Source organism: Microvirga sp. Mcv34, assembly GCF_024519725.1.
Taxonomy (GTDB): Bacteria; Pseudomonadota; Alphaproteobacteria; order Rhizobiales; family Beijerinckiaceae; genus Microvirga.
Window position 1 is genome coordinate 1 of sequence record NZ_JALJRK010000027.1, and the last position, 55,337, is coordinate 55,337.

Annotated in this window: 54 protein-coding genes; 21 read left to right on the plus strand and 33 right to left on the minus strand. The window is 64.8% G+C overall.

The annotated features are described in order from the left end of the window. Positions 1 to 622: 622 nt before the first annotated feature. Together OC446_RS15370 and OC446_RS15375 are read right to left on the minus strand one after the other, a co-directional pair. Positions 623 to 1,075 carry a DNA polymerase III subunit chi gene (locus OC446_RS15370; RefSeq protein WP_262029908.1) on the minus strand — a complete coding sequence of 151 codons (453 nt, stop codon included), beginning with the start codon at positions 1,073 to 1,075 and terminating at the stop codon, positions 623 to 625. Between the two features lie 67 nt (positions 1,076 to 1,142). Then, complete coding sequence (locus OC446_RS15375) at positions 1,143 to 2,633, minus strand: leucyl aminopeptidase (protein WP_262029909.1); 1,491 nt, start codon at positions 2,631 to 2,633, stop codon at positions 1,143 to 1,145. 204 nt (positions 2,634 to 2,837) lie between these two features. Here OC446_RS15375 and lptF point away from each other — a divergent pair, with 204 nt between their 5' ends. The 6 genes from lptF (at position 2,838) to OC446_RS15405 (ending at position 10,799) form a co-directional block, all read left to right on the plus strand. Further along, the gene (lptF, locus tag OC446_RS15380; RefSeq protein WP_262029910.1) at positions 2,838 to 3,998 is read left to right on the plus strand and encodes an LPS export ABC transporter permease LptF; all 1,161 of its coding nucleotides are present in this window, start codon (positions 2,838 to 2,840) and stop codon (positions 3,996 to 3,998) included. A gap of 2 nt (positions 3,999 to 4,000) precedes the next feature. Beyond that, a complete protein-coding gene (gene lptG / locus OC446_RS15385; protein WP_262029911.1) occupies positions 4,001 to 5,086 on the plus strand; it encodes an LPS export ABC transporter permease LptG in 1,086 nt (361 codons plus the stop codon). Positions 5,087 to 5,151: 65 nt separating this feature from the next. Beyond that, positions 5,152 to 7,668, plus strand: a complete 2,517-nt coding sequence (locus OC446_RS15390; RefSeq protein WP_262029912.1) for an LPS-assembly protein LptD — start codon at positions 5,152 to 5,154, stop codon at positions 7,666 to 7,668. Then, positions 7,668 to 8,678: a 4-hydroxythreonine-4-phosphate dehydrogenase PdxA gene (gene pdxA / locus OC446_RS15395; RefSeq protein ID WP_262029913.1), complete on the plus strand. Its 1,011-nt coding sequence runs from the start codon at positions 7,668 to 7,670 to the stop codon at positions 8,676 to 8,678. The genes OC446_RS15390 and pdxA overlap by 1 nt, the downstream gene beginning before the upstream one ends. 53 nt (positions 8,679 to 8,731) lie before the next feature. Beyond that, a complete protein-coding gene (gene rsmA, locus OC446_RS15400; RefSeq protein WP_262029967.1) occupies positions 8,732 to 9,535 on the plus strand; it encodes a 16S rRNA (adenine(1518)-N(6)/adenine(1519)-N(6))-dimethyltransferase RsmA in 804 nt (267 codons plus the stop codon). Positions 9,536 to 9,686: 151 nt separating this feature from the next. Beyond that, the gene (locus tag OC446_RS15405) at positions 9,687 to 10,799 is read left to right on the plus strand and encodes a D-alanine--D-alanine ligase family protein (protein WP_262029914.1); all 1,113 of its coding nucleotides are present in this window, start codon (positions 9,687 to 9,689) and stop codon (positions 10,797 to 10,799) included. 6 nt (positions 10,800 to 10,805) lie between these two features. On the opposite strand, the gene gmk is transcribed toward OC446_RS15405, so the two are convergent. The 7 genes from gmk to fabD form a co-directional block, all read right to left on the minus strand. Next, complete coding sequence (gene gmk / locus OC446_RS15410) at positions 10,806 to 11,471, minus strand: guanylate kinase (RefSeq protein ID WP_262029915.1); 666 nt, start codon at positions 11,469 to 11,471, stop codon at positions 10,806 to 10,808. Next, positions 11,461 to 12,348 carry a YicC/YloC family endoribonuclease gene (locus OC446_RS15415; RefSeq protein ID WP_262029916.1) on the minus strand — a complete coding sequence of 296 codons (888 nt, stop codon included), beginning with the start codon at positions 12,346 to 12,348 and terminating at the stop codon, positions 11,461 to 11,463. The genes gmk and OC446_RS15415 overlap by 11 nt, the downstream gene beginning before the upstream one ends. 93 nt (positions 12,349 to 12,441) lie before the next feature. Next, positions 12,442 to 13,803: an endolytic transglycosylase MltG gene (gene mltG / locus OC446_RS15420; RefSeq protein ID WP_262029968.1), complete on the minus strand. Its 1,362-nt coding sequence runs from the start codon at positions 13,801 to 13,803 to the stop codon at positions 12,442 to 12,444. Positions 13,804 to 13,985: 182 nt separating this feature from the next. Beyond that, a complete protein-coding gene (gene fabF, locus OC446_RS15425) occupies positions 13,986 to 15,248 on the minus strand; it encodes a beta-ketoacyl-ACP synthase II (RefSeq protein WP_262029917.1) in 1,263 nt (420 codons plus the stop codon). 69 nt (positions 15,249 to 15,317) lie between these two features. Beyond that, complete coding sequence (locus tag OC446_RS15430) at positions 15,318 to 15,554, minus strand: acyl carrier protein (protein WP_009764365.1); 237 nt, start codon at positions 15,552 to 15,554, stop codon at positions 15,318 to 15,320. Between the two features lie 234 nt (positions 15,555 to 15,788). Continuing rightward, on the minus strand, positions 15,789 to 16,526 hold the full coding sequence (fabG, locus tag OC446_RS15435) for a 3-oxoacyl-[acyl-carrier-protein] reductase (protein ID WP_262029918.1): 738 nt from the start codon (positions 16,524 to 16,526) through the stop codon (positions 15,789 to 15,791). A 10-nt stretch (positions 16,527 to 16,536) separates the two neighbouring features. Continuing rightward, a complete protein-coding gene (fabD, locus tag OC446_RS15440) occupies positions 16,537 to 17,484 on the minus strand; it encodes an ACP S-malonyltransferase (RefSeq protein ID WP_262029919.1) in 948 nt (315 codons plus the stop codon). A 405-nt stretch (positions 17,485 to 17,889) separates the two neighbouring features. Between fabD and rpoZ the strand changes: the two genes are divergently transcribed. The 6 genes from rpoZ to OC446_RS15470 all read left to right on the plus strand — a co-directional run bounded on the left by rpoZ (position 17,890) and on the right by OC446_RS15470 (position 23,726). Further along, entirely contained in the window at positions 17,890 to 18,297 is a 408-nt protein-coding gene (rpoZ, locus tag OC446_RS15445; RefSeq protein ID WP_009764362.1) for a DNA-directed RNA polymerase subunit omega, read from the plus strand. Positions 18,298 to 18,479: 182 nt separating this feature from the next. Continuing rightward, entirely contained in the window at positions 18,480 to 20,648 is a 2,169-nt protein-coding gene (locus OC446_RS15450; RefSeq protein ID WP_262029920.1) for a RelA/SpoT family protein, read from the plus strand. Between the two features lie 37 nt (positions 20,649 to 20,685). Continuing rightward, the gene (locus OC446_RS15455; protein ID WP_262029921.1) at positions 20,686 to 21,399 is read left to right on the plus strand and encodes an alanyl-tRNA editing protein; all 714 of its coding nucleotides are present in this window, start codon (positions 20,686 to 20,688) and stop codon (positions 21,397 to 21,399) included. Between the two features lie 43 nt (positions 21,400 to 21,442). Then, positions 21,443 to 22,135 carry a gamma-glutamyl-gamma-aminobutyrate hydrolase family protein gene (locus tag OC446_RS15460; RefSeq protein ID WP_262029922.1) on the plus strand — a complete coding sequence of 231 codons (693 nt, stop codon included), beginning with the start codon at positions 21,443 to 21,445 and terminating at the stop codon, positions 22,133 to 22,135. 117 nt (positions 22,136 to 22,252) lie between these two features. Further along, the gene (gene pyrE, locus OC446_RS15465) at positions 22,253 to 22,837 is read left to right on the plus strand and encodes an orotate phosphoribosyltransferase (protein WP_262029923.1); all 585 of its coding nucleotides are present in this window, start codon (positions 22,253 to 22,255) and stop codon (positions 22,835 to 22,837) included. Positions 22,838 to 23,078: 241 nt separating this feature from the next. Continuing rightward, positions 23,079 to 23,726 carry an NYN domain-containing protein gene (locus OC446_RS15470; protein WP_262029924.1) on the plus strand — a complete coding sequence of 216 codons (648 nt, stop codon included), beginning with the start codon at positions 23,079 to 23,081 and terminating at the stop codon, positions 23,724 to 23,726. A 56-nt stretch (positions 23,727 to 23,782) separates the two neighbouring features. Here the strand turns inward: OC446_RS15470 and OC446_RS15475 are convergent, their stop codons facing one another. Genes OC446_RS15475 through dapA form a run of 3 tightly spaced genes read right to left on the minus strand, consistent with a single transcriptional unit; the run spans position 23,783 to position 25,730 of the window. Next, positions 23,783 to 24,313, minus strand: coding sequence for a glycine cleavage system protein R (locus OC446_RS15475; RefSeq protein ID WP_262029925.1), 531 nt, complete (start codon positions 24,311 to 24,313; stop codon positions 23,783 to 23,785). Between the two features lie 49 nt (positions 24,314 to 24,362). Further along, a complete protein-coding gene (gene smpB / locus OC446_RS15480; RefSeq protein WP_262029926.1) occupies positions 24,363 to 24,836 on the minus strand; it encodes an SsrA-binding protein SmpB in 474 nt (157 codons plus the stop codon). 9 nt (positions 24,837 to 24,845) lie between these two features. Continuing rightward, the gene (dapA, locus tag OC446_RS15485; protein ID WP_262029927.1) at positions 24,846 to 25,730 is read right to left on the minus strand and encodes a 4-hydroxy-tetrahydrodipicolinate synthase; all 885 of its coding nucleotides are present in this window, start codon (positions 25,728 to 25,730) and stop codon (positions 24,846 to 24,848) included. A 191-nt stretch (positions 25,731 to 25,921) separates the two neighbouring features. Here dapA and OC446_RS15490 point away from each other — a divergent pair, with 191 nt between their 5' ends. Together OC446_RS15490 and OC446_RS15495 are read left to right on the plus strand one after the other, a co-directional pair. Then, positions 25,922 to 27,964: a lytic transglycosylase domain-containing protein gene (locus OC446_RS15490; protein ID WP_262029928.1), complete on the plus strand. Its 2,043-nt coding sequence runs from the start codon at positions 25,922 to 25,924 to the stop codon at positions 27,962 to 27,964. Positions 27,965 to 28,008: 44 nt separating this feature from the next. Beyond that, positions 28,009 to 28,890, plus strand: a complete 882-nt coding sequence (locus tag OC446_RS15495; protein ID WP_262029929.1) for an alpha/beta fold hydrolase — start codon at positions 28,009 to 28,011, stop codon at positions 28,888 to 28,890. 275 nt (positions 28,891 to 29,165) lie between these two features. Here the strand turns inward: OC446_RS15495 and OC446_RS15500 are convergent, their stop codons facing one another. From OC446_RS15500 to OC446_RS15520, 5 genes are all read right to left on the minus strand, one after another. Beyond that, positions 29,166 to 30,434, minus strand: a complete 1,269-nt coding sequence (locus tag OC446_RS15500; protein ID WP_262029930.1) for a porin — start codon at positions 30,432 to 30,434, stop codon at positions 29,166 to 29,168. A gap of 498 nt (positions 30,435 to 30,932) precedes the next feature. Further along, positions 30,933 to 32,048 carry a 4-hydroxyphenylpyruvate dioxygenase gene (gene hppD / locus OC446_RS15505; RefSeq protein ID WP_262029931.1) on the minus strand — a complete coding sequence of 372 codons (1,116 nt, stop codon included), beginning with the start codon at positions 32,046 to 32,048 and terminating at the stop codon, positions 30,933 to 30,935. An 86-nt stretch (positions 32,049 to 32,134) separates the two neighbouring features. Continuing rightward, on the minus strand, positions 32,135 to 32,761 hold the full coding sequence (maiA, locus tag OC446_RS15510) for a maleylacetoacetate isomerase (protein ID WP_262029932.1): 627 nt from the start codon (positions 32,759 to 32,761) through the stop codon (positions 32,135 to 32,137). Then, entirely contained in the window at positions 32,758 to 33,261 is a 504-nt protein-coding gene (locus tag OC446_RS15515; RefSeq protein ID WP_262029933.1) for a MarR family winged helix-turn-helix transcriptional regulator, read from the minus strand. Before OC446_RS15515 ends, maiA begins: the two co-directional genes overlap by 4 nt. Positions 33,262 to 33,419: 158 nt before the next feature. Beyond that, positions 33,420 to 34,508, minus strand: coding sequence for a TRAP transporter substrate-binding protein (locus OC446_RS15520; RefSeq protein WP_262029969.1), 1,089 nt, complete (start codon positions 34,506 to 34,508; stop codon positions 33,420 to 33,422). A gap of 73 nt (positions 34,509 to 34,581) precedes the next feature. On the opposite strand from OC446_RS15520, the gene OC446_RS15525 reads away from it, so the two are divergent. Beyond that, positions 34,582 to 35,601 carry a fumarylacetoacetate hydrolase family protein gene (locus tag OC446_RS15525; protein ID WP_262029934.1) on the plus strand — a complete coding sequence of 340 codons (1,020 nt, stop codon included), beginning with the start codon at positions 34,582 to 34,584 and terminating at the stop codon, positions 35,599 to 35,601. Next, complete coding sequence (locus tag OC446_RS15530; RefSeq protein WP_262029935.1) at positions 35,601 to 35,972, plus strand: VOC family protein; 372 nt, start codon at positions 35,601 to 35,603, stop codon at positions 35,970 to 35,972. Before OC446_RS15525 ends, OC446_RS15530 begins: the two co-directional genes overlap by 1 nt. Before the next feature lie 49 nt (positions 35,973 to 36,021). Here the strand turns inward: OC446_RS15530 and OC446_RS15535 are convergent, their stop codons facing one another. Continuing rightward, the gene (locus OC446_RS15535; RefSeq protein WP_262029936.1) at positions 36,022 to 36,558 is read right to left on the minus strand and encodes a DUF4142 domain-containing protein; all 537 of its coding nucleotides are present in this window, start codon (positions 36,556 to 36,558) and stop codon (positions 36,022 to 36,024) included. Between the two features lie 198 nt (positions 36,559 to 36,756). Between OC446_RS15535 and OC446_RS15540 the strand changes: the two genes are divergently transcribed. Beyond that, on the plus strand, positions 36,757 to 36,972 hold the full coding sequence (locus OC446_RS15540; RefSeq protein WP_181052163.1) for a dodecin: 216 nt from the start codon (positions 36,757 to 36,759) through the stop codon (positions 36,970 to 36,972). Positions 36,973 to 37,093: 121 nt separating this feature from the next. Here OC446_RS15540 and OC446_RS15545 read toward each other — a convergent pair whose 3' ends face one another. Then, on the minus strand, positions 37,094 to 37,507 hold the full coding sequence (locus OC446_RS15545; protein WP_262029937.1) for a hypothetical protein: 414 nt from the start codon (positions 37,505 to 37,507) through the stop codon (positions 37,094 to 37,096). 317 nt (positions 37,508 to 37,824) lie between these two features. On the opposite strand from OC446_RS15545, the gene OC446_RS15550 reads away from it, so the two are divergent. Together OC446_RS15550 and OC446_RS15555 are read left to right on the plus strand one after the other, a co-directional pair. After that, positions 37,825 to 38,754 (plus strand): ring-cleaving dioxygenase, encoded by a 930-nt coding sequence (locus OC446_RS15550; protein ID WP_262029938.1) that lies wholly within the window; start codon positions 37,825 to 37,827, stop codon positions 38,752 to 38,754. Between the two features lie 291 nt (positions 38,755 to 39,045). Then, the gene (locus OC446_RS15555) at positions 39,046 to 39,663 is read left to right on the plus strand and encodes an alpha/beta hydrolase (RefSeq protein WP_262029939.1); all 618 of its coding nucleotides are present in this window, start codon (positions 39,046 to 39,048) and stop codon (positions 39,661 to 39,663) included. A gap of 147 nt (positions 39,664 to 39,810) precedes the next feature. Here OC446_RS15555 and OC446_RS15560 read toward each other — a convergent pair whose 3' ends face one another. Beyond that, entirely contained in the window at positions 39,811 to 40,890 is a 1,080-nt protein-coding gene (locus tag OC446_RS15560; RefSeq protein ID WP_315986514.1) for a PLP-dependent cysteine synthase family protein, read from the minus strand. Between the two features lie 2 nt (positions 40,891 to 40,892). After that, the gene (locus tag OC446_RS15565) at positions 40,893 to 42,425 is read right to left on the minus strand and encodes an acyl-CoA carboxylase subunit beta (RefSeq protein ID WP_262029940.1); all 1,533 of its coding nucleotides are present in this window, start codon (positions 42,423 to 42,425) and stop codon (positions 40,893 to 40,895) included. 158 nt (positions 42,426 to 42,583) lie between these two features. On the opposite strand from OC446_RS15565, the gene OC446_RS15570 reads away from it, so the two are divergent. After that, the gene (locus tag OC446_RS15570; RefSeq protein WP_262029941.1) at positions 42,584 to 42,961 is read left to right on the plus strand and encodes a hypothetical protein; all 378 of its coding nucleotides are present in this window, start codon (positions 42,584 to 42,586) and stop codon (positions 42,959 to 42,961) included. 54 nt (positions 42,962 to 43,015) lie between these two features. Here the strand turns inward: OC446_RS15570 and OC446_RS15575 are convergent, their stop codons facing one another. The 3 genes from OC446_RS15575 to OC446_RS15585 are packed head-to-tail and all read right to left on the minus strand — an operon-like array spanning position 43,016 to position 44,652. Continuing rightward, the gene (locus OC446_RS15575; protein ID WP_262029942.1) at positions 43,016 to 43,798 is read right to left on the minus strand and encodes an ATP12 family chaperone protein; all 783 of its coding nucleotides are present in this window, start codon (positions 43,796 to 43,798) and stop codon (positions 43,016 to 43,018) included. A gap of 17 nt (positions 43,799 to 43,815) precedes the next feature. Continuing rightward, positions 43,816 to 44,493 (minus strand): HAD-IA family hydrolase, encoded by a 678-nt coding sequence (locus OC446_RS15580; protein ID WP_262029943.1) that lies wholly within the window; start codon positions 44,491 to 44,493, stop codon positions 43,816 to 43,818. A 33-nt stretch (positions 44,494 to 44,526) separates the two neighbouring features. Continuing rightward, complete coding sequence (locus OC446_RS15585) at positions 44,527 to 44,652, minus strand: hypothetical protein (protein ID WP_262029944.1); 126 nt, start codon at positions 44,650 to 44,652, stop codon at positions 44,527 to 44,529. Positions 44,653 to 44,821: 169 nt separating this feature from the next. Between OC446_RS15585 and OC446_RS15590 the strand changes: the two genes are divergently transcribed. Next, positions 44,822 to 46,357: a sensor histidine kinase gene (locus tag OC446_RS15590; RefSeq protein WP_262029945.1), complete on the plus strand. Its 1,536-nt coding sequence runs from the start codon at positions 44,822 to 44,824 to the stop codon at positions 46,355 to 46,357. An 85-nt stretch (positions 46,358 to 46,442) separates the two neighbouring features. Here the strand turns inward: OC446_RS15590 and ftsH are convergent, their stop codons facing one another. From ftsH to OC446_RS15635, 9 genes are all read right to left on the minus strand, one after another. Continuing rightward, positions 46,443 to 48,242 carry an ATP-dependent zinc metalloprotease FtsH gene (ftsH, locus tag OC446_RS15595; protein WP_262029946.1) on the minus strand — a complete coding sequence of 600 codons (1,800 nt, stop codon included), beginning with the start codon at positions 48,240 to 48,242 and terminating at the stop codon, positions 46,443 to 46,445. 86 nt (positions 48,243 to 48,328) lie between these two features. Further along, complete coding sequence (locus OC446_RS15600; RefSeq protein ID WP_262029947.1) at positions 48,329 to 48,787, minus strand: GNAT family N-acetyltransferase; 459 nt, start codon at positions 48,785 to 48,787, stop codon at positions 48,329 to 48,331. Next, positions 48,768 to 49,352, minus strand: a complete 585-nt coding sequence (locus OC446_RS15605) for a GNAT family N-acetyltransferase (RefSeq protein WP_262029948.1) — start codon at positions 49,350 to 49,352, stop codon at positions 48,768 to 48,770. The genes OC446_RS15600 and OC446_RS15605 overlap by 20 nt, the downstream gene beginning before the upstream one ends. Before the next feature lie 216 nt (positions 49,353 to 49,568). Then, positions 49,569 to 50,030 (minus strand): hypothetical protein, encoded by a 462-nt coding sequence (locus OC446_RS15610; protein ID WP_262029949.1) that lies wholly within the window; start codon positions 50,028 to 50,030, stop codon positions 49,569 to 49,571. 111 nt (positions 50,031 to 50,141) lie between these two features. Continuing rightward, positions 50,142 to 51,452 carry an RluA family pseudouridine synthase gene (locus tag OC446_RS15615; RefSeq protein WP_262029950.1) on the minus strand — a complete coding sequence of 437 codons (1,311 nt, stop codon included), beginning with the start codon at positions 51,450 to 51,452 and terminating at the stop codon, positions 50,142 to 50,144. Between the two features lie 146 nt (positions 51,453 to 51,598). After that, on the minus strand, positions 51,599 to 51,985 hold the full coding sequence (gene crcB / locus OC446_RS15620; RefSeq protein WP_262029951.1) for a fluoride efflux transporter CrcB: 387 nt from the start codon (positions 51,983 to 51,985) through the stop codon (positions 51,599 to 51,601). Positions 51,986 to 51,989: 4 nt separating this feature from the next. Further along, on the minus strand, positions 51,990 to 53,312 hold the full coding sequence (locus OC446_RS15625) for a replication-associated recombination protein A (protein ID WP_262029952.1): 1,323 nt from the start codon (positions 53,310 to 53,312) through the stop codon (positions 51,990 to 51,992). Positions 53,313 to 53,332: 20 nt separating this feature from the next. Continuing rightward, positions 53,333 to 53,779, minus strand: coding sequence for a hypothetical protein (locus OC446_RS15630; protein ID WP_262029953.1), 447 nt, complete (start codon positions 53,777 to 53,779; stop codon positions 53,333 to 53,335). A gap of 87 nt (positions 53,780 to 53,866) precedes the next feature. Beyond that, positions 53,867 to 55,288, minus strand: a complete 1,422-nt coding sequence (locus tag OC446_RS15635; protein WP_262029954.1) for a Do family serine endopeptidase — start codon at positions 55,286 to 55,288, stop codon at positions 53,867 to 53,869. Positions 55,289 to 55,337 lie beyond the last annotated feature (49 nt).

The following is a 55,337-nucleotide window of genomic DNA, read 5'->3' on the forward strand; positions in this document are numbered from 1 at the left end:
AGGGCCTCCTGGCGCCGGCTGCGTGACCGGCGGACAGGACCGTGCCTGCTCCCACAACTTGCGACGCCTCGCGAAGCGCGCCCCTCGTCGGATCAGGTGAGTAACGATATAGCCAAGGTTACACCCGCTGTCAAGAACAAAGTAAGAACATAACGCTGACCCGAGCACCATCCACCACCCTCATCCTGAGAGTCTGGCTCATATAGCGGTGCGGGAACTCTCCTCCCACAGGCTTGCATGAGACCTGTCTTCCTTGGGCGCAAGACGGGAACATCCGACTTGCGATGAGGAGGTGGAGGTGGGGGTGTCGGCGCCACACCTGGAGAGGCTTGCGCTCACACCCTTGCCCTTAATCCCTCCCCACGAGGGGGAGGGAGATACGCGCGAGCCCTTTGTGAGCCACACACTGAGGAGCGGCGAATCTGCATCTCGAAGGATCTACGAGCGCTCTCTGGATCCTCCTTCGAGACGGCGCTGCGCGCCTCCTCAGGATGAGGACAGAAGGAGACAGGAGGAGAGGCGCGGATGGCCGGAACAGGCCAGGTCATGACGTGAGGAGTTCCTTCCATGAAGGAAATATTTGCGGTCATCCCGAGACCGTCCCGGAGATTCGCCTGTTGCCTCACGCCTTCCGCTGCCAGCGTCCGTTCTCGTCCTGCTGCCAGTACGTGGCCGCATGGCCGCCCTCCTTTACCGTGCGCCATTGATCGCGGGCGACGGCGAGGGCTTGGACGTCGTTGCCATCGAACAGGATCGCCAGCCGCTCGTAGGCGGTGATGTCGCTCGGCAGGTCCGCGCCTTCCACGAGGAAGCGAATCGAGGCGCCGTTGGGGTTGTCGCCCGACAGGGTGATGAGGATCGGCTGGTCCGCCGCATGGGCCTCGCGGTCGGTGCCGTGCGGCAGGAAGCTCTCGTCGGTGAAGGTCCAGAGGTGATCGTCGAGCGCGGACAGGCGCTCTTCGGTCACCGCCTGCACGATCGCGCGCCAGCCCCGCTCCAGGGTCTTCTGCAGGAGCGTGGGCAGCACGGCCTCCAGCGGCTGATGCTGGAGGTGATAGAAAAGGACCTCGGTCATCGCTGCTCACAAGTCCTTGCGGCCGCAACGGCAGCGGCGCGCCGAAGGTCCCTTCCCGCCATTGTCCTCAGGCCTCGTAGTGATCGCGGACGAGACGGTCGAGGAGACGCACGCCCCAGCCGGAGCTCCAGCCCTTGTTGATCTCGGTCGCCGGCGACCCCATGGCCGTGCCGGCGATGTCGAGATGGGCCCAGGGCACGTCGTTGACGAAGCGCTGAAGCAGGGCCGCAGCCGTGCTCGACCCGCCGAAACGGCCGGCGGAGTTCTTCATGTCGGCGAACTTGGATTCGATCATCTTGTCGAATTCCGGCCCCAGGGGCATGCGCCAGACCCGCTCACCCGTCGCCTTGCCGGCCACCGTCAGGCGCTCGGACAATTCGTCGTTGTTCGAGAAGAGGCCGGCATATTCCTGCGCGAGGGCCACGAGAATCGCCCCGGTCAGAGTCGCGAGATCGATCATGAACTTCGGCTTGAAGCGGTCCTGCACGTACCAGAGCACGTCCGCGAGCACGAGCCGGCCCTCGGCGTCCGTGTTGATGATCTCGATGGTCTGGCCCGACATGGTGGTGACGATGTCGCCCGGGCGCTGAGCGTTGCCGTCGGGCATGTTCTCGACGAGGCCGATGGCGCCGACCACGTTGGCCTTCGCCTTGCGGCTCGCGAGCGCATGTATCAGGCCGACCACGCAGGCCGCGCCCGCCATGTCGCCCTTCATGTCCTCCATGCCGGCGCCCGGCTTGATCGAAATACCGCCCGAGTCGAACACCACGCCCTTGCCGATGAAGGCGATGGGGCTCTCGTCGGCCTTGCCGCCGTTCCAGCGCATGATGGCGACCCGGCCGCCGCGCACGGAACCCTGCGCGACGCCGAGAAGCGCATTCATGCCGAGCTTCTTCATGGCCTCGTCGTCGAGGATCTCGACCTCGACACCGAGTTTGCTCAGCTCCTGGGCACGGGCGGCGAATTCCTGGGGGCCGAGCACGTTCGGCGGCTCGTTGACGAGGTCACGGGCGATGGCGACGCCCTGCTCGATGCCCTCGCGTGACTGATAGGCCTTCCTGGCCGCGGCGGGATCGGCCACGCTGAAGACGAGGCTGCCGCCTTTCTTGGCTTCGTCACCGTCCTTCTTGGTCTTGTAGCGGTCGAAGCTGTAGCGGCGCAGCTGGGCGCCGAGCGCGATGTCGGCGACCGCCTCCGGGGTGACCTCCACCCCGGGCAGGTCCAGCACCACCGTGGCGAGTTTCCCGTTCGCCTTTCCGGCGATCAGGCCGCCCATCTGGACGAAATCGATGCCAGACCGGTCCTTCTCGCCGCCGAGACCGATCACGATCAGCCGGTCGACCGGCAGGTCGGCGGGCACGACGATGGACATGGCGGATTTCGCCTTGCCCTTGAACGTCTCTGCGGCCGCGGCCTTGGCGATGAGGTCGACGGCCTTCGGGCCCAGCTGCGCGGCGACGGCGCCGGAGGGCTTGAGGTCATCCCCGACGAAGACAATGAGATCGCCGGTCTCGACCTTGCCGGGAGCCTGGAAGTCGATCTTGAAGCTGTCGGCCATGAAATCCTCGTTGTTCTGATGCACATCACCGGTCTTGAAAGCCGGCTGCGACGCTGACGATGGGGACATATATCATATGGCGGGCCATGGCACGGGGAAGCTGCCGTGAAATCGGCGCAATCCCGGGTTGTTGAAAACCGCCATCTTGCCTGAGATGATGCGACACGATACCCAGGGGTCCGCTGCCCGGGGGCGAAGGGCCTTATGACACTCCTCGAACGCTATATTCTGAAGAACACCTTCAACGCCTTCCTCGCGTGCCTCGTCGCCCTCACAGGCGTGATCTGGATCACGCAGGCGCTGCGCGAGCTCGACCTGCTGACCGGCAAGGGCCAGACCATCGTGATCTTCCTGACGGTGACGGGCCTCTCCCTTCCCGCCCTGATCAACGTCATCGCTCCCGTGGCCCTGTTCCTGGCGACGATCTACACCCTGAACAAGCTGAACGGCGATTCCGAGCTGATCGTCATGAGCGCCGGCGGCATGCCGCCGCAGCGCCTCCTGCGACCGTTCCTGGCCCTGGCCACCTTCGTCTGCGCCGTGGTGGCCATCATCTCGGTCTACCTCATGCCCGCGAGCTTCCAGGAGCTGCGCCAGCTGTTCACGAAGATCAGAGCCGATTTCGTGGGCACCATGGCCAAGGAAGGGCAGTTCATCACCTTGGAGAGCGGCTTCACGTTCCATTACCGGGAGCGTTCGGGGGACGCCCTGCTGGGGATCTTCATGGAAGACCTCCGGGACAAGGATAAAGCCGTCGTTTACCTCGCCGAACGTGGACAGACGGTCGAACAGAACGGCAATGCCTATCTCGTGCTCCAGAAGGGCAGCGTCCAGCGCAAGGAGCCCAACAGCCGCGATTCGTCGATCGTCGCCTTCGAGCGCTATGCGGTCGACCTGTCCGCCTTCAGCAAGGAGGGCGGAGAGGTCGTCTACAAGCCGCGCGAGCGAAGCACGACCCAGCTCCTCTTCCCCGACAAGGGCGAGTTCATCTACCAGGAGCAGCGCGGACGCTTCCGGGCCGAACTGCACGACCGCCTGTCGTCCTGGCTCTACCCGCTCGCCATGATGGTCATCGCCTTCGCGGCCTTGGGCGAGGCGAGAACGACCCGCCAGGGACGCGGCCTCGCCATCGCGGGCGCGGTGGTCGCCATCGTGCTGCTGAGAATTCTCGGCTTTGCCGCGTCGAGCGCCGTCGCGCGAACGGCAACGGCAGTGTTCGCCGTCTACGGCGTCCCGCTGGCGGGAATCCTCTTCAGCCTGCTGTTCATCTTCAAGGGACCGGCCATGCGATCCGCACAGGCGAAGCTCTATATGGCCTTCCGCAACCTGCTGCCATCGCGCTCTCCCGCGCCTCAGAAGGCCTGACCATGCTGATCGGCCGCACCCTCGGATCCTATTTCTCGCGACAGTTTCTTAAGACGATTTTCCTTGTTTTCGCGACTGTCTTCACCCTCGTCTACACGCTGGACTTCGTGGAGCTCATGCGCCGGGCAGGCGATGCGCCGGCGGCGACGCCTGCGGTGATCGCGCAGCTCGCTCTGTTCCGTACGCCGGCCATCGCGGAGCAGGTCATGCCGTTCGCGGTGCTGTTCGGCAGCATGGCCGCCCTCCTCCAGCTCAGCCGCAAGCTCGAGCTGGTCGTGGCCCGGGCGGCGGGCATTTCCGCATGGCAGTTCCTGCAGCCGGGGTTTCTGATCGCTCTCCTGATCGGCGTCCTGTCCGTGACCGTCTACAATCCGGTTTCGGCCATCCTCAAGCAGCGAGCTTCCATCCTGGAGACGCAGACCTTCTCCCGGCCGACCCAGAATCGAGAGAAGCCGATCTGGATCCGCCAGAGGAGCCAGGACGGGCAGGCTATCCTTCGGGGCGACGGTTCGGCGACCGACAGCCCGACCCTTTACGGGGTGACGGTTTATGCCTTCGACCCGACGGGCGTCTTCACCCATCGGGTCGAAGCCAAGGAAGCGACCCTGCACGAGGGGTTCTGGGAGCTGAAGGATGCCCGCATCCTTTCGGCCACCGAAGAGCCCCAGTCCCATGAACGTTACCTGATCGCGTCGAACCTACAGCCCTCGCAGGTTCGACAGAGCTTCATCGAGCCCGATGCTGTGCCGTTCTGGTCCCTCAGAGAGACGATCAACCGCATGGCACAGGCGGACATCAACGTCACCGCCTATCAGCTCCATTACGACCTGCTTTTGGCCCGCCCCCTGCTGTTCATCGCGATGGTCTTCGTGGCCGCATCCGTATCGTTAAGATTCTTTCGATTTGGTGGTGTAGCGATGATGGTTCTGGGTGGCGTCGCCGCCGGCTTCATGCTTTATGTCGCCACGGAGCTTATGGCGGAGCTTGGCGCCGCCGGAATCATCAGTTCCCTTGTTGCAGCTTGGTTCCCAGCTGTAGTAGGCAGTCTGTTAGGGACCTTGGCGTTATTGCATCAAGAGGACGGCTGACCGGCCTCTATAAGAAGGTTAGTTGAGGAGTGGGGATGCGGCAGCGGCTTAAGACAACGATCGCAATGTCTGCGATCGCAGCGGCTCTGTTAGCTGCTGGGTCTGTGCCTGCGCTCGCCCAGGCCACCCTGAACGACGCCCTCGCCGGGCGCGCACAGTCCGGATCGGGCCAGGACCGCCTTCTCGTTGACGCCAAGGAAATCGTCTACGACAACGACAAGAACACGATCGCCGCCTCCGGCGACGTCCAGATGAATTATCAGGGCCGCACGCTCCAGGCCGACCGTGTCACCTACGACCGGAACACCGGCCGCGTCTTCGCCGAGGGCAATGCCCGCCTGACGGATGCCAGCGGCACCGTCGCCACGGGCGATCGATTCGAACTGACGGACGACTTCAAGAACGGCTTCATCGATTCCCTGAGGGTGGTCCAGACCACCGTCGAGCAGGGCCGTCCCCTCACGACCCGCTTCTCCGCCCCCCGGGCCGAGCGGGCCGAGGGCGAGACGACGGTTTTCGAGCGCGGCACCTACACCGCCTGCGAACCCTGTAAGGACAATCCGGAACGGCCGCCCCTCTGGCAGGTCAAGGCCGCCAAGATCATTCACAACAACAGCGAACGGACGATCTATTACGAGGACGCGACCCTTGAGCTCCTCGGCATTCCGGTCGCCTACATGCCCTATTTCTGGACGCCTGACCCGACGGTCAAGCGTAAGACGGGCTTCCTGTCGCCGCGTTACGTCTATTCCAGCTCCCTGGGCTACGGCGCCTCCGTGCCGTTCTTCTGGGCGATCGCGCCGAACTACGACCTGACGCTCAACCCGACCTACCTGAGCCGGCAGGGCCTTCTCGCCCAGGCCGAATGGCGCCACCGGCTTGAGAACGGCGTCTACACCATCCGGGCCGCCGGCATTTCGCAGCAGGATCCCGAAGCCTTCCTTCCGTCCCCACGCGGCGCAGGAGATCGCGACTTCCGCGGCTCACTGGAGACGAGCGGCCTTTTCTACATCAACCAGAACTGGCGCTGGGGCTGGGATATCGCCCTGCTGTCCGACAAATGGTTCCTGTCGAACTACAAGATCCGAAGCGAAAGCCTCAGCTCGTACTACGTCAAGGAATCGGTCTCGACCCTGTACCTCCAGGGAGCGGGAGACCGTTCCTTCTTCGACATGCGGGGCTACTACTTCCAGACCCTGTCGAGCTCCGACTGGCAGAAGCAGCAGCCGGTCGTCGCTCCTGTTCTGGACTACAACAAGCGCTTCACGCCCCCGACCATCGGCGGCGAGTTCGCCCTCGACGTGAACGTGACGCACCTCTCGCGCGAGGCCGCCCAGTACAATCCGCTCTCCGTCGCCAACACGGCCTATTTCGGCGTGGCCCAGACCTGTCTTGTGTTCGATCGCGCCTCCTGCCTCGTCCGCGGCATCAGCGGCGCGACTTCCCGCGCATCGGTGACCGCCTCCTGGCGCCGTGAGTTCGTGGATCCGATCGGCCAGGTCTGGACGCCGTTCGCTTATGTCCGGGCCGACAATTTCTGGATCGCGCCGGATTTCGCCGGTTACCAGAACCCGCAGCTCTCCAACTTCATCGATACGGGAGACGATTATCTCTTCCGGGCCATGCCGGCGGTGGGCGTCGAATATCGCTATCCGTTCATCGCCAGCCTGGGCAGCTCCGGCAAGCAGATCCTCGAGCCGATCGCGCAGGTGATCGCCCGTCCGAGCGAGACCCGGGTCGGCCGCCTGCCCAACGAGGACGCCCAGAGCCTCGTGTTCGACGACACGTCCCTGTTCGACTGGGACAAGTTCTCCGGCTACGACCGGGTCGAGGGAGGCGTGCGCGCCAATGTCGGCATCCAGTACACCGTGACCGGCGCCGACGACTTCTACGCCAACGTGCTCTTCGGGCAGTCCTACCAGATCGCCGGGCGCAACTCGTTCCGGCAGCCCGACCTCGCCAATGTTGGTCTGGACTCGGGTCTCGATTCTCGAGCCTCCGATTATGTCGGCCGCTTCCAGATCTCGCCCAACGCGAACTTCGCTTTCGTGACCCGCGCGCGCTTCGACCAGGACGACTTCGGCCTCAACCGGCTCGAAGCCGGCTTCAGGGCGAACTTCAATCCGTATCTCCCGGTGTCGACATCGCTGACGTACGCCAATTATGCGGCCCAACCCGCCATCGGGTTCCCGCTACGGCGCGAGGGCCTGCTCGGCACGGCCCGTTGGGATATCACGCCGAACTGGTACGTGTCGGGCTCGATCCTCCTCGATCTCGACCGCTATCTCCTGGCGCGTGAAACCTATCTGACCCAATACGCCATCAACCCAGAGACGGCCGTCTATAACCGGGAGAACGCTGCCTATGTCAGCGGCATGTCGCTCGGGATCGGCTACATGGACGAGTGCACCACCTTCTCGCTCAGCTACAGCGTGACACCGCGCGAAGTTGTCCGGAACTCGGGTGAGAAGAGCCAGAATCAGACCATCGCGTTCACGCTCGAGTTCCGCTCGCTCGGCGAAGTGGGCTATACTCAGAACCTCAGCGGCCTATCTTCGGACGAAGGTGTATCCACCCAGTGATGGGGCTCCAACAGCGCCCTCCTCTCCTCCTGACGCAGGGTGATCCGTCTGGGATCGGCCCCGAACTGAGCCTGAGGGCCTGGCTGGAACGAGAGGCGGAGTCCGTTCCTGCCTTCGGGATCGTCGGCGATCCTGGACATCTTGATCGGGTCGCGAAGAGCTATGGCTGGGACGTTCCCATCGCGGCCGTAGAACCCGGGCAGATCCGATTCACCTTCTCCAGCGCGCTTCCGGTCGTTCCCCTGAGCGCTCCGGTTGCAGCCGAGCCGGGGAAGCCCGATCCGGCCAATGCTCCGTCGGTCATCGAGTCCATCGAGACGGCCGTTCGGCTCGTGCAGGATGGATCCGCCGCGGCGGTCGTGACCAATCCCATCGCCAAGCACGTTCTCTATGAGGCCGGCTTCCGTCATCCGGGCCACACGGAGTTTCTCGCAGCTCTCGCGTCCGAAGCCGGCCCGGAGACCTATCACCCGGTTATGATGCTCTGGAGCGAGCAGCTCGCCGTCGTGCCCGTCACGGTGCATATCCCCCTGGCGAACGTACCCTCCGCCCTGACCACGGAGCTGATCGTTCTCACGGGACGGATCGTTGCCAGAGAGCTGCGGCAACGGTTCGGCGTCGAAAATCCGCGGCTCGCCCTCGCGGGGCTCAATCCCCATGCGGGCGAAAGCGGCGCCATGGGTACGGAGGACGGGTCCATCATCGTCCCGGCCGTTGACATCCTGCGCTCCGAAGGGATCGACGTGACGGGCCCCCTGCCGGCGGACACCATGTTCCACGCCCGCGCGCGCAGCCGATACGATGCAGCCCTTGCCATGTATCACGACCAGGCTCTGATCCCGATCAAGACGATCGCCTTCGACGAGGCGGTCAACGTGACCCTCGGGCTGCCCTTCGTGCGGACCTCGCCCGACCACGGCACGGCATTCGACATTGCCGGCAAGGGCATCGCACGCCCCGACAGCCTCATGGCGGCCCTGAAGCTTGCCGCCCGCCTGGGGCGCCCGTGAGCCAGATCGATGATCTTCCCCCGTTGCGCGAGGTCGTGCGCACCCACGGGCTGATGGCCAAGAAATCGCTCGGCCAGAACTTCCTGTTCGACCTCAATCTCACCAGCCGTATCGCCCGCTCGGCCGGACCGCTGGAAGACGCAACCGTGATCGAAGTCGGCCCCGGCCCCGGCGGCCTCACCCGAGCCATCCTGGCGGCGGGCGCGAAGAAGCTCATCGCCATCGAGCGTGACAGCCGCTGCCTGCCCGCGCTGGCTGAGATCACCGATCACTATCCGGGGCGGATGGAGGTGATCGAAGCCGACGCGCTGGCCTTCGATCCCCGTCCCCTGGTTGGCGACGGGCTCGTGCGGATCATCGCCAACCTGCCCTACAATGTCGGCACGGCCCTCCTGACCGGCTGGCTCACCGGCGAAGCCTGGCCGCCCTGGTGGGCCTCCCTCACCCTCATGTTCCAGCGCGAGGTCGCGGAGCGCATCGTCGCGGACGAAAGCGATCCGAAGAACTACGGCAGGCTCGGCGTTCTCTGCGGCTGGCGGACGGAGGCGCGCATCCTCTTCGACGTGCCGCCCTCGGCCTTCGTGCCGCCGCCGAAGATCACATCGAGCATCGTGCACCTGACGCCGCGGGCCAACCCGCTGCCCTGCCGCATCGGTGCCCTCGAAGCGGTCACCCGCGCGGCTTTCGGACAGCGCCGCAAAATGCTGCGCCAAAGCCTGAAATCCATCGCTCCCGATCCGGCAGCGATCATCGAGGCCGCCGGGCTCGAGGAAACGATCCGCGCCGAGAACATCCCTGTCGAGGGCTACGTGGCCCTAGCGAATGCTTATGATGCTTTGAGGCATCGGCAGAGCTGAGACGCTCCCCGTCCCTCGCCCTCCCGCAATCTCCGCCTATATGAAGCCGCTGGACCGGCGCGGGGGCTCCTCTTCATGAGACCTTAACCGCGCCGTTCCATGATTGCATCATCGTGAGCGGCCTCATCGGCCGCGAGAGGAGAAGGCGGGAATGTCGCAGCCGCGCAAGACGATCGGGCTTCTGTTCGGGGGACGCTCTGCGGAGCATGAGGTCTCCAAGCTGTCGGCAGCCAATGTCTTGAGGGCTCTCGATCCCAACCGCTACGACATCGTGCCCATCGGCATCGGCCGGGACGGGCGCTGGCTCCTCTGCGACGCCGGCAACGGCGCAGGAAGGGGAGCGCAATCCCTGGAAATCCCTGAGGGAGCCCCGCAGGTGGCTCTCCTCCCCGGCGGTGCGGGCGAGATGATCGTGCTGAACGGCGCCGCCCCCTCGCGCTCCCTCAACCTCGATGCGGTCGTGCCCGTGCTCCATGGTCCCAACGGCGAGGATGGAACGGTTCAGGGCTTTCTCGAACTGGCCAATATTCCCTATGTGGGTTCCGGCGTCATGGGGTCCGCCGCCGGCATGGACAAGGACATCGCCAAGCGCCTGCTGCGCGATAGCGGCCTCCCGGTTGTGCCGTTCCTGACCCTGACTTCGCGCAGTCGCGTCGATTACAAGGCTGCCGTGGACGCGCTCGGAACTGCGGATCTCTTCGTCAAGCCCGCCAATATGGGCTCGTCCGTCGGCGTGTCCCGCGCGTCTTCCGAGGAGGAATTCGACCGCGCCTGCGAGCGTGCCTTCCGCTACGATGGCAAGGTGCTCGTGGAACGCAGCGTCACGGGTGCCCGGGAGATCGAGTGCTCGGTGCTGGAAGATGCCTCGGGCGAGGTTCGGGCCTCTCCGCTGGGCGAGATCGTTCCGGCCGACAGTCACGGGTTCTACAGCTACGACGCCAAGTATATCGATGCGGACGGGGCTCTCCTGCGCATCCCGGCGGCAATCTCGCCGGCTCAGGCCGGCCGCCTCCAGGAGCTTGCCGTCGCAACCTTCAAGACCCTCGCCTGCGAGGGCTTGGCCCGTGTCGACTTCTTCCTGGACCCCAGGAACGACGACGGCCTCTACATCAACGAGGTGAATACTCTGCCGGGCTTCACGGCGATCAGCATGTACCCGAAGCTCTGGGAGGCCGGCGGCTTGCCTCAGAGCGCGCTGATGGATGTGCTGCTCGGACACGCCATCGCCCGCCACGAGCGCCGAAACGCGCTCGCGCTGGTGTGAGGGCGATCAGTCGATCGTCTCGGCCAGCAATCCGTCGACGAATTCGGACAGGCCGACGAGGCGCTCGCGCTTGAGGCGCTCGGCCGTCTGAATCGCCTTCAGGCTCTCGAAGGACTTGCCGAGATCCTCGTTGACGATCACGTAATCGTACTCGACCCAACGCTCCATCTCGATGCGGGCATTGGCGAGACGCTTGGCGATGACCTCGGGCGCATCCTCGGCGCGGCGTTCCAGCCGCGCCTTCAGCTCCTTGAAGCTGGGCGGCAGAACGAACACCGTCACCACGTCGTCCGGCAGCTTCTGGCGAACCTGGCGGGTGCCCTGATAATCGATGTCGAAGACCATGTCCTGACCGGAGGTCAGGGTCTTCTCCACGGGCTTGCGCGGGGTGCCGTAGAAATTGCCGTGGACCTCGGCCCATTCCAGGAGTTCGTCGCGATCGCGCATCGCCAGGAACTCTTCCACGTCGATGAAGTGATAGTGCCGTCCCTCGATCTCGGAGGGGCGCTTGGGACGGGTCGTCACGGAAACGGACAGGACTCCCGCCCGCTCCTCCACGAGGCTGCGGGTGAGCGTGGTCTTACCGGCGCCGGAGGGCGAGGACAGGATGAGGATGAGGCCGCGACGGCCGACCGGAGATTTCGAACCTTGGCTCACCGCATCACTCCACATTCTGAACCTGCTCGCGGAATTGCTCGATAACGGCCTTCAATTCAAGCCCGATCCGCGAGAGGGACACGTCATTGGCCTTTGCGCACAGGGTATTCGCCTCGCGGCCGAATTCCTGCGCCAGGAAATCGAGCCTCCGGCCGACGGACCCGCCCTCCTGCACCAGGCCACGCGCGGCGTCCACATGGGCCCGCAGACGGTCGAGCTCCTCGCGGATATCCGCCCGGGCGGCGATCAGCACCGCCTCCTGATGCAGGCGTGCCGGCTCGAGACTGGTCTTGCCGTCGAGCAGTTCGGCGATCTGCGCCTCCAGGCGGGCGCGAATGGCATCGGGCTGCCGGGCTGGCGCCGCTTCCGCTTCATCGACCAGACGGGAGATCATGTCGAGCTGCTGGCCGAGGACGACGGCGAGCGCCTGCCCCTCCTTCAGCCGAACCGTCTTGAGGGCTTCGATCAGCGAGCCGATTCCCGCCCGCAGGGCCGCCACGAGTTCCTCGTCCTGCAGCGGATCGGCGGCATCGTCGTCGAGCTCGACCACGCCGCGCACGGACAGGAGCCCGTCGAGGGAGGCGGGCTGCACGTTGGCCGGAAGCGACAGCCCTCCGATGGCCGCGAGCAGCGATTGCAGCACATCCTGGTTCACCCGCAGCTTGGCCGCCGAAGAGGCCTTGCTGAGCGCCAGGTTGAGCTGGCCCTGGCCTCGCGTCAGCGCCTTGAGGATCTGGCCGCGAGCCTCCTCGCCGATGGCATCGAGACCCGAAGGCGTCCGGACGCGCACCTCGAGTCCACGTCCGTTCACCGTCTTGAGCTCCCAGGCCCACTGATAGGATCCGGTGACGCCCGCCTCACGGGCGAAGCCGGTCATGCTCGCAATGGACATAGGCTAACCTCGAACGGAATGAAAAATCGGCGCGACCATAATGCGCGCCGGTGCAAGTGTCGACGACAAGGAACTCGAGCCCGCCTGCGCGCTTCACGGTTGCCGCAGGGACGGAACGTTCTTCGGGCTGTTCAGGTCGAAGCTCTTGTTCTTGAGCGGGTCCTTGTCGGTGCCCTCGCTGGCATCGAAGCCGCGGCCAGGACGTCCGCCAGACGCAGACTGCGCATTCGCGGAGCCGCGCAGGGCGGGCGCCGCACCGGCAGGCAGGTTCGTCTGCTCGCCATCGGGCACCACCCTGTCGACATCATCGGCCTCGGGCGTCGGACGGCTCTTCTCGATCTGCCGCCAGCGCGCCACGTTGCGCTGGTGCTGCTCGTACGATTCGGCGAAGGCATGGCCACCCGAACCGTCGGCCACGAAGTAGAGATCCTTCGTGCGCGAGGGGTTGGCCACGGCTTCGAGGGCGGCGCGGCCCGGATTGGCGATCGGGCCCGGCGGCAGACCTTCGACCACATAGGTGTTGTAGGGCGTCGCAGCCTCGATCTCGCTGCGCAGGATTCCGCGGCCCAGGGTTCCCTTGCCGCCGACGAGCCCGTAGACGATGGTCGGGTCGGACTGGAGCTTCATCCGCTTCTGCAGGCGGTTGATGAAAACGCCTGCCACACGGGTGCGCTCGTCCGCCCGGCCCGTCTCCTTCTCGACGATGGAGGCCAGGATCACGAGCTCCTGCGGGGACTTGATCGGCAACTCGGTGGAGCGACGCTGCCAGATCTGCTCGATGGCCTGGCGTTGGGCGGCCTGCATGGTGCCGATGATCTGCTGGCGAGTCGTGCCACGCTCGAATTTATAGGTATCCGGAAGGAGCGAACCCTCACGCGGCGTTTCGGTCACGTCGCCGCTGAGGATCTCATGCTCGTAGAGCCGGGCGACGATCTGCTCGCTGGTCAGCCCCTCGGGGATCGTCACCGCATGCAGGATGGCCTTGCCCTGGATGAGGGTGTCGATGGCATCCTCGATGCTGGTGCCGGCCTTGAACTGGAACTCTCCGGCCTTGAGCTGGCCGCGCTGCCGGTTGATATGGGCATAGAGCTGGAACACCAGCGGCTGGTTGATGACGCCTTCCTCCTTGAGGATGCTGGCGATTTCGCCCGTGCCGGTGTTGCGAGGGATCACGACGACCTTGTCGCTCTGCAGGGGTCCCTTGGCCGTCACCTCGTGCTGCAGCATGGAGAAGCCGAAGATCCCGGCGATCGCCAAGGCGACGAAGAGGGTCAGGAGACCGCTGAGGAGCGACAGCATTCCCCTGCGGCGGCGGCGGAGCTTCGGGGGCGGGGGCGGCGCCATCGACGGCTTGATGGCTTCATTGGGGGACCGGGGGGCAAGACGGGGCTGCGCCGATCCATGATCGGATTCGTCTACAGAAGGGAGAAGGATCTTTTTCTTTCGTCCGAACATCACGCCGCTTTTCTGGTATCGGCCGGCGGTCCTGCCGGTCCGCCGACACCCTAACAGGGATTATGGCGAAAAGCCGTAACAGACCTCCCCGCCCTCGTATCAGACCCGGAAGTGGCGCATCATCGCTGCGGACAACCGGGTCCGGCCTTCGCTGACGCGGCCCGCCGGGTCCGCACGATGCGCTATGCTACGCGACGAAGAATGAGCGAAGCGTTAGTCCCGCCGAACCCGAAGGAGTTCGACAGGGCGGTGTTGATCTCCTTGCGCTTGGCCTGCTTGGGCACGAGGTCGATCGCCGTCTCGACGGAGGGATTGTCGAGGTTGATGGTCGGCGGGACGATGCCGTCGCGGATCGCCAGCACCGAGAAGATCGCCTCGACAGCGCCAGCCGCTCCCAGGAGGTGGCCGATGGCCGACTTCGTGGAGGACATGGTCAGCTTGTCCGCCGCATTCCCGACGATCCGCTCGATGGCCTTCAGCTCGATCTCGTCGCCCAGCGGCGTCGAGGTGCCGTGCGCGTTCACATAGTCGATCTCGGACACCTGGATGCCGGCCCGCTTGATGGCGGCGGACATGCAGCGATAGGCCCCGTCGCCGTCCTCGGACGGCGAGGTGATGTGGTAGGCGTCGCCGGAGAGGCCGTAGCCGATGACCTCGGCATAGATCTTGGCGCCGCGTGCCTTGGCGTGCTCGTATTCTTCCAGCACGACGACGCCGGCGCCCTCGCCCATGACGAAACCGTCACGGTCCTTGTCGTAGGGGCGCGAGCCGCGAGTCGGATCGTCGTTGAAATTCGTGGACAGAGCGCGGCAGGCGGCGAATCCCGCGAGGGAGAGCCGGTTGATCGGCGATTCCGTGCCGCCGGCCACCATCACGTCCGCATCGCCGAGGGCGATGAGGCGGGCCGCGTCGCCAATGGCGTGGGCGCCGGTGGAGCAGGCCGTCACGACCGCGTGGTTCGGGCCTTTCAGGCCATGCTCGATGGACACGTAGCCGCCCGCCAGATTGATCAGCCGGCCGGGAATGAAGAAGGGCGAGATGCGCCGGGGGCCACGTTCGATCAGGGTGGCGGAAGCCTCGTAGATGCCCCCGATGCCGCCGATGCCGGAACCGATCAGCACGCCGGTCGCGCATTGGTCCTCATAGGACTTGGGCTCCCAGCCGGAATCCCGCAGCGCCATGGTGGAGGCAGCCATCGCATAGACGATGAAGGGATCGACCTTGCGCTGTTCCTTGGGCTCCATCCATTCATCGGCATTGAAGGTGCCGCTGGTCCCGTCGCCGCGCGGGATTTGGCAGGCGATCTGGCAGGCCAGGTCGTCGACCTGGAAATCGGTAATCTTGCCGGCACCGCTCTGCCCCTCGATGAGGCGGGACCATGTGGCGTCGACGCCGCTACCAAGCGGAGTGACCATGCCAAGACCTGTGACAACTACCCGGCGCATGAATTCCTGCCCTATCGATTTATAAAATTCGGGCGTCGGATGAGTCACCCGACGCCCTTTCCAGCTCTGTTAGGCTGCGTTCTTCTCGAGGAAGCGGATGGCGTCGCCGACCGTCACGATGGTCTCAGCCGCATCGTCCGGGATCTCGACGTTGAACTCTTCCTCGAACGCCATCACCAGCTCGACCGTATCCAGGCTGTCGGCGCCCAGGTCGTCGATGAAGTTGGCGTTGTCGGTCACCTTGTCGGCTTCGACGCCGAGGTGCTCGACAACAATCTTCTTCACGCGATCAGCGACGTCACTCATCGTTTTTTCCTCAGTGGCTGCCGCCTCAGGAATTGGGCGGATTAAGAAATCAAATTAGATCAGCTGTTCAGCTGACAACGCTGAAACGGCTACCCTGCGCCGTGCAAAGCCGCATTTTTAAGCGCCGGTCAACCCCTTTGACCTGATCGGGATCATGCTTAACACAGCCTTATCCCGTCTGGCGAGGGGTGAACGGCACCTGCGAACAGATTCCGGAACAGGCGATAAGTTCCTTTAGAACATAGCCATTCCGCCGTTGACGTGCAGGGTCTGACCCGTCACGTAAGCGGCCTCGGCGGAGGCGAGATAAACAACCGACGAGGCGATCTCGTCCCCCTGCCCCAGCCTTCCCATGGGGATCGTGCCGAGGATGCCCTCGCGCTGCTTGTCGTTCAGCACATCGGTCATCGGCGATGCGATGAAGCCCGGAGCGACGCAGTTGACCGTGATGTTGCGGCTCGCCACCTCGGCGGCGAGCGCCTTGGTCATGCCGATCAGGCCCGCCTTCGAGGCCGCGTAATTGCCCTGGCCGGGATTGCCGGTCGAACCCACGACCGAACCGATATTGACGATACGGCCGTAGCGGCGGCGCATCATGCCCTTCACGGCCGCACGCGACAGGCGGAAGGAGGCGGTCAGGTTCACGGCGATGACCGTGTCCCATTCCTCGTCCTTCATGCGCATGAAAAGGTTGTCCTTGGTCACGCCCGCGTTGTTGACCAGGATGTCGAGCCCGTCCATGGCGGCCTCGGCCGCCGGGACGAGGGCTTCGACCGAATCCTTGTCCGCCAGGTTCGCTTCCACGACATGGACCCTCTCGCCCAAGGACGAGGCCAGTTCGTCGAGGGCGGAGCGCCGGGTGCCGGACAGGGTCACGGTCGCGCCCTGGGCGTGGAGGGCGCGGGCGATGGCGCCGCCGATGCCACCCGTGGCGCCGGTGACGAGAGCCTTGCGGCCGGTGAGATCGAACATGCAGGGCTCCTTATGCGTTCAGGGAGGCTTTGAAGGCGGCAACATCGTCGGGCGTGCCGATGGCCGTGGCCGCAGCTCCGGTGGCGATGCGCTTCACGAGCCCGGTCAGGACTTTGCCGGACCCGACCTCGTAGAATGTATCGACTCCCTGGCCGGCCATATAGGCCACGCTCTCGCGCCAGCGAACCGTTCCGGTGACCTGGCGGACGAGGGCATCCCGGATCGCCGCCGGGTCGGTGATCGGAGCCGCTTCCACGTTCGCCACGACTGGAACCACGGGAGCATTCACGGTCACGCCGGCGAGCGCCTCGCGCATGGCGTCGGCGGCGGGCTGCATGAGGGCGCAATGGAAGGGGGCGGACACGGCCAGCATCACGGCGCGCTTGGCGCCCTTGGTCTGGGCGATCGCCACGGCCCGCTCCACGGCTGCCTTATGGCCGGAAACGACCACCTGGGCGCCGCCATTGTCGTTGGCCGCATCGCAGACCTCGCCCTGAGCCGCCTCGCGGGCGACTTCGAGCGCCGCGTCGTATTCCAGGCCGAGAAGCGCCGCCATGGCGCCCTGCCCCACCGGAACGGCATTCTGCATGGCGTTGCCGCGGATCCGCAGCAGGCGGGCCGTGTCGGAAATCGAAAGGCTGCCGGCGGAAGCGAGCGCCGAATACTCGCCCAGCGAATGCCCCGCCACGAAGGCCGCATGCGTCTTCAGGTCGAGGCCGGCCTCGGCCTCGAGCACCCGGATCGCCGCAAGGCTCACGGCCATCAGGGCCGGCTGGGTGTTGGCCGTGAGGGTCAGCTCCTCGGCCGGGCCCTCCCACATGATGGTGGAGAGCTTCTGGGAGAGAGCCTCGTCCACCTCGTCGAAAACGGCCTTGGCCTGCGGAAAGGCCTCGGCCAGGGCCTTGCCCATGCCGACGGCCTGGCTTCCCTGGCCGGGAAAAATGAATGCGCGCTTCATCGGGAGCGGACCCCTTCCTTGATCGAATCCGCGCGGGACTCGCACCGGGACGGCGAGGAGTCAAGGCGCAGAGCACCCCGGCCTGCACATGACCTGTTTATCAGATGAGACGCCGCCAGCCGGTCAGAAGGCTTCTGTCGACCCTCCCCGGCCGGATGCCGAGCATAACCAGAAGCCACCCGATGGAATATCCAGCCCCGAACCGCCCATTACGTAAGCTTGTCAACGCACACCTGAACCGACACGACAATGGCCACGCTTGTAGCGACAGGACCTGCGCACAGGCGTGTGCGGGCGCACCTGCGGTTAAGTCCCTGCCGGAGAACGCTTCCTCTTGTTTTCTCGGTCCAACCGGTGTATCCGGTCCCTCTTCCGATATTCTCATGACTGAAGAAGGAGCCCCGCATGGCTCGCGTGACCGTCGAAGACTGCATCGACAAGGTCGACAACCGGTTTGAGCTCGTTCTGCTGGCAAGCCACCGGGCCCGCCTCATTTCGTCGGGTTCCCCGCTGACGATCGATCGCGACCGCGACAAGAACCCGGTCGTGGCTCTGCGCGAAATCGCCGACGAGACCATCGCTCCCGACGACTTGAAGGAGCAGCTGATCCACTCGATGCAGAAATACGTCGAGGTGGACGAGCCGGAGGCCGAGGCCGTTCCCATGCTCAGCAACACGGCTGCCGCCCCGTCGACCGGCGGCGACAACGATGCGGACGTCCAGTTCGATCGCATGAGCGAAGAAGACCTGCTTCGCGGCCTGGAGGGCCTCGTGCCCCCGAGCAGCAGCGCGGACGACGACGACCGCGAATAAGCTTCGCGACGATTTCAAAAGCCCGGCTTCGCGCCGGGCTTTTTTATTGGCCGGCTTAACCACGCCTCCGCATAGGCGGCCTGCGGCAAGCTATTCAGCTTGCCGATGGAAGATGTTGTACAATATCTTCGATAGCTTCGTTATTTCAGCCAGATAACAGGACCAATGGGGATTACGGCCGCATGATGCGCCAGTACGAACTTGTCGAGCGGGTCAAGCGTTACAACCCCTCGGCCAACGAGGCGCTTCTCAACCGCGCTTACGTGTATGCCATGATGGCCCATGGCAACCAGAAGCGCGCATCCGGCGACTTGTTCTTCGGCCATCCCCTTGAAGTGGCGGCGATTCTCACGGATCTGAAGCTCGACGACGCCACCATCGCGGCGGCGGTTCTCCACGACACGGTCGAGGACACGCAGGCGACCCTGGAGGAGATCAACAAGACCTTCGGGCCGCAGATCGGCGCTCTGGTCGACGGTCTGACCAAGATCAAGCGGCTCGACCTCGTCTCGAAGCGGGCCGCCCAGGGCGAGAACTTCCGCAAGCTCCTCCTGGCCATCGCGGACGACGTGCGGGTTCTGCTCGTCAAGCTGGCCGACCGCCTGCACAACATGCGCACGCTCCAGTTCATGCCGGCGGAGAAGCGCAAGCGCATCGCGGAAGAGACCCTCGACATCTACGCTCCGCTCGCCGGACGCATGGGCATTCAAGAAATGCGCGAGGAGCTGGAGGAACTCTCGTTCCAGAACCTCGACCCCGAGGCCTACGAGGCCATCAAGCGCCACCTGCACGAGCTGTCCGCCCGAAGCGAGAAGCTGGTCGACGAAATCGAGCGCACGCTGACGACCAAGCTCCGCGCGCAAGGGATCGAGGCAACGGTGACGGGACGTCAGAAGCGCCCCTATTCCATCTGGCGCAAGATGGAGCGGAAATCCGTCTCCTTCGAGCAATTGTCGGATATCTTCGCCTTCCGGATCATCGTGAGCACCATCGATGAGTGCTACCGGACACTGGGCGTCGTCCATACCAGCTGGCCGATGGTCCCCGGACGCTACAAGGACTACATCTCGACGCCCAAGCAGAACGATTACCGGTCGATCCACACAACGGTGATCGGCCCCGGCAGCCAGCGCGTCGAGCTTCAGATCCGCACCGAGGACATGGACGAGGTGGCGGAATACGGCATCGCCGCCCACGCCCTCTACAAGGAAGGCGTCAACGACAACTCGCGCCTCGCCACGGAAAGCCGCGCCTATCAATGGCTGCGCCGAACCATCGACCTCCTGGCCGAGGGCGACAATCCGGAGGAGTTTCTCGAGCACACGAAGCTCGAACTCTTCCACGACCAGGTCTTCTGCTTCACGCCCAAGGGGCGCCTCATCGCCCTGCCGCGCGGCGCGACGCCCATCGACTTCGCCTATGCGGTGCATACGGACGTGGGCAACACAGCCGTCGGCTGCAAGATCAACGGCCGCATGTCGCCACTCCTGACGGAGCTGCAGAACGGCGACGAGGTCGAGATCGTCCGCGCCGAGGGGCAGACGCCGCCGGCAGCCTGGGAATCGCTGGTGGTCACCGGCAAGGCCCGCGCTTCGATCCGCCGCGCCACCCGGGCGGCCGTGCGCCGGCAATATACCGGCCTCGGCCATCAGATCCTCGAGCGCGCCTTCGAGCGGGCCGGCCGGGCCTTCTCCGACGAGAAGCTGAAAGGCGCCCTGCCCCGCCTGGCGCGGGTCTCAGTCGAGGACGTTCTGGCGGCCGTGGGCCGGGGTGAGATGTTTTCCGGCGACGTGGTGCGGGCCGTCTATCCCGATTACCTGGACGAGCGCCGTGGCGCCGACGGCAAGGGCGGAGGACAGCCCGACGGCGCCGGCAGGAAGGCCGCGAGCGAGAATCCGGGCGGCATTCCGATCCGCGGCCTCAACAAGGACATGCCGATTCGATTCGCCCCTGAAGGCGGCGCCGTGCCTGGAGACCGCATCGTGGGCATCCTCACCCCCGGCGAAGGGGTCACGATCTACCCGATCCAGTCACCGTCGCTGGCGGCCTTCGATAACGAGCCGGACCGCTGGATCGACGTCCGCTGGGATCTGGAAACGGGCTCGGGGCAGCGCTTCCCGGCGCGCATCAAGCTCCAATCGATCAACGAGCCTGGTTCGCTCGCTCAGATCACCCAGGTCATCGCCGATCACGACGGCAACATCGACAATGTCTCCATGAAGCGGCGCACTCAGGACTTCACCGACGTCACCATCGACCTGACGGTGTGGGACCTGAAGCACCTCAACGCTATCATCGCGGAACTCCGCGCCAAGCGCGTGGTGAGCCGCGTGGACCGGGTGACCGGCTGAAGGCGGAACTGCGTATCGGTTAAAGGATCGAGCAGCGATGCGCCTTCTTTGTCAGGATAATGCCCACATACTGGAATTCGAGGCTCCCGTGCTCGCTGCACGGCCGGGAGCCGTTCTCCTGGCGCAGTCCCCCGTCTTCCCGGGTGGAGGCGGACAGCTTCAGGACCGGGCGATCCTCGCCTGGACCGGCGGTGAAGCTGCCGTCACGTCCGTTTGCATTGACGAGCGCGGCCTCTGGCACGAATTCGATTCCGCCGACTTCGTTGCCGGGACGGTGCGCATTGCCGTCGACCCGGAATTCCGACGCCTGATGTGCGAGTTGCACACCCTCGCCCACGTGGCCAACAGCATCGTCTTTCGCGCGTTCGGCGGCGCGCTGCTGACAGGCGCCCAGCTTTCCGCCGACGGCACGTTCCGCGTGGACTTCGACCTGCCTCAAGCGGACAATGATAGCCTGCGCGAGCTCGACGGCCCGATCAACGATGTGATCCGCCAGGATCTGCCCGTGGGCGCCTTTCTCATGCCGTGGGACGAGGCGGCGGCATCGCCCGGCCTTTTCCGGAGCAAGACCGTCTCGCCGCCGCGCGGCGAGGATGGCCTCGTGCGCATCGTCGAGATCGCCGGGCTCGACCGCCAGGGCTGCGGCGGCACCCATCTCGCGTCCACCGGACAGGCCCGTCCTGTAAAGATCCTGAAGGTCGACAACAAGGGACGGCACAACCGCCGCATCAAGGTTGGCTTTGCCGGTTGATGGGCTTAAATCCAGGTTAGAACGTCAGCGTCAGGACATCTCAATGCCAGCCAAGCCCCGCATCGCCGTGATCATGGATGAGAACAGTTCTGACGGCGGCAACGCGTACGACGTGTCCAAGGCCTATTTCGAGGCCGTGCATCGCGCGGGCGGAATGCCGTTCGGGATCCCCTATCTCGCCGACATGGTCGACACCGTCGTGACGGAATTCGACGGCTTCATCAGCGTCGGTGGGCGCATCAGATTTCCAGACGAATGGTATCCTCCGGGCGAGGGATCGCGCTATCCGTCCTCGGAGCGGCTCGAAGTCGAGCAGGCGCTCATGCGCGGCTTTCTGGAGCGCGACAAGCCGGTGCTCGGCATCTGCAACGGCATGCAGATGCTCGCCAGCCTCCATGGCGGACGCATGGTGCATGAGATCCGCAAAACCGGCGCGCATATTCTCGACCACGACAGCCGGGGCGCGATGCATTCCGTCGAGGTGATGCCAGGCACGTTGCTGTCGCGGATCGTCGGCACGTCGCGCCTCGACGTGAACAGCCGCCATCAGGAGGCCGTGGTCGAGGTCTCCGATCCTGCGGTGATCTCCGCCCGGGCCGATGACGGCGTGATCGAAGCGATCGAAATCCCCTCCCGCCGCTTCGCCATCGGCGTCCAGTGGCATCCCGAGTCCCTCGCCGCGCAGGATCACCCGTCCCGCCTGCTGTTCGACGCCTTCGTCACAGCCGCCCGCTGAACCGCCGAGGCCGTTTCGGAGATCGCGCAGGATGTCCCGCGGGCGGGCACGATTGCCCTTGCGTCCGGAGGGGTGGCCTGCCAAAGAGCGCCTGGCTACGCGAAGGGAGACCGCACCATGACCCAGAATGAAGTTCTCGACGAATTCCGCTCGGCAGGCGCGCTGCTGGAGGGACACTTCATTCTCTCCTCGGGCCTGCATAGCCCCGTCTTCCTGCAGAAGATGTTCGTGTTCCAGGATCCCGCGCGCACCGAGCGGGTTTGCCGGGCCCTGGCCGAGAAGATCAGAGACACCTTCGGGGCTGTCGATTACGTGGTTTCTCCCGCGGTTGGCGGAATCGTTCCGGGCTACGAGACGGCCCGGCATCTCGGCTGCAAGGCGATCTTCGTCGAGCGCGAGAATGGAGTCTTCGTCCTACGCCGCGGCTTCACCATTCCCGAGGGTGCCCGTGTGGTCATGGTGGAGGACATCGTCACGACCGGCCTCTCCTCCCGGGAATGCCTGACGGCCCTGCGGGAACATCCCGGCACGATTCTCGGCGCCGCCTGCCTCATCGACCGCTCCGGCGGCAGGGCGGATCTCGGCGTTCCCCTGGTGTCCCTGGTCCAACTGGACATTCCGGCCTATGCTCCGGACGAAATTCCTGCCGAAATGGCCGCCCTTCCGGCCGTGAAGCCGGGCAGCCGCAGCCTCAAATCATAAAAGCTGTTTAATTGTCACACAAAGGCTTGACTGCCTTGGTTCTGCCAACTTGACTCTTGGAATTTGAACGCCATTAAGTATTTTACTTTGTGGTTTTTACTCGTCCGAAGGGTTAATAACGGCCTGATCTGGGGCGCGTCGTGATTATATCGCGCAATTTTATTGCTAGCGTAGATAATTGATGCTGCTTGAATAATGAAGGCTGTTATGCCGCTCCGGCAGACACGAATAGAGAATACTTATGTCAGGCCAGCAGCGGATCGCGCTCTTCATTGACGGCGCCAACCTCTACGCTACTACGAAAACACTAGGTTTCGACATCGATTACAAGCGCCTGCTGAAGGAGTTCCAGAGCCGGGGCGTCCTGGTTCGGGCATTCTACTATACGGCGCTTGTGGAAGATCAGGAGTATTCCTCCATCCGACCGCTGATCGACTGGCTCGATTACAACGGTTACCGGGTTGTCACGAAGCCGACGAAAGAATTCGTCGATTCCGCCGGCCGCCGGAAGGTGAAGGGCAACATGGATATCGAGCTCGCCATCGACGCGCTCGAACTCGCCCCCTACATCGACCACATGGTTCTGTTCTCCGGCGACGGCGATTTCCGATCGCTGGTCGAGGCCATGCAGCGCCGCGGCGTCCGGGTTTCGGTCGTCTCGACGGTCACCACCCAGCCGCCGATGGTGGCCGATGAGCTGCGCCGCCAAGCCGACGAGTTCCTCGACCTGTCGCAGCTCGCCTCCCGCATCGGCCGCGATCCCTCCGACCGGCAGCAGCGCACCGGCGGCAGCGAGGGGGGCGAGCGCCAGCGCCCGCAGCCCCGCAACGGCGCCCTGGAGAGCCGCTACGGCATTCGCCAGGCATCGGATGATGAGTTCGACATCTGAGCCCGAGGCTGTTCAAGGCATACCGTCATGGCCGGGCTCTTCCCGGCCATTTGCCTTTAAAGCGAACTCTCTTCGACCTCGCAGTCCAGGCTGAGCGCGCCTGCCGTGTTGCTGACCGTCGCCAGGCACAGATCCGTCCGGCCGGTGGGAATCGAAACAGCAAACCGGGTCACGTAAAGGCCGCCCTCGGCATCGGGAAGCTTGCGGGCCTCCAGACGCACGATATTGGCCTCGTATTGTTTGAAAACCTCCGAGAGGCGCGCCACGAGACCGAGCTGATCGCCGCCGCTGATGGTGATGCGGTGCGTGATCTTGCCGGCGGGACCGGGACTGGGATCGAAAGCATAGGGAACCGCCCTGACCTCCGCCCCGTCCAGTTCGGGCAGCCGCTTCAGGCCGGTCTCGATTTCGGCGGCGGTCAGGTCCGTGGGAAGCTCGCACAGGGCGACGAATTCGGCGCCTGTGCCCAGGGCCGCGAAGGTCGTGTCCCTCAGGTTCACGCCCACGTCGAACAGATGCTCGGCGATCGCCGCCACGAGACCGACCCGATCGGGCCCAAGAACCGATACCAGAGCAACGGACGTCATTCTTCCCTCCCAAACGATGGAGGGGAAGTTAGCGCGGTCGGGCGTTCCGTCAGCCCTTCTCACGCATGAGACGCGCCTTCTCCCGGTTCCAGGAGCGTTGTTTCTCGGTTTCACGCTTGTCGTGCAGCTTCTTCCCTCGCCCGAGGCCGAGCTCCACCTTGGCCCGCCCGCGATCGTTGAAATAGATCTTGAGCGGGATCACGGTGAAGCCTTCGCGCTGCGTCGCGCCGATCAGCTTGTCGATCTGGCGCTTGTGCAGCAGGAGGCGGCGCGGGCGCTTCGTCTCGTGGTTGAAGCGGTTCGCCTGAAGGTATTCCGGGATATAGGCATTGAAGAGGAAGAACTCCTCGCCCGACGGTCCGGCATAGGCCTCGCCGATGGTCGCCTTCCCCTGACGGAGAGATTTCACTTCCGTGCCGGTCAGCGCGATCCCCGCCTCGTAGGTGTCGAGGATCTCGTAGTTGAACCGCGCCTTCCGGTTATCGGCAACGACGCGGTTGGCAGCCTTTGGATCTTTTGCCATGAGCTCTTTTTAAGCGTTGATCAGCCCCGCGTGGACCATGGCCGAGCGGACGGCCTGCTTGGCGTTCTCGGAGGCAGGCACCAGCGGCAGGCGCACATGGTCCTCCATGAGGCCGAGCAGGGACGCGGCGTATTTCACGGGGGTCGGATTCGTTTCGATGAACAGGTTGGTGTGCAGGGGCATGAGGCGATCCTGCACCTTCAGGGCCGAAGCATAATCGCCCTTCAGGCAGGCGCTCTGCATCTCCGCGCACAGGCGGGGCGCGACGTTCGATGTCACCGAGATGCAGCCATGGCCGCCGTGGGCCATGAAGCCGAGAGCGGTTGCATCCTCACCCGACAGCTGGATGAAGTCGGTGCCGAGCACCTGCCGCTGCAGGCTCGCGCGCGCCATGTTGGCCGTCGCATCCTTCACGCCGACGATGTTCTTCAGCTCATAGAGCCGCGCCATCGTCTCCACCGACATGTCGATGATCGAGCGGCCGGGGATGTTGTAGATGAAGATCGGGATGCCGATGGCGTCGTTGATGGCCTTGAAGTGCTGGTAGAGTCCTTCCTGCGTCGGCTTGTTGTAATAGGGCGTGACGATCAGCACCGCGTCGGCGCCGACCTTTTCCGCGTGCCTGGAGAAGGACACCGCCTCCGCGGTGCTGTTGGAGCCCGCGCCGGCGATCACGGGCACCCTGCCCTTCGTCTCCTGAACGCAGATCTCGACCACCCGCTCGTGCTCCGCGTGGCTGAGCGTGGGGCTCTCGCCCGTCGTTCCCACGGGAACGAGGCCGCTCGTGCCCTCCTGGATCTGCCAGTTGATGAAGGACCGGAACGCCGCCTCATCCACGGCTCCATCCTTGAAGGGGGTCACTAGAGCCGTGATGGAGCCTTTGAATTGGGTCATGGGGTATCCTCGGAAATGGGCGCCGGGCCTTCTCTAGGGCCACAAGGGATTACACATAGGGGGTGCGGCGCATGCGCGCAAACGTTCCTTCGGGGAGTTGTCCTAGCTCGGCTCTTAGTGTTTCCTCAAGAGAAAGGTCGTCAAAAACAGATAAAAGGCGGCAGCAAAGGGGTTAGCGGGTGAGCCTCAACATGCGTCCTCTCATACGTCTTGTGACATCCGTCGCGCTCGTCCAGCTCTCCGTCCTGACCGCTCACGCAACCGAAGCTCCTCCCGTCACGCCGCCGACCGCACAACCCACCACCCTGGAAGGCTTCGTGCCGCCCGCGCCGATCCCGGGAGACCTGGATCAGCTACCCTCGATCTTCAAGGCCTATCGGGACAACGATCCGATCGAGGCTCAGATCCTCAGGACGAAACTCACTCAGCCGGCCGCTCAGGCCCTCATAGAATGGTTTGCGATCCGCAGCGGATTCACCAGCGGCCTCGACCGCATTCTCGCATTCCGGAAGGATTATCCGGACTGGCCGGTCTCAAGCCAGTTTCGGCGACGGAGCGAGGATGCCCTGCTGGCCGAGCGCCGTCCCCCGGCACAGGTCCGCGCCTTTTTCGCCAAGCAGCCTCCCGGAACGGCTGCAGGCCGGATCGCCTTCGCCTTCGCTCTCCAGGCGGACGGCCTCGCGCAAGAGGCGAACGACAGAATCCGGCATGTCTGGCGGGAGGACAGTTTCGGCCCCGACATGGAGCGTCGCATCCTCGACCGCTTCCCGGACACATTATCGAAGGCCGACCATCGCTTCCGCATGGAGCGGCTTCTCCTGAAGGAAAACTGGGGCGGAGCCCAGCGCGCCGCCGCCTACGCGGGCAAGGATTACGAGTTGCTCACCAAGGCGCGGCTCGCCGTCTTCCAGGGCAAGAAGAAAGCCGAGAAAGCTTTCGCCTCCGTGCCGGCCTCACTGCGAAGCGACCCTTCCTACCTGTTCTCCAAGGCGCTGCTTCAGCGTCGCAGCAACAATCTGGCGGAAGCCGCCGAGATCATCATGCAGGCGCCGCGGGACCCCGAGTTGCGCGTCGATGGCGATGAATGGTGGGCCGAACAGCGCCTGATCGCCCGAGCCCTTCTCGACAAGGGCAATCCCAAGCTAGCCTACGAGGTGGCGAGTCATCACGCTGCGGAATCCCCGGTGCAGCAGATCGAGGCTGAGTTTCACGCAGGGTGGATCGCGCTTCGCTTCCTGAACGACCCGGCCACGGCCTCCCGGCACTTCGCGACGGTCGCCCAGACGGCCTCGACCCCGATCTCCATTTCCCGCGTCGCCTATTGGCAGGGTCGCGCAGCGGAAGCCGCCGGCCAGGGGCAGGACGCCAAAATCTTCTATGAGCGCGCGGCGGACCAGCCGACGACCTATTACGGGCAACTGGCCCAGGCGAAACTGGGACAGGCCATCACGCTCCGAAAAGTCGATCCGCTCTCGGAAGAAGAACGCAGGACTTTCGATGCCCTGGTCCCGATCCAGGCGGTGAAACTGCTGCAGCAGATTGGCGAGCAGGATCTTGCCCTCAGCCTCTACATGGATCTGGCCCAGTCGCTGAGCGACCCGGGACAACTCGACGCCCTGGCGGATCTGGCCACGGCCCAGCGCAATCCCCGGGCCGTGCTAGCCATCGGCAAGACCGCTCTGCAGCGGGGCTTCCCGCTCGATCTACATGCTTACCCATTGGCGGCCATTCCCGAGTTCCAGCCCGTGGGCGACGATGTGGAGCCGGCGATGGTCTATGCCATCGCCCGCCAGGAAAGTGCCTTCAATCCGCGCGCCATCTCGAGTGCGGGCGCGCGCGGGCTCATGCAGCTCATGCCGGCGACCGCGAAGAGAACCGCGCAGCGGTTCGGAGTCGGGTTCGATCTCAACCGGCTGACGGAGGATCCGTCCTACAATGCCAAGATCGGCTCGGCTCATCTCGGCGAATTGATGGAGGACTGGAAGGGCTCCTACATCCTCGCCTTCGCGTCCTACAATGCCGGCGGCGGCAACGTGATCAAATGGGTGAGAACCTATGGCGATCCTCGCAGGCCGGATGTCGACGAGGTCGATTGGGTGGAGCGGATCCCGTTCTACGAGACCCGCAACTACGTCCAGCGGGTACTGGAGAACCTGCGGGTCTACCGGAAGCGCCTGAACGACAAGACCGCTCCCCTTGCCCCGGCGACGGCGGATGCGACAAGCACCAATTGATGGTGCAGGATGCGGCTCATCGAAACCCTCATGGCCGGACCGAGATGAGTTCTGCCTATCGCGACTTGTTCGTAACCGCCGCCGACGGACTGCGTCTCTACGCCCGCGACTACGCGCCTGAAGCCCGCAATGCGTTGCCTGTCATAGGCCTGCCCGGACTTGCCAGGACATCGGCGGACTTTCACGACCTCGCGGAAGCCCTCAGCCGGGACCCTGCCCGACCGCGCCGGTTCATCGCCCTCGACTATCGAGGTCGCGGACGATCGGAATGGGATCGGGACTGGCACAATTACGACGTGAAGGTCGAACTGAGCGATACCCTACAGGTCCTGGCCGCAGCCGGGATCGAGAAGGCGATCTTCATCGGAACGTCCCGTGGCGGCCTGATCACGATGGCTCTGGGCGCGGCCCGTCCCGAACTCATAGCCGGCGCGGTCCTGAACGATGTCGGTCCGGTTCTCGAAGCCGAGGGGCTGAAGCGGATCCGAAGCTATGTTGGCAAGCTTCCGACCCCACGCACCATCGACGAGGCCGCCGACATCCTGCGCCGGCAATCCGAGGCCCAATTCCCGCGCTACACGCATGATCAATGGCAAAAGATAGCCCGGAGGATTTGGCGGGAGAGCGGCGACGGGTTCGTCCTCAACTACGATCCCAACCTCATGAAGCCCCTCGAGGGTCTCGATCTCGAGGCGCCGCTGCCGGATCTGTGGCCGCTCTTCGAAACCATCAAACCGTTTCCGCTTCTCGCGATCAGAGGAGAGGCTTCCGATCTCCTGACCGCAGAGACCCTGGGGATGATGAGAGAACGGCATCCCGATCTGACGTCGATCACGGTGCCTGACGAGGGCCATGCTCCCTCTCTCGAAGGCGATCTCATTCAGAGCATCAAGGCCTTCATTGCAAGGATCGATTCCGGACGCTGAGACGAACGGCACGGTCTTCGTCTGTCAGGCCTCGCGAAGGCCCAAAGGGCCGCGTAAGCGAAAGGCGGATCCACCTCCGAATCCCGACTGATGCCGCCCTCCTCGAAAGCGCATCGCCCGAGCGGACGTGAAGGCCATACGGGCCCTCGAGCCTTGGGCCCTGCGCCTCTTCCAGGCGCAAGCGGATCGCTCTTTTGCCGTCGATGCTCCAAGCCCAAAAAAGAAAAACCCCGGTGTTACCACCGGGGTTCTCCTATCCAATCAGGACGAGCCGATTAGAAGTCGCGCTGAACGCGGATACGACCTTCCCAAATGTCGTTGGTCGAGTTGATCGGGTTCGGGCCACGCGGATCGATGTTCGCGTAGAGAACCTCGACACCGAGATCCAGGCCAGCCACCGGCGACCAGATCACGTTCGTGCCAGCGCGCCACTCGTTGAAGTCGACACCGACGCCCAGGCCAGCCGGGAAGGCGAGCGGAGCAACGTTGTCATACTCGACGCGAGCCCACGAACCGAACACGTTCTGGCGGATGGTCGGGGTCCAGTAGTGACGCAGACCACCGGCGACCGACCAGCCCTGGCCGGTGTGGATGTCGCCATCCGCGCCGATGTAGGCGTCGACAACCGACTGACGGATCGAGCCGACGGTCACGGACGAACCCCAGCCGAGGTAGCCGAGAGCGCCGTCAGCATACGACACGGCAAGCCAGGCGGCATCGCCAGCGCCGAGAGCCGGCAGGTTCAGAGAGCCCTGGAACGAAACCGACCAGCCGAGCTCGGTGTCCGGGTAGTCGAACACGCCAGGAGCGTAGGCGACGAGGTTGTCGCTGCGCAGCTGGTGCAGAGCACCGGAGAGCTGAGCCGTACCCCAGGTGCCGGCGTACTTCAGGTTACCGACGAGGTCAGGCATCGTCTGACCGGCCTGCGCGAACACAGCGGTGCCGACGATGTTGTTGCCGGTGTAGCGGCCTTCTTCAGCCGAGATCGTGGCCGAGAAGCCGTTGCCGAACGAGAAGGTGTAGGCGAACAGGTTCACGTTCGGAGCGTCCGAGAAGCGGAGCGTGCCGAAGTGGCCGGTGGGCAGGTCGCTGTTGTCGTAGAACGACACGACGCGACCGGCGGTGAGGCCGCCGAACTGGATGAAGGCCTGGTCGACGTTCGGCGTGTTCGAGACGGAGCCAGCGATCGGACCGCTGTAAACGCCGGTGTCGCGGGTGATCTCGAAGCGCACGAAGGTGCGGAGCAGACCGTAGGCGGTGGCGGTACGAGCGTCGAGCTGGATACGGCCACGGGCACGGAAGCCGATGGCGTTCTCGAGACGATCGAGCGGCTCGACATAGCGGAACTCGGCGCGAACACGGCCGCCGACGCGGAGGCAGGTTTCGGTGCCGGGGATGTAGAAGAAGCCTGCGCCGTAGGTGGAGCAGACGCGCACGTATTCGACAGCAGCGGCCTTCTTCGCGGGAAGATCGGCAGCTTGAGCTCCGGCAACAGCCGCGAGACCCGCGACCGATCCGAGGAAGAGGCTCTTAGCGAGCTTCATGGTTAAACCTCCAGAGTTTCGAGACCCTGGGGGGCCGGGTTTTTGTGCTTCGAGTGCTTCAACGAAGCCCTAAACACGTCCCTTTTCCCCTAGAACCCGGCGATCCGCCTTTTCGGTCGAACTCACCGGTATCACGACTGGGGTGCCCCCGTCGCTGGAGCCACATTATCCATGACTGGACCGCAGGCAACCGAATGAAGGCGCAAAATGGGCAAGAGGCGGGGCTTTTCAGGGGCATGTTGCACAAAGGCAACGTTTGAAGCCGGCTTCTTTACGCTTCGTTAAGTTTCGGCCCTCGAAATTCATAAAGCCTTAAGGACAAAGGGTTTGAAGCACTTACGCGGGCCGCCCTTCTGCACCGCTGGAGGTCTTGAGGCCACGCACCATAGCCTCGGCCTGTGAATAAGGCCCGTCACATTCTCGATAGGTCGGCCGGTCTCATTCCATGAAAAAGGCCGGGCGAACCCGGCCTCTCTCGAATCGTGGAGTGATTCCAGACTAGGCGACCTTCGGACCGATCACGCCCCGGCGGATCTGGTCCTCCTCGATCGATTCGAAGAGGGCCTTGAAGTTGCCCTCGCCGAATCCGTCGTCACCCTTGCGCTGGATATATTCGAAGAAGATCGGCCCGATGGCGGTCTTGCCGAAGCGTTGGAGCAGGACCTTCGTGAAGCCGCCCTCGACCACGCCCTCCCCGTCGATGAGGATGCCGTTCCTCTTGAGGCGATCGAGAGGCTCCTCATGGCTGGGCAAGCGCTTGTCGACACGGGCGTAGTAGATATCGTTCGGAGCCGGCATGAACTCGAGCCCACCTTCGATGAGCGACTCGATGGATTCGTAGAGGTCGTGTGAGCCGAGCGCCACGTGCTGGATACCCTCGCCCTTGTATTCCTGCAGGTACTCCTCGATCTGCCCGGTCTCGCCCGCGTCCTCGTTGATGGGAATACGGATCTTGCCGTCCGGGCTCGTCATGGCGCGGGAATGCAGGCCGGTCAGCTTGCCCTCGATGTCGAAGTAGCGGATTTGGCGGAAGTTGAACAGGCGCTCGTAGAAACCCGCCCATTCGTTGAGCCGCCCGCGATAGACGTTGTGGGTCAGGTGATCGATGTAATAGAGACCGACGCCCTTGGGCTTCGGATCGGGCTCGCCGAGCCATTCGAAATCGACGTCGTAGATCGAGCCCTTCGCGCCGTAGCGATCGACGAAATAGATCTGCAGGCCGCCGATTCCTTCGATGCCCGGAATTTCGAGCTCGTTGGGACCGACCTGCGTCTCGACCGGCTTGGCGCCCATGGAAAGCGCACGGTCATAGGCGTATTTGGCATCGGCCACACGGAAGGCCATCGCCGGGGCCGAGGGGCCGTGCTGGGCGGCGAAGCGCTCGGCGAAGGAGCCCGGCTGCGCGTTGACGACGAAGTTGATGTCGCCCTGGCGGTAGAGCATCACGTTCTTCGACCGGTGCTTGGCGACGAGGCTGAATCCCATCGTCTTGAAAAGGCGATCGAGGGCCTGCGGATCGGGATGGCAGAATTCGACGAATTCGAAGCCGTCCGTCCCCATGGGGTTCTCTTCGGAGATTGCGGCTGGCGGTGCATCGTGCGGGAACGGTCCCATGGCTTTCCTCCTGTCATGCCTCTGCCGAGTGAGAGGCGATCGGCTGTAATGACAACGCTCGCACCCTGATGCGGGTGCGCTTCTCGTCAGGCTGCATCGGGCTGGTTGGCCGGAGCGGCATCCTGAAAGGCTTTGTGCGCGGCGCAGGCCGCATCCACCGCGACGATCCTGGGATAGGCGTCGAGCGGAATGTCGAAGCGGCGGGCGTTGGCGACCTGCGGCACGAGATAGACGTCGGCCAGGGTGATCCTGGAGCCGAAGGCATAGGGACCTGGCCCGAGCAGGGCCTCGATGGCCTCGAACCCCTCGCGCACCCAATGGGCGTACCATTCGTCGGCCGCAGCCTTGCCGTGTCCGAGCCGGTTCTTGAGATAGGCCAGCGTCCCGGAATTGTTGAGCGGATGGATATCGCAGGCGATCAGGCTGGCGATCGCTCTGACCTTGGCGCGCGTCACTGCGCCGACCGGCAGCAGCGGCGGCTCCGGATAGACCTCGTCGAGATATTCGAGGATGGCCGGGGACTGGATCAGGGTCGTGGCACCGATGTCCAGGGACGGCACGCGCTTCTGCGGATTGACGGCCCTGTAGCTCTCCTCGCGCTGCTCCCCCTTCAACAGGTTGATCGGCACGGATTCGTACGTCACGCCCTTCAGGTTGAGAGCGATCCGGACGCGATAAGCGGCGGAGGAGCGGAAATAGGTATAGAGCTTCACGCGTCATCCTCCTCGACACTCCGAGGCGCCAGCAATCGCGCCTGCCGGGTGAGCTTGTCGATCAGGACGGTGAACGCCTGCTGCTCCTGCGGCGTCAGGGCGGACAGGAGTCGCTCCTCGACGGCCAGGGCCTCGGGCGCGACGGCCTCGTAGATCGCCCGTCCGGCCGGAGTCAGCGCGAGCCATTCCTCCCGGCGGTCGTCGAGATTGGGACGGCGGACGATGAGGCCGCGCTTCTCGAGCGCCGAGACGGCGCGCGAAACCGTCGATTTGTGCATCACGCCGTCGGGGGCCATGTCCCGCGCCGTGCGCAGCTCGTATTGCCCGAGGGTGACGATGATCCGCCAAGCCGGGATCGAGAGGCCGAACCGCTCGGCATAAATCTGCGCGAGCGCGCTCGATGTCAGGCCCGCCAGGACGTTGAGCCTGTACGGCAGGAACTCCTCCAGGATCACCAGAGGCTCCGATTCCGGCTTCTTCGCTGCAGATCCAGTTGCCATCACCACGCCAATCGTTGCACGGGCAACCAATAGCACAGTTCGTTGCAGGCGCAACCAGATTTTATGCCGTAGCGGCAGCTCAAGAAAATCGAACGGCGCGGCCGGATTGCCCGACCGCGCCGCGTCTTGAAGTAAAAGATCTAAGTCTTTACAAACTTTTACGACCGTCCGCGGGTGCGGATCATGAAGGTATCGAAGGCGTATTCGTTGAGCTGCCACCAGGGCAGGACATCGTTGCGGTAGGCCACCATGGAATCGTAGGCCTTTTTGAAATCCGCGTTCTTGGCCGAAAGCTCGCCGTAGAGTTCGTTGGCAGCCTTGAGGGAGGCTTCCATGATGGCCGGGGAGAAGGTGCGCAGCTCGGCGCCCGCGCCGACCATGCGGCGCAGGGCCTGGCCGTTGACGGCGTCGTACTTGGCCAGCATCCAGTTGTTGGCGGCTTCCGTCGCCTGGTTCATGATGGCCTGATAGGTCTTCGGCAGCTCGTTCCACTTCTCCTGGTTGACGACGAGGTGGAGCATGGCGCCGCCCTCCCACCAGCCGGGAGCGTAGTAGTATTTGGCGACTTTCAGGAAGCCGAGCTTCTCGTCGTCATAGGGGCCGACGAACTCGGCCGCGTCGAGGGTGCCGCGCTCCAGGGCCGGATAGACGTCGCCGGGGGCGATCTGCTGCGGCACGACGCCGAGCTTCGCCAGGACCTGGCCGCCGAGGCCGCCGATGCGGAACTTGAGGCCCTTCAGGTCGTCGACCGTGTTGATTTCCTTGCGGAAGAAACCGCCCATCTGGGCGCCGGAATTGCCGCAGACGAGGGAGGTGCAGTTATAGCGCCCCATCACCTCGTTGATGATCTCCTTGCCACCGGCGAAGTGCCACCAGGAATGGAGCTGGCGGGCGTTGAGGCTGAAGGGCAGTCCCGTGCCCATGCCGAGCGCCGGCTCCTTGCCGATGTAGTAGTAGAGCGGGGTATGGGCGCATTCGACCGAGCCGTTCTGCACCGCGTCCATGGCCTGCAGACCGCCGACGATCTCGCCGGGGGCGAAGACCTGGATCTGGAACTTGTTATCGGTGGCCTCGGCCATGTACTTGGCGAAGGTCTGGGCGGTGCCGAAGATCGTGTCCAGGGATTTCGGGAAGCTCGAGGTCAGACGCCAGCGGATCTCGGGCGCCGATTGCGCGATGGCCGGAGCCGCCACCGTGCCGGCCGCAGCCGCAAGTCCTGCTCCCTTCAGAAAGTTTCTTCTCTTCATCGTCGTCATTGGCGTTTCCCCGGAGAGCATTCTGTTGCAAGTTGAATGGACCATAACAACCCGGTCGGTGGCAATGAAGCTCTCCTCCCTCAACCAAGGCCGTGACGGCCGCCTCGTCATCGTGTCGAAAGACCTGACCCGCGCGACGGATGCTTTTTTCATTGTTCCGACGCTTCAGCAAGCCTTGGACAATTGGGAAAAAGTAGAGCCCCGGCTCCGCGATCTCGCGGAGCAGCTGGAGCACGGTTCGGTCCCGGCTTTCCGCTTTCACGAGCATGATTGCGCGTCACCCCTGCCCCGTGCGTATCAATGGGCGGACGGCTCTGCCTATGTGAACCATGTGGAGCTGGTGCGGAAGGCGCGCGGCGCCGAGATGCCGGCCTCCTTCTGGACCGATCCGCTCATGTACCAGGGCGGCTCCGATTCCTTCCTCGGGCCGCGCGATCCGATTCCCGCGACGGACGAAGCGCATGGGATCGACTTCGAGGCGGAGGTCGCGGTGATCACCGACGACGTACCCATGGGCGCGACGCGGGACGAGGCCGCGGCCGCCATCCGCCTTGTGGTCCTCGTCAACGACGTCTCACTGAGAAACCTGATCCCCGGCGAACTGGCGAAGGGCTTCGGCTTCTTCCAGGCCAAGCCCTCCTCCACCCTGTCACCGGTCGCCGTCACGCCCGACGAACTGGGCGACGCCTGGGACGGCGGCCGGCTTCACCTGCCCCTGCTCACCCATCTCAACGGCAAGCCTTTCGGCCGTCCCAATGCGGGCGTCGACATGACGTTCGACTTTCCGACGCTCATCGCCCATGCGGCCAAGACCCGACCGCTCGGCGCCGGCACGATCATCGGGTCCGGCACGGTCTCCAACAAGGATGAGGCCGGCGGGCCGGGCAAGCCGATCGAACAGGGCGGCCTCGGCTATTCCTGCCTGGCGGAACTGCGCACCGTGGAGACGATCCTCCAGGGTGAGGCCAGGACGCCGTTCATGCGCTTCGGAGACACGATCCGCATCGAGATGAAGGACAGGCACGGGCAGTCGATCTTCGGAGCCATCGAGCAGCAGGTCGAGGCGTACCGGCAAGAAGGGTGATGCTTCGCATCGACCACGTGCAGCTCGCCATTCCGGCCGGCGCCGAGGATCTGTGCCGGTCGTTCTACGTGGCTCTGCTGGGCCTGCGGGAAGTCTCCAAGCCTCCCGCCCTCGCGGCGCGCGGCGGCGTCTGGCTCGAGAGCCCGCCCGTGCGGATCCATCTTGGCGTCGAAGAGGATTTTCGCCCGGCGCGCAAAGCCCATCCGGCCCTCGTCGTTGCAGACCTCGATGGTCTGGCTCACAGGCTGGCAGAAGCCGGATGCGAGCCTCTCTGGGACGAGGCCATCCCCGAAATCCGTCGCTTCTACGTGCTCGATCCCGTCGGCAACCGGATCGAGTTCATGGAGGATGTCGGTCCGTCAATGAAATAGGCCGCCGGACATCCTCCGGCGGCCCAGGCCTTCCGAAACAATCGTCGCTTCACATCGCGCGGGCAGTACCGCCGCCGAGGCTCTGGGCGTGCTCGAGATGCATTTCCAGGGTGGGCAGGGTAGCACCGGCGAACTGGGCGAGCTGCGGCACGTCCCCATTCGACGAATAGGACGTGAACAGGGCCACCGCCTCCTGATGCGCCATGAGCTGCGCGTTGATGTAAGCCGCATCGAAATCGGGAGCGGACTGAACGGTGGCGAGCATCTGCTGGTGTTTGGCGTTCATGGCGGGCGGCGGCATCGGCAGACCCGCGCGGCGCACGACGGCGGTCATGCGGCGCGAAGCGGCGTTGTGGTCTCGGATCATCTGCTGGGCGAAGCGGCGAACCTCGGGGTTGCGCGAACGCTGCAGGGCCACGCGACTCGACTGGATCTCGAACAGGTTCGACGACGCGGCCGTCGGGACGAATTCGGCCGCGCCGGTGACGGCTATCGGGGCAGGAGCCGGAGCCGTCGCCATCGGCGTCATGCAACCGGCAACACTGAGCGCCAGCGCGCTCGCAGTAAGCAAGATCTTGAGGTTCATCGCGGGAGTTCCCTTCCTGCGCGGCCGGCAAGGCCGAGCTAACGCCCCCAACGATGGAACATCCTCCTAAGTTCCTGTCGACTTGGTATTACTTTTCCATTTGCGATCACAATTCGTGACCGAAGCCTCGCGCCGGACGGTGGGCGCAGCCTTCCGATGCTCTAACTCTATGGTCTCGCCAATGCATGGAGCGGCCCCATGGATGACCATGTCTACAAGATCGTCGAACTCGTCGGCTCGTCCGAAACCAGCATCGAGGACGCCATCCAGACGGCGATCCGGCGCGCGAGCCAGACCTTGAGGAACCTGCGTTGGTTCGAGGTCGTCCAGACCCGCGGTCATGTGAAGGACGGCGAGGTGCGCCATTATCAGGTGGTGCTCAAGGCCGGATTTACGCTGGAGGCCGGCGAGTAGAGCGCGTCTCATCGTCGGCGGGAGGCCGGTTGATTGTCTGAAATGCTGCGTTTCACCGGACCGGGATCGCCGGCACGAGGCCGTCCATGACATGGTGGGAGAGCGCGGGACAGGCCGCCTCTCACGCGGCGATCTGGGACATCCTCGCCTGCTGGCGTCCGCGCATGATGAAGTCGAGCAGCGCCACATCGACGTAGCCCGCTTCGTCGAGGATCGCGTAGGCGATGTTCATGGCGTTCGGGGACGGGCCGCTGATCTCCAGCAGGGTAGCGAGCCAGAAGGCGTCGTCGTTGCTGACCACGCCGTGAGGCGCCCGGCTCCAGACGACGAAATCGACCACGAGCTTGGTCAGGGCCGTGCCCCAGCTCTCGGCGACATCGATGGTCCGGTCGAGCGCCAGCAGGGATTCGACCTCGATGCGGCTCGTGAGGCCGCCCGGCAGGATCTCGCCCTGAAGCATCGTCACGTCATCGTCCGAAACATGCTTGGTCTCGGAGATCCTGTCGATGAAATCGCGAAGTTGATCCTTCATCATCCCTTTGGCTCCCGCCGGCATTTCTTTGGCTCAATGCCGGTTCATCGCTTGCTGAGGATGAGTCTCACACGAAGGGCGGGCCGAAACCGTTAACGGCACATGCTGAATCCGCGTTGAGGTTAAGCGTTGTTGAGAGACTTTGGTTGCCGAAATCTTGCCGTTTCGGATTCACGAGGAATTACGCGGATTTGCCCGAGAGGCGCCGTGTCCTTTGCAATCCCGCAAGGTCGCCCTTTCCACACTTCGGCGGTCTTCGGTGCTACCTATCTTCTCGACAACGCAGCGCAATCCGCGCTTGCCCGTTAAGGAACAGTCCCATGCGGCACCACGGCATCCATCACGTCACCGCCATCGCCGGCCCGGCCCGTCGCAATCTCGATTTCTACACCCGCGTGCTCGGCCTTCGCCTGGTGAAGAAGACCGTCAACTTCGACGATCCCGGCACCTACCACCTCTATTTCGGCGATGCCTCCGGTCAGCCGGGCTCGATCCTGACGTTCTTCCCGTGGGAGCATGTGGCACCGGGGCGCAACGGGATCGGCTCGACCCAGGAAACCTCCTTCCGGGTGCCCGAGGCATCCCTCGGCTTCTGGGCGCATCGCTTCATCGAGCAGGGCGTCGAGCACGGCACGGTGGAGAAGCGGCTCGGTCAGAGCGTGCTGACCTTCAAGGATCCGCACGGCACGAGCCTCGCGCTCGTCGGCACGCCGAACGCGGAGAGCGAGCCCGCCTGGACGGTCGACGGCATTCCGGCGGAACATGCGATCCGCGGGCTGGAAGGCGTCACGCTGCTCGTCGAGAACGGCGAGCGGACCGGGGCCATCCTGACCGACGTGTTCGGCTTCCGCGAGACGGCCCGGGACGGCTCGCTGGTGCGCTACCAGACCGACGCCTTGATGGGCCGGACCGTCGACATCCGCAGCGCCGGCGGCTTCCTGCCGGGTCGGATGGGCGGCGGCTCCGTCCACCACGTGGCCTTCCGCGCGAAGGACGATACCGAGGAGGCCGAGATGGTGAAGATGCTCGCCGAGAAGCACGGCCTGCACACCACGGAGCAGAAGGACCGCAACTACTTCCGGTCCGTCTACTTCCGTGAGCCGGGCGGCATCCTGTTCGAGATCGCCACCGACGAGCCCGGCTTCGCCGTGGACGAGCCGCAGGACAGCCTCGGCGAGACCCTGAAGCTCCCGGCTTTCCTGGAGCCCCGGCGCGGTGACATCGAGGCCCATCTGCCGGAACTCGCGTAAGCCAGCCCAACCTTCTTCCCTCCCCCATGCGGGGAGGGATCGAGGGTGGGGGTCGAAAAGTCGAGGCTTCGGCCTCGGCCAGTTCCATCAATGCCAACCCTACCATGTCATCACCGGCCTTGTGCCGGTGATCCCGCTCCAAGAGGCGCCTCACGCTTCCGATCGGGATGGCCGGGACTGGTCCCCAGATCAAGTCCAGGGAGACCATGACATCGAGGGCTCACCCATTCACCCTCCTCTCAAGGGACGAAAGGAGCGCTTTGCGCCCTCTCCCATAGAAAGAGAAATCCCATGACCGAATTGTCCTTCATCCATCGCTTCGAGCCCGCCACGGATTCGAGCCGCCCGCCGCTCCTGCTGCTCCACGGCACCGGCGGCGACGAAAACGACCTGCTCGGGCTCGGCCGCACGATCTCCCCGGGATCCGCCTTGCTCTCCCCGCGCGGCAAGATTCTGGAGAACGGGATGCCCCGCTTCTTCCGACGGCTCGCGGAAGGCGTGTTCGACGAGGCGGACGTGAAGCACCGCGCGAACGAGCTCGCCGATTTCGTCGCCGAGGCCCGCAAGGCCTATGGGCTGGAGGCACCCATCGCGGTGGGCTTCTCCAACGGTGCCAACATCGCCGCCGCCATGCTGATGCTGCGTCCTGACGCGCTCTCCGGCGCGGCGCTGCTGCGCGCCATGGTGCCCCTGTCGGAAGCCCCGCCGGTGGACCTCGCGGGCAAGCGCGTGCTGATGACGTCAGGTGCCCTCGACCCGATCATCCCGGCCGACAACGCGAAAAACCTCGCCGCGTCGCTCAAGGCCGCCGACGCGGATGTTCAGCACCAGATGCTGCCCACCGGCCACAACCTGTCGCAGACGGACCTGCAGCTGCTGGTGAAGTGGTTCTCCGAGCAGGGCCGCTGAGTCCATGCACAAGCGGGAATAATGCCCTCCCACGTCATGGCCGGCCTTGTGCCGGCCATCCCGATCGGAAAGGCTCGGCGTTTGAAGCCGTCGGGGTCACCGGCACAAGGCCGGTGACGACGTGGGAGGAGACGCCTCCACCACGCCCTATGCGGTGCTCAACGTCCCGGTCTCGAAGAAGCGCTCCATCACGTCTTCCGCAGGTTTGATGTCGATGCCCCGGCTCTTGAGCCAGGCATCGTCGAAATGCGTGCTGCGGTAGCGCTCGCCTGAATCGCACAGCAGGGTCACGACGGAGCCCTGCTCGCCGTTCTGCACCATCTCGCCGACGATCTGGGCGACAGCCCACAGATTGGTGCCGGTGGAGCCGCCGCAGGAGCGACCGATGCGGCGCGACAGGACTCGCGCGGCCGCGATGCTCGCCGCATCCGGCACGGCGAAGGCGCGGTCGATGAGTTCCGGCACGAAGGACGGCTCGCAGCGCGGGCGGCCGATGCCCTCGATCACCGAGGGCGGCTCCGAAACATTGCACACGGCTCGGTCTGCGAGATGCCGGTGGAAGACCGAGGCTTCCGGATCGGCGAGACACAGCTTCGTCGGCAGGCGACGGTAGCGGATGTAGCGCCCGAGCGTCGCGGACGTGCCGCCGGTTCCCGCGCCGACCACGATCCAGCTCGGCACCGGATGCTCCTCGTGCGACATCTGGCTGAAGATCGACTCGGCGATGTTATTGTTGCCGCGCCAGTCCGTTGCCCGCTCGGCATAGGTGAACTGGTCCATGTAATGGCCGCCGAGTTCCTCCGCGAGACGCGCGCTCTCCGCATACATTGCGGCGGGAGAATCCACGAAATGGCTTTCGCCGCCATAGAAGGCGATCTGCGCGATCTTCTCGGCGGACGTCGAGCGCGGCATCACGGCGATGAAGCGCAGGCCCAGCATGCGGGCGAAGTACGCCTCCGACACCGCCGTCGACCCGCTCGAAGCCTCGATGATCGTGGTCTCCGGCCCGATCCAGCCGTTGCACAATCCGTACAGGAACAGCGACCGCGCCAGCCGGTGCTTCAGGCTTCCCGACGGATGGGTCGATTCATCCTTGAGATACAGCTCGACGCCCGGCACCGCCGGCATCGGCACGCGCAAAAGATGCGTGTCCGACGAGCGGTTGAAATCCGCCTCGATGATCTGGATGGCGGTGGAAACCCAGGTGCGGGGGCAATGCGCGGACATGATCACAACGGGATGTTGTCGTGCTTCTTCCACGGCCGCTCGCTCTCCTTGTGCCGGAGCATGGCGAGCGCCCGGGCGATCCGTCGGCGCGTGGAATGCGGCATGATCACCTCGTCGATGTAGCCGCGCTCGGCGGCCACGAACGGCGACATGAAGCGGTCCTCGTATTCCTTCGTGCGCGCGGCGATCTTCTCCTCGTCGCCGATATCCTGGCGGAAGATGATCTCCACCGCGCCCTTGGCGCCCATGACGGCGATCTGCGCGGTCGGCCAGGCGTAGTTGACGTCGCCCCCGATATGCTTGGACGCCATCACGTCGTAGGCGCCGCCGAAGGCTTTGCGCGTGATCACGGTGACCAGCGGCACTGTGGCTTCCGAATAGGCGAAGAGCAGCTTGGCGCCGTGCTTGATCAGGCCGCCATATTCCTGCGCCGTGCCCGGCAGGAAGCCCGGCACGTCCTCGAAGGTGACAATCGGGATGTTGAACGCATCGCAGAAGCGCACGAAACGCGCGGCCTTGCGCGAGGCGTCGGAATCGAGCACCCCCGCCAGCACCATCGGCTGGTTGGCCACGAAGCCGACCGTGCGGCCCTCCACGCGGCCGAAGCCGGTGATGATGTTCTTCGCGTAAGACTCCTGGATCTCGAAGAAATCGCCCTCGTCCACGACCTTCAGGATCAGCTCCTTCATGTCGTAGGGCTTGTTCGGGTTGTCCGGGATCAGGGTGTCGAGGCTGTCGTCCACCCGGTTCGGGTCGTCGAAGCTCGGGATCTCCGGCACGCCGTCCTGGTTATTGGCGGGCAGGAAGTCGATGAGGCGGCGCACCTGCAGCAGCGCCTCCACGTCGTTGTCGTAGGCGCCGTCCGCCACTGACGACTTCGTGGTGTGCACCTTGGCGCCGCCGAGCTCCTCCGATGTCACCGTCTCGTTGGTGACGGTCTTCACCACGTCGGGGCCGGTGACGAACATGTAGGAGCGGTCGCGCACCATGAAGATGAAATCGGTCATGGCGGGCGAATAGACGTCGCCGCCCGCGCAGGGACCCATGATCACCGAGATCTGCGGGATGACGCCCGAGGCGATCACGTTGCGCTTGAACACCTCGCCATAGCCGCCGAGCGCGGCAACGCCCTCCTGGATGCGGGCGCCGCCGGCATCGAACAGGCCGACGATGGGAGCGCGCATCTTGAGCGCCATGTCCTGGATCTTGATGATCTTCTGGGCGTGGGCCTCGGAGAGCGAGCCGCCGAAGACGGTGAAGTCCTTGGCGAAGACGAAGACCGTGCGGCCATTGACCGTGCCCCAGCCGGTGACGACGCCATCGCCCGGGATCTTGACCTTCTCCATGCCGAAATCAGTCGAGCGGTGCTCGACGAACATGTCGAACTCCTCGAACGAGCCCTTGTCGAGCAGGAGCTCGATGCGCTCGCGGGCGGTCAGCTTGCCCCGGCCGTGCTGCGCCGCGATGCGCTTCTCGCCGCCGCCCAGGCGCGCCTGGGCGCGCCGCTCTTCAAGCCGTTCAAGCATATCTTTCATCGGGGGTCCCTGGATGAAGGGGGATTGTTCCTCCCCGCTTAGCACAGCCGTGCGGCGCTCAAAATCCCACTATGGATGTGTGCTCCACAGCACTTTACGCCCAAGGCTCCAGCCATTAGGGAAGAAAAAGCAATAATGTTGCTTTGGAGCCTGCGCACATGAAGACGATCAAGACTTTCGCCGCCCTCGCGACCGCCCTCTCCCTCACGGCGGCGGGTTGCGCCAGCCGGTCGGAGGATGTGGCCGCCGCCTATGTCTCCCCCATGGCCTATTCCAGCTACAGCTGCCGTGAGCTGGGCATGGAAGCCCAGCGAGTCAGCGCTGCCGCCGCTGCCGCCGCCGGTGCGCAGGATTCCTCGCGCACCAAGGACGTCGTGGCGACCACCGCCGCCGTCGTCGTCTTCTGGCCGGCCGCCTTCTTCGTGGGCGGCAATGGCGCCCAGACCGCGGAACTGGCTCGCCTGAAGGGCCAGATGCAGGCCGTCGAGGAAGCCTCGATCCAGAAGCGCTGCGGCATCACCTTCCGCCGCTCGTAAGATCTGCCCTTGAAGAAAAAGCCGCCGGGCAGTCCACCCGGCGGCCTTTTCATTTCAGGCTCCCGCCAGCCTGTAGACCGTCGAGGCCGCGCGGAAATCCGCCTCGCGGCGGCGGCGGCGCTCCATGGCTTCGTAATCCTCGCCCCAGACGCTCTCCTGGTACAGCTCGTCCACATGGGCAGCCGCCCAGGCCCGGTCCACGTCGAGCTGCTCCGCCGCATGGGCGAGCGCGATCAGCACCGAGCCGGACAGGGTGGTCATCACATGCAGGGCGGCGAGTGCGAAGGGCGAGCCGATTGCCTCGATGGCGCCCCGGATGGCCGCGATGGCCTCGTCCGGCTGGGTGACGTGCATGACGCCCTCGCCCAGGGCGAAGCGGGCGCCATGGGTGTCCCTGGCCCACTCAAGAACCGGGCTCCAGGCATCGTCCTGCGATTTCGCGAGACGCTCGGGCTCGCCCGCCCGGTAATAGACCAGATCGGACGCGGCATAGCGCACGAGGTCGTCCACGACCTCCGCCAGCCGGGGTGTAACGCCGTCGATGGCGGAGTTGACGATGCGGGTGATCGGCATGGTCGAGGGATCGATCTCCGCCCCCTGCCCCTGCCATTCCTCGGCCAAAGCCTCGGCCAGGGCTCGCGACGGCACGGCGAGCGCCTGCTTGCCGGGCGTCTTGGCGGTGCGGCCGTCCAGGGTCAGGTGGAACAAGCCCTCTCGTTCCTCGACGCCCGCATCCTTGTAGAACCGCTTGGGCAGAGCCGGCTTCATGCCGGCCTGGGCCGCGCGCATGGGGTTGGGTTCCTCTTCGGACGGGAACCAGTCACGTGAATCTGTCATGGCCGTAAAATGGGGTTTCAGGCGGAGATCTTCGAGGGTTCGGTGAGGAATTCCCGCAGGACCGTCTCGAGCTCCGCATAGGAATTGACGATGGGACCGGCTCCCGCTTCGGTCAGCGCCGCGACGGGCTGGAAGCCCCAGGATACGCCGACCGGCAGCACCCCGGCCGCGCGGGCCATGCCCATGTCGAAGCTCGAATCGCCCACCATGACCGTGTCGCCGGGATGGACCCCCGTCTCGCTCATGGCCTGCAGGATCATGCCTGGATGGGGTTTGGAGGGTGCGTCGTCGGCCGTCTGGATCACCGAGAAGACATCGTGCCAGCCGTGCCGGTCGAGCAGGTGGGCGACGCCGCGGCGGGACTTGCCCGTCGCGATGCCGAGCCTTGTGCCCTCGTGGCCGCGGAGCCATTCGAGGCAGCCTTCCACGCCGGGAAAGAGCGGCTCCGCATTCGCCGGATCCTGGCGCAGAGTGTGGAAGGAAGCCTTGTAGGCCTCGACTAGGCCTGTGATCGGCCCCTTCGGACCCACAAGAACCGTGAAGGCCTCCGCCAGGGACAGGCCCACGATGGAGAGCGACCGCTCCCGGCTTGGCGGCTCCAGCCCATGGGCCGCGAAGGCCATCCGCTGGGCGGCCACGATGATGTTCTGGCTGTCGACCAGCGTGCCGTCGACATCGAAGAGAACGAGCTTCAACGATCTTTTCCGCTCAGAGACATGGCCTGCAAATCAGCTCTGCGGTTTGTCCGCGTGGCAGAACTGCGGTGTGTTGATGTTCCAGTTGCCGCACTTGTCGCAGGCCGTGGCGAGCAGGCCGAGAGCGATGACGGCGGTGACGCGGATGATGCGCTTCATGATGGGAGCCCCCTTGGTGGCCGGCACCTTATTCAATTATTCCGGCCGCTGCCAGAAGGGGGCCAGGAAACAATCCGCTGCGCTCCGGTTTTTTCCGTCACAGTTCTATATTCTTGTTCTGACCCTACGTAATATAAAGTTCATGCCGACAATGGGCCCAGAAGAGTAGATGGTCACCACCGAGCCCATAGACACGGGCGCCCTGCTGCAAAGGCTCGCGGAGCTCGAGCGCGAAAACCGCGAGCTCCGGGTCCGGCTGCAGGCGCAGGCCATGCCGGCCGATTCACGCCCCGGCTCGGATGACGCCCCTGCCGACGACAGAGAGTGGCCGCTGCATGTGAGCGAGAGGAAGCTCCGGCAGATCGCGGATCATCTGCCGGCCCTCGTAGCGTATGTGGACAGGGATCAGCGCTACCGGTTCAACAACCGCGCCTACGAGACCTGGGTCGGGCGCACACCGGAGAGCCTGTACGGCCTGCATATCTGGGAAGCGGTCGGCACGCCGGCCTACGAGCGAACGAGACCCTATATCGAGGCCGTCCTCTCCGGGCAACGGGCGGCCCATGAATGGTGGGCGCCCTTTCTCACGGGCATGCGCTACGTCCGGTCGGAATACATCCCCGACCGTGCCGAAGACGGCCGCATCGTCGGCTTCTACGTCCTCGCCTCGGACCTCACCGAAACCAAGCTGTCGCAAGCCGCCCTGGCGGACAGCGAGGCGCGCCTGCGCCTTGCCATCGATGCCGGACGCATGGCCGTCTGGGAGGTCGAGACCGCCACGGACAAGGTGAGCGCCTCGCCGGAGCTGAACCGGCTGCTGGGCTTTCCCCCGAGCATTGCACTCTCCACGGATGATGTCCGGTCCCGCTACTATCCTGGCGAACAGGAGCGCCTTCGGGCCGTCGCCCGGGATGCCCTCTCCCGCGGCGACCGCCATGTCGAGACCGAGTTGCGGATCGTCTGGCCCGACGGCTCCCTGCATTGGCTGCTGCTCCGCGCGGAGCTTCAGGACGTGAAAAATGGCCTCCCAGCCCGAACTCTGGGCGTCGCGCTCGACGTCACCGAGATGAAGAAGGCGGAGGAGCACCAGCGGCTTCTCATCAATGAACTCAATCACCGGGTGAAGAACACGCTGGCAACGGTCCAATCCATCGCGTCCCAGAGCTTGCGCAATGCCGGGACGGCAATCGAGGCGCGCGACGCGGTCGAGGGGCGTCTGTTCGCCCTCTCCCGGGCCCACGACGTGCTCACCCGCGAAAACTGGGACGGGGCCAATCTCTGCGAAGTGGTTCGCGGGGCCATCGCGCCGTTCCACTCAGACGGGCACAGCCGCTTCGATCTTCACGGCCCCGAAATGCGACTGCCGCCCCGGATCGCGCTGGCCATCGCCATGGCGATTCAGGAACTCGGCACCAATGCCCTCAAATACGGAGCCCTGTCCAACGAGACGGGGCGTATCGGGATCGACTGGTCGATGACGAAACCGGCCGGCGGGCATGGTCTGGAACTGGTCTGGACCGAGACGGGCGGGCCGCCGGTCGTCGAGCCGAGCCGCCGTGGCTTCGGCACCCGGCTGATCGAGCGCAGCCTCGCCCAGGAACTCCACGGGGACGTCGTCATCGCGTTCGCGCCGACCGGAGTCGTCTGCACGATCCACGCATCGCTGAACGAAGATGACGACGAGGCCTTGGAGCACAGGACGTGAAGAGGAACTCACGTCCGATACGTCCATTTGTCGGCTTGGCGCCTCTGTTCATGCAAAAGCGGAAGCCGGTCCTGCGTTCGATGCCTTAGGCCGCGAGCCTCGTCTCCCGCTGCGCGACGATGGCGCGGACCTCATCGCCCTCGATGGTTTCGTGCTCCAGCAGCGCCTCGGTCAGGGCGTCGAGCGCGTCCCGGTTGTCCTCGATGCAGGTTTTGGCGGCCGCGTACATCTCGTCGATGATGCGGCGGATTTCCTGCTCGACCTCGCGCGGGAGACTTTCGCCGGAGCGGGCGACCCGGACCATGCCGATGGCCGGGCTCATGCCCCATTCCGTGACCATCTTGGTCACGATGTTGGTCGCATGGGCGATGTCGCTGGCGGCGCCCGTCGTGACCTTCTTGGCCCCGAACACGACCTCCTCGGCCGCGCGACCGCCCATGGCGACGATCAAGTCGGCCTCGAGCTTCTCCACCGGGATGCAGAACCGGTCATGCTCGGGCAGCCGCATCACGAGGCCGAGCGCCTGGCCATGCGGGATGATCGTAGCGCTGTGAACCTTATCGGAGGCCGGCAGCAGGCAGGCGCAAAGAGCGTGGCCCGCCTCGTGGACGGCTACCAGCCTACGCTCCTCGTCGGAGATGACGAGGGTACGCCGCTCGAGCCCCATGATGATCTTGTTGCGGGCGGCTTCCAGGTGGTCGCGCGTGACCGCCTCGACGCCCTCGCGGGCCGCGAAGATCGCGGCCTCGTTCAGGAGGTTGCCGAGATCGGCGCCGGAGAAGCCGGGCGTGCCCTTGGCGATGGATGCGAGGCTGACGCCCTCCGCAAGCTTCACGTTGCGGGCATGAACGTTGAGGATCGCCTCGCGGCCGGAGATGTCGGGCAGGCCGATATGGACCTGGCGGTCGAAGCGGCCGGGGCGCAGGAGCGCCGGATCGAGCACGTCGACGCGGTTCGTCGCGCCGATGACGATCACCCCGGCGGTGGTGTTGAACCCGTCCATCTCGACGAGGAGCTGGTTCAGGGTCGCCTCGAATTCCCGGTCGGCGGCCGATCCACCACCCCCGCGCTTGCGGCCGATGGCGTCGATCTCGTCGATGAAGATCAGGCAGGGTGCCTTCTTGCGCGCCTGCTCGAAGAGCTTGGACACGCGGCCTTTGGCGATGCCGATCAGGGGCGCGGAGAAGTCGCTGCCGGACACGGCCATGAAGGAGACCCCGGCCTCCCCGGCCAGCGCCTTGGCGATCAGGGTCTTGCCCGTTCCGGGTGGTCCGACCATCAGGAGGCCGCGGGGAATCCGGGCTCCCACCTTGGTGAAGGCCTCGGAATCGCGCAGAAACGCGATGACCTCCTGTAATTCGGCCTTGGCCTCGTCCTGCCCGGCGACATCGTCGAACCGGTTCGGGAGGCTGCGGATCACGCGGGGCCAGCGGGAGGTCGGCTTGAAATCGGTCTGGATCGCCAGCATGGCCAGGACCGCCGCGACGAGCACGAGCGGCACCAGGATGCTCGCCACATGGGCGGCGTCGAAGCCGGGCTTCTTGAAATCCACTTCGGCGCCGGCCGCCGTGATCCGCTCGATGTAGTCGGCGCTCACCAGACCGTTGGGCATGCGCACGAAAACGTCCCGATCCGTCATCGTGACGGAAAGCCCGCCGCTCTCGATCAGAACCTTCTGAACCCTCTTGTTTGCCAGGTCGCGTGTGAAATCGGAATAGGTGATTTCGGCAGCGGGTTCGGCCAGCAGGCGGGGGCCGATAAACACAGCGGCCGCCACGATCAGGATGAGGATGGCGGCTGAAACAGCCACGCTTTTCTTGCCCAGAACCTGTCTGGCTTTTTCGAGAACGTTGGTCACGGCGGCGCCCCCATAGCGCGATGTCATGTTTTTTGGAGGTGCCGCTGTTTAGTCGATTTTGACGCAGTCCGCAGTACGGCGAATAGGCACACCCACCGAACGGAGGGGGCGCGTCAGGCGAGAAGGTCGCCGTATTCCCTGTGGCGACGGAGCCAGGTCCGTGCATAGCCGCACAGGGGCGTGATGGTCCGGCCCTCCGAGCGGGCGATCTCAGCGACGCCGCGCATCAGCTCGCCGGCCGCTCCCGTGCCGCGCAGGGGAACGGCCGCTTCGACATGTCGGATCACGAGATCGGATCCGCGCCGGTCATAATCGGCGAAGGCGATATACCCGTCCCGTTCCAGCTCGAAGCGATGACGCTCGGCATTGTCGCGAACCATGCTGTCCATCTTCAACCCGCATTGCAGAACCTGTCGAAAACCAACGTGATCCGGCGACCGCCGTTCCGCTGCTGTGAAGCGCCGCGCTCCTCCGATCGAGATCACCGGCACGAGGCCGGTGACGACCTGCGAGGGTTTGACCAGGGCACTGCCCGAACCAGGAGACGGGCCCTCACCCGAGCCGCCGCTCAAGCCCCGCCTTCACGGCCGGCCACTCCTCCCGGAGGATGCTGTAGACCGCCGTGTCGCGGACATGGCCGTCGGGCATGATCATGTGCCGGCGCAGGATGCCGTCGAGCTTGGCGCCCAGGCGCTCGATGGCGGCGCGGGACTGGTCGTTGCGGGCATGGGTGCGGATCTCGACAGCGAGGCAGTCCAGGCTCTCGAAGGCGTGCCGGAGCATGAGGAACTTGGCATGGGTGTTGACGAAGGTCCGCTGCCATGACCGGGCGATCCAGGTGGTGCCGATCTCGACCCGGTGGTTGGCGGCATCGATGTTCATGTAGCGCGTCGAGCCGACGACCCGGTTGCCGTCGTTGACCACCGTGGCGAAAGGAAGGGCGAGGCCCGCCGCCTGGAGATCAAGTGCCTTCCGCACATAGGCCTCGAAATCCTCGGGCCGGGGCACCGTCGTGGTCTTCTTCTCCCAAAGCTCCCCATCGCTGGCGGCCACACCCAGAGCCGGCACATCGGCCAGGCTCAGGGGGCGCAGGGTCAGACGGTCCGTGGAGAGGGTGACGGGCTCGATGTGCAGCATGACGACTTGCCTTTGCGGTCTGCCGCTTTGTCACCGATTCACGAACGGCCCGCAACGGCTAAGGCAGTAGGCCTCAACGTCATCACCGACCTCGTGCCGGTGATCTCGATGCGAAAAGCGCGGCGAGTCACAGCCTAGGGCTGGTCGGCACAGGCTCGACCATGACGGCGAAGGGTGTCATCCCTGCCGCGAGTAAGCGTCGCTCCCGGGCTCGTCTCAGCTCAGCAGGTAGACGAGACCCGGCAAGGCCACCGCCAGACCCGCCAGGACCCAGGCGCCGAGGGCGGATTGCCAGGAGACGTTGCCCGTCGCGTTCCGGAGCCTCTGGGCGCAGGTCGAGGCGTCCATCGAATGTCCGCTCAGGCAGGAGCACAGCACGTAATGCGCCTGACCGTCGGACAGCCCGAAATATCGCATGGCATCGCCGAGCCGGTCACTCGCCAGACCGTCCGCACGCAGGATCGGATCGTCATAGGCGATGGTGAGCGGCGAGTCGTCCTCGCGGACCAGGGCGCGCTCGGCCGGCGGCTTGTATTCGATCTCGCCGAGGGAGTGCAGGCGGCGCGCCGGGTCCCGTTCGAGCAGGCTGATCCAACGCTGGAGCCGTTCCTCGCGGGACAGGGGTCTCGGCTGGACATCGGCGACGCTACGGAGCTGATCAAGAGGCTTGTGTTCCATCGATCTCCTCCTCTGACTCAAGACAGCCGTAAGGCTGATTGAGACGCCCGATGCTGCGCTTCATGCGCGGCGAAAGTGCGACCGGGAGGAGGATCGAGGGAGGGACGAAGGCTACTCTTCAGGCGCCTCGACGATGGGGTCGTAGCGGCTCGTATCGAGACCCAGGAGGTTGAAGCTCTGCTGCATGTGCGGCGGCAGCGGCGCGGTGACGTCGATGGGCTTACCGGTCCTCGGATGGGCGATGACGATGCGGCGCGCGAGCAGATGCAGCTTGTTCTGGATGCCGCCGGGCAGCTCCCAGTTCTCGATGTCGAAATATTTCGGGTCGCCCACGATGGGATGGCCGATATGGGCCGCGTGGGCGCGCAGCTGATGCGTGCGCCCGGTAACGGGCTTCAGCGACAGCCAGGCGAGCTTCTGCGCCGCCGTGTCGACCACCGCGTAGTAGGTCAGGGCGTGGCTCGCGCCCTCGTCCCCGTGCTTGGCGACGCGCATGCGGGAATCACCCTCGTCACCTTCCTTGGCGAGATAGGTCGAGACCCGGCCCTGCCGGACGCGCGGCACGCCGGCGACGAGCGCCCAATAGATCTTGCGCGTGGTGCGGGCTCGGAACGACTTGGCCATAGTCGACGCGGCGAAGCGCGTCTTGGCGATCACGAGGCAGCCGGCGGTGTCCTTGTCGAGGCGGTGCACGAGGCGCGGCTTCTGCCCCTCGTCGTCCTTGAGCGCCTCGAGTAGCCCATCCACATGCCGCTTGGTGCCGGATCCACCCTGGACGGCGAGCCCCATCGGCTTGTTGATGATGAGGACGTCCTTGTCCTCGTAGAGCGTGATCGACTTCAGGAAGTCGCGGTCGTCCTGGTCCTTGGCCGCATTGCGGGAGACCGGGCGCGGCTGGTCGAGCTTCAACGGCGGCACGCGCACCTTCTGTCCGGCCAGGAGCCGGTCGTTCGGCTGTGCGCGTTTGCCGTCGATCCGCAGCTCCCCTTTGCGGACAATGCGCTGGATATGCGTGAAGGCGAGCTGCGGGAAGCGGGCCACCAGGAAACGGTCGACGCGCATATCGGCCTCGTCGGGCTCGACCACGAGGGTCTGCACGCCCGTCGCAAGGACCTCCTGGGCCTCAGCCCGGGCCTGGGCCCGGGTCGGCCCGCGCGGAGCCTCGGCGGCTGCGGGTCGTGCCTGCTTCTGCCGCACAGCAGCCGGCTTCTCGCGCAGGGCCGATGTCGCTGCACGCGGCTTTCCTGCGGCCGATTTCACCCCACCCGGCTGCGCCGAAGACTTCGCTGCCGAAGACTTGGACGCGGCAGACCGGGACGACGACGTCTTGCGCGCCGGCCTGTCCTCACGCGAGCGAAAGTCCTGCCGGGCCCCGGAGCGCCCGCCACGACCGTTATTCTGTCCTGAACCGCTTTTTCTCATGGAACTGTGGGTATCAGAGCGCCGCCGGGGCGGCAATCGAGGTTTGGAGCGTCAAAGGCGAAAGTGGACACCGGTTCCGCGTGGAACGACGCGCCGGCCTCGAAAGTCGAAGCATCGGACGCAAGCCCGGGTTCACGTTCGATGCGTCATGCCGCGAGCGTCCGGGCAAGGCCCAGACCGGCGACCAGCGACGCGATCGAGAGAAGGACCGACCCAGCCACATAGGTCGCCGCGACGCCGCCCTGCCCGCGTTCCCAGATCAGGACCGCGTCGAGGGAGAAGGCCGAGAAGGTCGTGAAACCGCCGAGGATCCCGGTGGTGAGGAAGAGCCGCAGGGGCTGGCTCCACCCCTCTCCCGCCTTGAAGGCGAGCCATCCGGCGATGGCTCCCATGAGGAATGAGCCGACGACGTTCACCGTCAGCGTTCCCCAGGGAAAGGCCGTTCCACACAGGCGCGCGCAACCGAGATTGACCCCATGCCGGAGAGCGCCGCCGATCCCGGCGCCGAGGAAGACGAGGAGGTAGGATTTCATGCGACTACTCCTCGCCGCCCTCGCGCCGCCGCTCCCGGCGCAGCCTTTCCCACCAGTCCAGCCGCTTCCTGATCTCCCGCTCGAAGCCACGATCCACCGGGTCGTAGAAGTCCTGCCGCCCTAGCTTGTCGGGCCAGTAATCCTGGCCTGAGAAGGCGTCCGGCTCGTCGTGGTCGTAGCGGTAGCTGTCGCCGTAGCCGATCTGCTTCATGAGCTTGGTCGGGGCGTTCAGGATAGTCTTGGGTGGCATGAGGGAGCCGTGCTCCTTCGCCACCCGGGTGGCGGCCTTGTAGGCCGTGTAGAGGGCGTTCGATTTCGGCGCAGTGGCGAGATAGACCGTGGCCTGGGCCAGGGCCAGTTCGCCCTCGGGCGAGCCCAGGAAATCGAACGCATCCTTGGCCGCGTTGGCGACGACGAGCGCCTGGGGATCGGCCAGCCCGATATCCTCCACGGCCATGCGCACCAGTCGGCGGGCGATGAAGAGCCTGTCCTCGCCCGCGTCGAGCATGCGGGTCAGGTAATAGAGCGCCGCGTCCGGATCGGAGCCACGGACGGTTTTATGCAGGGCGGAGATGAGGTTGTAATGCCCCTCCTGGCCCTTGTCGTAGATCGGCGCGCGGCGCTGGATGATCTCCTGCAACTGCTCCGCGTCGAAGACTTCTCCGGGCTTCGCCGAGCGCCAGACCTCCTCGGCGAGCGTCAGGGAGGCGCGCCCGTCTCCGTCCGCCATGCGCACGAGGGACTCCCTCGCCTCCCCGTCGAGCGGCAGGCTCTTTCCCGTCACCTCCTCGGCCCGCGCCAGGATCTGCTCGATGGCCGCCTCGTCGAGGGATTTGAAGAGCAGCACCCGGGCACGGGACAGAAGCGCGGCGTTCAGCTCGAAGGACGGGTTCTCCGTGGTGGCGCCGACCAGCGTGATGGTGCCGTCTTCCATGACGGGCAGGAAAGCGTCGAGCTGGGCGCGGTTGAAGCGGTGGATCTCGTCGACGAAGAGCAGCGTGCCCTTGCCCATGGACCGCCGGTGCCGGGCGGCCTCGAAAACTTTTTTCAGATCCGCCACACCGGAGAAGATCGCCGAGATCTGCTCGAAGTGAAGATCCGTCTCATGGGCAAGCAGACGCGCCACCGTGGTCTTGCCGGTGCCGGGCGGCCCCCAGAAGATGAGGGAGCCCAGGGTCTTGGACGCGATGAGTCGGGTCAGGATCCCGTCGGTCCCGACGAGGTGGTCCTGCCCGACCACCTCGGACAGCTTTGTCGGCCGCATCCTGTCCGCCAGCGGACGGGGCGCGGATTGATCGAGGCCGGCGGATGAAAACAGGTCGGTCATTCAATATCCGCTCTCTCAACCTATCCAACACCCAAGCGGACTATGGCGCGCTCACGCCATGTATTCATGAGTCCAGCAAGCTTCTCAGGTTTCATTCGATAGCTATCGGATAGCATGGCCCAGGTTTTGTGTCCTTCGTGGACGATTTCAAATACCACGGACGTTCCCACCAGGCTGATCTGTTTTGTCTCGAACGGCCCCACTTCGATCCACGAATATTGCTTGTTGCGCCCTAGGGTCCTGATCGTAAAGGTCTCTTGATCTAATTTTAGAAGTGATACGTCTGGGCATAGAGAAGCCAAAGCTACAATAGCACCAACAAAAAAGGAGCCTCCGACGAACCAGCCGATACCCCTGCCGTCCTGCACCATAAGAACGCCGACAATGCTACCGGCAAGACAAAGAATTAAAACTCCTGCCCATTTCCAAAGGGTAGGCCGCAGAATGAACTCCACTCCTTCTTTCATCCGCGAGCCCCCATTTCACATTCATTGCGAGGCTACAGCATCGGACCCAAAAGTGAGTCCACTTTTGGGATCAATCCATACTCTAGTTTAGCGCCCGAGCACCGTCGTAAAGACCCGCCCGCCCCGGCTGACGGTGATCTCCCAATAGCCGCCGTTGCGGTTGATCAGCCGGTCCGCGTCCTTGGTGGAGGCCAGGCGCTCGCCGTTGATGGCCACGATCTGGTCGCCCTTCTCGAAGCCCACGCTGGCGGCGACGCTGCGATCCTCCAGATCGGCCACGACCACGCCGTCATCGGCGACCTCGACCTGCAGCTCGTCGGCGACGGCTGGCGACATATTGACCAACGTCGCACCGGCGAAAGGCGTCCGGGTCTTGCCGCGCAACGGCTCGCGCGCGGGATTCTCCGGCGGGGGTGTCAGCTTGACCTGGAGAATCGTCTGCTTGCCGCCGCGAAGCACCGTGAGAGGCGCCGCGCCCTGCGTTCCCTTGAGGGTGAAGCGGTAGCCGAAGGAATCCGGATTATCGACCGGCTGGCCGTCCACCATCAGGATCGCATCGCCCCGCTTGAGGCCGGCCTCTGCGGCCGGTCCCTTGTCGTAGACGGCGGTGACGAGGACGCCCGTCGGACGTTCAAGGCCAAGCCCGTTCGCGATATCGCCGTCCACGGGCTGCAGTCGCGCGCCCAGCCACGGCCGGACGACGCTCTTGGCGCCCCCCTTGGCGGAGTTCAGCACCACCTTGACCATGCTGGCGGGAACGGCGAAGCCGATACCGATGCTGCCCCCCGACCGGGAATAGATCGCCGTGTTGATGCCGACCACACGGCCGTTCATGTCGATGAGGGCACCGCCCGAATTGCCGGGATTGATGGCGGCGTCGGTCTGAATGAAGAACTGGTAGTCGGAGATGCCGACCTGGGTGCGGGCGAGCGCCGACACGATGCCCTGGGTCACAGTCTGGCCGACGCCGAAGGGATTGCCGATGGCGAGCACGATGTCGCCGACCTGCAGGGCCTCGGAATCGCCGAGTTCGATCGCCTGCAGGTTCGTCGCGTCCTTGAGCTTCAGCACCGCAATGTCGGTGCGCTGGTCCCGCAGCAGGATGTCGGCCGCGAATTCCCGCCGGTCGGCCAGTGCGACCTTCACCTCGTTCATGTTCTCGATCACGTGGTTGTTCGTGATCACGAGGCCCGACGAATCGACGATAACGCCGGACCCGAGGGAGCTCTGCGACCGCCCCCGGGGAACGCCCGGTGCATTGTCCCCGAAGAAGCGGCGGAAATATTCCTCCATCGCGCCGTTCTGCCGGCGCTCCGAGCGGCTGGCATAGACGTTGACCACAGATCCGGACGTCTGGCGTACGACCGGCGCGAAGGACAGCTGGATCTGCGCCTTGCTCTCAGGAACGACGCGCTGCGTCTGGGCTGCGGCGGGTGCTACGAACAGCAGCGCTGAGAAGAGCGAGAAGAGTGGATAACGGAACGAGGGAATCATATCGGATGTGTCCATGAAGGCGGCTTTACGCCCGAGAAAATCGAGATTCTACGGCGCTAAATGA

What these genes read in the sequence shown, in the direction of transcription:
- OC446_RS15370 (WP_262029908.1), bottom strand. Translation starts at nt 1,075, where the DNA reads ATGACCGAGGTCCTTTTCTATCACCTCCAGCATCAGCCGCTGGAGGCC.
- OC446_RS15375 (WP_262029909.1), bottom strand. Translation starts at nt 2,633, where the DNA reads ATGGCCGACAGCTTCAAGATCGACTTCCAGGCTCCCGGCAAGGTCGAG.
- lptF (WP_262029910.1), top strand. Translation starts at nt 2,838, where the DNA reads ATGACACTCCTCGAACGCTATATTCTGAAGAACACCTTCAACGCCTTC.
- lptG (WP_262029911.1), top strand. Translation starts at nt 4,001, where the DNA reads ATGCTGATCGGCCGCACCCTCGGATCCTATTTCTCGCGACAGTTTCTT.
- OC446_RS15390 (WP_262029912.1), top strand. Translation starts at nt 5,152, where the DNA reads ATGTCTGCGATCGCAGCGGCTCTGTTAGCTGCTGGGTCTGTGCCTGCG.
- pdxA (WP_262029913.1), top strand. Translation starts at nt 7,668, where the DNA reads ATGGGGCTCCAACAGCGCCCTCCTCTCCTCCTGACGCAGGGTGATCCG.
- rsmA (WP_262029967.1), top strand. Translation starts at nt 8,732, where the DNA reads ATGGCCAAGAAATCGCTCGGCCAGAACTTCCTGTTCGACCTCAATCTC.
- OC446_RS15405 (WP_262029914.1), top strand. Translation starts at nt 9,687, where the DNA reads ATGTCGCAGCCGCGCAAGACGATCGGGCTTCTGTTCGGGGGACGCTCT.
- gmk (WP_262029915.1), bottom strand. Translation starts at nt 11,471, where the DNA reads ATGTGGAGTGATGCGGTGAGCCAAGGTTCGAAATCTCCGGTCGGCCGT.
- OC446_RS15415 (WP_262029916.1), bottom strand. Translation starts at nt 12,348, where the DNA reads ATGTCCATTGCGAGCATGACCGGCTTCGCCCGTGAGGCGGGCGTCACC.
- mltG (WP_262029968.1), bottom strand. Translation starts at nt 13,803, where the DNA reads ATGTTCGGACGAAAGAAAAAGATCCTTCTCCCTTCTGTAGACGAATCC.
- fabF (WP_262029917.1), bottom strand. Translation starts at nt 15,248, where the DNA reads ATGCGCCGGGTAGTTGTCACAGGTCTTGGCATGGTCACTCCGCTTGGT.
- OC446_RS15430 (WP_009764365.1), bottom strand. Translation starts at nt 15,554, where the DNA reads ATGAGTGACGTCGCTGATCGCGTGAAGAAGATTGTTGTCGAGCACCTC.
- fabG (WP_262029918.1), bottom strand. Translation starts at nt 16,526, where the DNA reads ATGTTCGATCTCACCGGCCGCAAGGCTCTCGTCACCGGCGCCACGGGT.
- fabD (WP_262029919.1), bottom strand. Translation starts at nt 17,484, where the DNA reads ATGAAGCGCGCATTCATTTTTCCCGGCCAGGGAAGCCAGGCCGTCGGC.
- rpoZ (WP_009764362.1), top strand. Translation starts at nt 17,890, where the DNA reads ATGGCTCGCGTGACCGTCGAAGACTGCATCGACAAGGTCGACAACCGG.
- OC446_RS15450 (WP_262029920.1), top strand. Translation starts at nt 18,480, where the DNA reads ATGATGCGCCAGTACGAACTTGTCGAGCGGGTCAAGCGTTACAACCCC.
- OC446_RS15455 (WP_262029921.1), top strand. Translation starts at nt 20,686, where the DNA reads ATGCGCCTTCTTTGTCAGGATAATGCCCACATACTGGAATTCGAGGCT.
- OC446_RS15460 (WP_262029922.1), top strand. Translation starts at nt 21,443, where the DNA reads ATGCCAGCCAAGCCCCGCATCGCCGTGATCATGGATGAGAACAGTTCT.
- pyrE (WP_262029923.1), top strand. Translation starts at nt 22,253, where the DNA reads ATGACCCAGAATGAAGTTCTCGACGAATTCCGCTCGGCAGGCGCGCTG.
- OC446_RS15470 (WP_262029924.1), top strand. Translation starts at nt 23,079, where the DNA reads ATGTCAGGCCAGCAGCGGATCGCGCTCTTCATTGACGGCGCCAACCTC.
- OC446_RS15475 (WP_262029925.1), bottom strand. Translation starts at nt 24,313, where the DNA reads ATGACGTCCGTTGCTCTGGTATCGGTTCTTGGGCCCGATCGGGTCGGT.
- smpB (WP_262029926.1), bottom strand. Translation starts at nt 24,836, where the DNA reads ATGGCAAAAGATCCAAAGGCTGCCAACCGCGTCGTTGCCGATAACCGG.
- dapA (WP_262029927.1), bottom strand. Translation starts at nt 25,730, where the DNA reads ATGACCCAATTCAAAGGCTCCATCACGGCTCTAGTGACCCCCTTCAAG.
- OC446_RS15490 (WP_262029928.1), top strand. Translation starts at nt 25,922, where the DNA reads ATGCGTCCTCTCATACGTCTTGTGACATCCGTCGCGCTCGTCCAGCTC.
- OC446_RS15495 (WP_262029929.1), top strand. Translation starts at nt 28,009, where the DNA reads ATGAGTTCTGCCTATCGCGACTTGTTCGTAACCGCCGCCGACGGACTG.
- OC446_RS15500 (WP_262029930.1), bottom strand. Translation starts at nt 30,434, where the DNA reads ATGAAGCTCGCTAAGAGCCTCTTCCTCGGATCGGTCGCGGGTCTCGCG.
- hppD (WP_262029931.1), bottom strand. Translation starts at nt 32,048, where the DNA reads ATGGGACCGTTCCCGCACGATGCACCGCCAGCCGCAATCTCCGAAGAG.
- OC446_RS15515 (WP_262029933.1), bottom strand. Translation starts at nt 33,261, where the DNA reads ATGGCAACTGGATCTGCAGCGAAGAAGCCGGAATCGGAGCCTCTGGTG.
- OC446_RS15520 (WP_262029969.1), bottom strand. Translation starts at nt 34,508, where the DNA reads ATGAAGAGAAGAAACTTTCTGAAGGGAGCAGGACTTGCGGCTGCGGCC.
- OC446_RS15525 (WP_262029934.1), top strand. Translation starts at nt 34,582, where the DNA reads ATGAAGCTCTCCTCCCTCAACCAAGGCCGTGACGGCCGCCTCGTCATC.
- OC446_RS15530 (WP_262029935.1), top strand. Translation starts at nt 35,601, where the DNA reads ATGCTTCGCATCGACCACGTGCAGCTCGCCATTCCGGCCGGCGCCGAG.
- OC446_RS15535 (WP_262029936.1), bottom strand. Translation starts at nt 36,558, where the DNA reads ATGAACCTCAAGATCTTGCTTACTGCGAGCGCGCTGGCGCTCAGTGTT.
- OC446_RS15540 (WP_181052163.1), top strand. Translation starts at nt 36,757, where the DNA reads ATGGATGACCATGTCTACAAGATCGTCGAACTCGTCGGCTCGTCCGAA.
- OC446_RS15545 (WP_262029937.1), bottom strand. Translation starts at nt 37,507, where the DNA reads ATGATGAAGGATCAACTTCGCGATTTCATCGACAGGATCTCCGAGACC.
- OC446_RS15550 (WP_262029938.1), top strand. Translation starts at nt 37,825, where the DNA reads ATGCGGCACCACGGCATCCATCACGTCACCGCCATCGCCGGCCCGGCC.
- OC446_RS15555 (WP_262029939.1), top strand. Translation starts at nt 39,046, where the DNA reads ATGACCGAATTGTCCTTCATCCATCGCTTCGAGCCCGCCACGGATTCG.
- OC446_RS15560 (WP_315986514.1), bottom strand. Translation starts at nt 40,890, where the DNA reads ATGTCCGCGCATTGCCCCCGCACCTGGGTTTCCACCGCCATCCAGATC.
- OC446_RS15565 (WP_262029940.1), bottom strand. Translation starts at nt 42,425, where the DNA reads ATGAAAGATATGCTTGAACGGCTTGAAGAGCGGCGCGCCCAGGCGCGC.
- OC446_RS15570 (WP_262029941.1), top strand. Translation starts at nt 42,584, where the DNA reads ATGAAGACGATCAAGACTTTCGCCGCCCTCGCGACCGCCCTCTCCCTC.
- OC446_RS15575 (WP_262029942.1), bottom strand. Translation starts at nt 43,798, where the DNA reads ATGACAGATTCACGTGACTGGTTCCCGTCCGAAGAGGAACCCAACCCC.
- OC446_RS15585 (WP_262029944.1), bottom strand. Translation starts at nt 44,652, where the DNA reads ATGAAGCGCATCATCCGCGTCACCGCCGTCATCGCTCTCGGCCTGCTC.
- OC446_RS15590 (WP_262029945.1), top strand. Translation starts at nt 44,822, where the DNA reads ATGGTCACCACCGAGCCCATAGACACGGGCGCCCTGCTGCAAAGGCTC.
- ftsH (WP_262029946.1), bottom strand. Translation starts at nt 48,242, where the DNA reads ATGACATCGCGCTATGGGGGCGCCGCCGTGACCAACGTTCTCGAAAAA.
- OC446_RS15605 (WP_262029948.1), bottom strand. Translation starts at nt 49,352, where the DNA reads ATGCTGCACATCGAGCCCGTCACCCTCTCCACGGACCGTCTGACCCTG.
- OC446_RS15610 (WP_262029949.1), bottom strand. Translation starts at nt 50,030, where the DNA reads ATGGAACACAAGCCTCTTGATCAGCTCCGTAGCGTCGCCGATGTCCAG.
- OC446_RS15615 (WP_262029950.1), bottom strand. Translation starts at nt 51,452, where the DNA reads ATGAGAAAAAGCGGTTCAGGACAGAATAACGGTCGTGGCGGGCGCTCC.
- crcB (WP_262029951.1), bottom strand. Translation starts at nt 51,985, where the DNA reads ATGAAATCCTACCTCCTCGTCTTCCTCGGCGCCGGGATCGGCGGCGCT.
- OC446_RS15625 (WP_262029952.1), bottom strand. Translation starts at nt 53,312, where the DNA reads ATGACCGACCTGTTTTCATCCGCCGGCCTCGATCAATCCGCGCCCCGT.
- OC446_RS15630 (WP_262029953.1), bottom strand. Translation starts at nt 53,779, where the DNA reads ATGAAAGAAGGAGTGGAGTTCATTCTGCGGCCTACCCTTTGGAAATGG.
- OC446_RS15635 (WP_262029954.1), bottom strand. Translation starts at nt 55,288, where the DNA reads ATGGACACATCCGATATGATTCCCTCGTTCCGTTATCCACTCTTCTCG.